The organism is Bacteroides stercorirosoris (assembly GCF_900142015.1).
GTDB lineage: Bacteria > Bacteroidota > Bacteroidia > Bacteroidales > Bacteroidaceae > Bacteroides > Bacteroides stercorirosoris.
Genome location: NZ_FQZN01000007.1, coordinates 115343 through 173013, shown reverse-complemented (window position 1 = coordinate 173013; position 57671 = coordinate 115343). Strand labels below are relative to the sequence as shown.

43 protein-coding genes (2 of these 43 running past the window's edge) are annotated in these 57671 nt (G+C 48.5%); 18 read left to right on the top strand and 25 right to left on the bottom strand.

The features are described 5' to 3' along the window. From BUC01_RS07370 to BUC01_RS07340, 7 genes are all read right to left on the bottom strand, one after another. On the bottom strand, nucleotides 1-1242 hold the 5' portion of the coding sequence (locus tag BUC01_RS07370) for a DUF6055 domain-containing protein (protein ID WP_073313157.1). It extends 87 nt beyond the left edge of the window; only the first 1242 of its 1329 coding nucleotides appear in the window; the start codon lies at nucleotides 1240-1242; the stop codon falls past the left edge of the window. A gap of 5 nt (nucleotides 1243-1247) precedes the next feature. Continuing rightward, nucleotides 1248-2426 (bottom strand): CotH kinase family protein, encoded by a 1179-nt coding sequence (locus BUC01_RS07365; protein WP_025832587.1) that lies wholly within the window; start codon nucleotides 2424-2426, stop codon nucleotides 1248-1250. A gap of 245 nt (nucleotides 2427-2671) precedes the next feature. Continuing rightward, on the bottom strand, nucleotides 2672-5017 hold the full coding sequence (locus BUC01_RS07360) for a DUF6055 domain-containing protein (RefSeq protein WP_073313156.1): 2346 nt from the start codon (nucleotides 5015-5017) through the stop codon (nucleotides 2672-2674). 34 nt (nucleotides 5018-5051) lie between these two features. Next, the gene (locus BUC01_RS07355; RefSeq protein WP_025832589.1) at nucleotides 5052-6050 is read right to left on the bottom strand and encodes a DUF4859 domain-containing protein; all 999 of its coding nucleotides are present in this window, start codon (nucleotides 6048-6050) and stop codon (nucleotides 5052-5054) included. A 6-nt stretch (nucleotides 6051-6056) separates the two neighbouring features. Then, nucleotides 6057-7751: a RagB/SusD family nutrient uptake outer membrane protein gene (locus BUC01_RS07350; protein ID WP_025832590.1), complete on the bottom strand. Its 1695-nt coding sequence runs from the start codon at nucleotides 7749-7751 to the stop codon at nucleotides 6057-6059. A gap of 22 nt (nucleotides 7752-7773) precedes the next feature. Beyond that, on the bottom strand, nucleotides 7774-10827 hold the full coding sequence (locus BUC01_RS07345; RefSeq protein WP_025832591.1) for a SusC/RagA family TonB-linked outer membrane protein: 3054 nt from the start codon (nucleotides 10825-10827) through the stop codon (nucleotides 7774-7776). 69 nt (nucleotides 10828-10896) lie between these two features. Further along, complete coding sequence (locus tag BUC01_RS07340; protein WP_025832592.1) at nucleotides 10897-13332, bottom strand: glycoside hydrolase family 127 protein; 2436 nt, start codon at nucleotides 13330-13332, stop codon at nucleotides 10897-10899. Between the two features lie 428 nt (nucleotides 13333-13760). On the opposite strand from BUC01_RS07340, the gene BUC01_RS07335 reads away from it, so the two are divergent. From BUC01_RS07335 to BUC01_RS07305, 7 genes are all read left to right on the top strand, one after another. Next, nucleotides 13761-13952: a type II toxin-antitoxin system HicA family toxin gene (locus BUC01_RS07335; protein ID WP_083595450.1), complete on the top strand. Its 192-nt coding sequence runs from the start codon at nucleotides 13761-13763 to the stop codon at nucleotides 13950-13952. Nucleotides 13953-13968: 16 nt separating this feature from the next. Then, nucleotides 13969-14307 carry a type II toxin-antitoxin system HicB family antitoxin gene (locus tag BUC01_RS07330; protein WP_034524379.1) on the top strand — a complete coding sequence of 113 codons (339 nt, stop codon included), beginning with the start codon at nucleotides 13969-13971 and terminating at the stop codon, nucleotides 14305-14307. A gap of 218 nt (nucleotides 14308-14525) precedes the next feature. Beyond that, nucleotides 14526-17258 carry a retaining alpha-galactosidase gene (locus BUC01_RS07325; RefSeq protein ID WP_073313154.1) on the top strand — a complete coding sequence of 911 codons (2733 nt, stop codon included), beginning with the start codon at nucleotides 14526-14528 and terminating at the stop codon, nucleotides 17256-17258. A 153-nt stretch (nucleotides 17259-17411) separates the two neighbouring features. After that, the gene (locus BUC01_RS26075) at nucleotides 17412-17543 is read left to right on the top strand and encodes a hypothetical protein (RefSeq protein WP_262484415.1); all 132 of its coding nucleotides are present in this window, start codon (nucleotides 17412-17414) and stop codon (nucleotides 17541-17543) included. Between the two features lie 17 nt (nucleotides 17544-17560). Next, the gene (locus tag BUC01_RS07315) at nucleotides 17561-19963 is read left to right on the top strand and encodes a family 43 glycosylhydrolase (RefSeq protein WP_073313152.1); all 2403 of its coding nucleotides are present in this window, start codon (nucleotides 17561-17563) and stop codon (nucleotides 19961-19963) included. Nucleotides 19964-19985: 22 nt separating this feature from the next. Next, a complete protein-coding gene (locus BUC01_RS07310) occupies nucleotides 19986-22391 on the top strand; it encodes a glycoside hydrolase family 127 protein (protein ID WP_073313216.1) in 2406 nt (801 codons plus the stop codon). A gap of 98 nt (nucleotides 22392-22489) precedes the next feature. Further along, nucleotides 22490-24736 carry a S9 family peptidase gene (locus BUC01_RS07305; protein WP_073313151.1) on the top strand — a complete coding sequence of 749 codons (2247 nt, stop codon included), beginning with the start codon at nucleotides 22490-22492 and terminating at the stop codon, nucleotides 24734-24736. Between the two features lie 77 nt (nucleotides 24737-24813). Here the strand turns inward: BUC01_RS07305 and BUC01_RS07300 are convergent, their stop codons facing one another. The 3 genes from BUC01_RS07300 to BUC01_RS07290 all read right to left on the bottom strand — a co-directional run bounded on the left by BUC01_RS07300 (nucleotide 24814) and on the right by BUC01_RS07290 (nucleotide 28351). Then, nucleotides 24814-26253, bottom strand: a complete 1440-nt coding sequence (locus BUC01_RS07300) for a sensor histidine kinase (RefSeq protein WP_025835745.1) — start codon at nucleotides 26251-26253, stop codon at nucleotides 24814-24816. A 21-nt stretch (nucleotides 26254-26274) separates the two neighbouring features. After that, nucleotides 26275-27399: a hypothetical protein gene (locus tag BUC01_RS07295; protein WP_009129358.1), complete on the bottom strand. Its 1125-nt coding sequence runs from the start codon at nucleotides 27397-27399 to the stop codon at nucleotides 26275-26277. A 202-nt stretch (nucleotides 27400-27601) separates the two neighbouring features. After that, nucleotides 27602-28351, bottom strand: coding sequence for a TorF family putative porin (locus tag BUC01_RS07290; RefSeq protein ID WP_025835749.1), 750 nt, complete (start codon nucleotides 28349-28351; stop codon nucleotides 27602-27604). 237 nt (nucleotides 28352-28588) lie between these two features. On the opposite strand from BUC01_RS07290, the gene BUC01_RS07285 reads away from it, so the two are divergent. After that, nucleotides 28589-28771, top strand: coding sequence for a hypothetical protein (locus BUC01_RS07285; protein ID WP_073313097.1), 183 nt, complete (start codon nucleotides 28589-28591; stop codon nucleotides 28769-28771). Nucleotides 28772-28794: 23 nt separating this feature from the next. Here BUC01_RS07285 and BUC01_RS07280 read toward each other — a convergent pair whose 3' ends face one another. The 4 genes from BUC01_RS07280 to BUC01_RS07265 form a co-directional block, all read right to left on the bottom strand. After that, complete coding sequence (locus tag BUC01_RS07280) at nucleotides 28795-29373, bottom strand: K(+)-transporting ATPase subunit C (protein WP_007660283.1); 579 nt, start codon at nucleotides 29371-29373, stop codon at nucleotides 28795-28797. Between the two features lie 72 nt (nucleotides 29374-29445). After that, on the bottom strand, nucleotides 29446-31494 hold the full coding sequence (gene kdpB, locus BUC01_RS07275) for a potassium-transporting ATPase subunit KdpB (protein WP_025835871.1): 2049 nt from the start codon (nucleotides 31492-31494) through the stop codon (nucleotides 29446-29448). A gap of 19 nt (nucleotides 31495-31513) precedes the next feature. After that, the gene (gene kdpA, locus BUC01_RS07270) at nucleotides 31514-33220 is read right to left on the bottom strand and encodes a potassium-transporting ATPase subunit KdpA (protein WP_073313150.1); all 1707 of its coding nucleotides are present in this window, start codon (nucleotides 33218-33220) and stop codon (nucleotides 31514-31516) included. Between the two features lie 50 nt (nucleotides 33221-33270). Further along, nucleotides 33271-33351 (bottom strand): potassium-transporting ATPase subunit F, encoded by an 81-nt coding sequence (locus BUC01_RS07265; protein ID WP_073313148.1) that lies wholly within the window; start codon nucleotides 33349-33351, stop codon nucleotides 33271-33273. A 369-nt stretch (nucleotides 33352-33720) separates the two neighbouring features. Between BUC01_RS07265 and BUC01_RS07260 the strand changes: the two genes are divergently transcribed. From BUC01_RS07260 to BUC01_RS07230, 7 genes are all read left to right on the top strand, one after another. Continuing rightward, entirely contained in the window at nucleotides 33721-35403 is a 1683-nt protein-coding gene (locus BUC01_RS07260) for a helix-turn-helix transcriptional regulator (RefSeq protein ID WP_073313146.1), read from the top strand. Between the two features lie 192 nt (nucleotides 35404-35595). Beyond that, nucleotides 35596-35868 (top strand): hypothetical protein, encoded by a 273-nt coding sequence (locus BUC01_RS07255; RefSeq protein WP_025835869.1) that lies wholly within the window; start codon nucleotides 35596-35598, stop codon nucleotides 35866-35868. An 11-nt stretch (nucleotides 35869-35879) separates the two neighbouring features. After that, nucleotides 35880-37028 (top strand): DUF3575 domain-containing protein, encoded by a 1149-nt coding sequence (locus BUC01_RS07250; RefSeq protein ID WP_073313144.1) that lies wholly within the window; start codon nucleotides 35880-35882, stop codon nucleotides 37026-37028. Beyond that, entirely contained in the window at nucleotides 37025-37930 is a 906-nt protein-coding gene (locus BUC01_RS07245) for a hypothetical protein (protein WP_073313141.1), read from the top strand. Before BUC01_RS07250 ends, BUC01_RS07245 begins: the two co-directional genes overlap by 4 nt. Before the next feature lie 99 nt (nucleotides 37931-38029). Beyond that, nucleotides 38030-38992 carry a fimbrillin family protein gene (locus tag BUC01_RS07240; protein ID WP_073313139.1) on the top strand — a complete coding sequence of 321 codons (963 nt, stop codon included), beginning with the start codon at nucleotides 38030-38032 and terminating at the stop codon, nucleotides 38990-38992. Nucleotides 38993-39090: 98 nt separating this feature from the next. Further along, a complete protein-coding gene (locus tag BUC01_RS07235; RefSeq protein WP_139261823.1) occupies nucleotides 39091-39918 on the top strand; it encodes a hypothetical protein in 828 nt (275 codons plus the stop codon). 49 nt (nucleotides 39919-39967) lie between these two features. Next, nucleotides 39968-42154, top strand: coding sequence for a fimbrillin family protein (locus tag BUC01_RS07230; RefSeq protein ID WP_073313137.1), 2187 nt, complete (start codon nucleotides 39968-39970; stop codon nucleotides 42152-42154). Here the strand turns inward: BUC01_RS07230 and BUC01_RS25085 are convergent. Beyond that, nucleotides 42123-42437 (bottom strand): hypothetical protein, encoded by a 315-nt coding sequence (locus BUC01_RS25085; RefSeq protein WP_139261822.1) that lies wholly within the window; start codon nucleotides 42435-42437, stop codon nucleotides 42123-42125. The two genes, BUC01_RS07230 and BUC01_RS25085, sit on opposite strands and share 32 nt — an antisense overlap. Nucleotides 42438-43300: 863 nt before the next feature. Here BUC01_RS25085 and BUC01_RS07225 point away from each other — a divergent pair. After that, a complete protein-coding gene (locus BUC01_RS07225; protein WP_243462669.1) occupies nucleotides 43301-43798 on the top strand; it encodes an HU family DNA-binding protein in 498 nt (165 codons plus the stop codon). Nucleotides 43799-44006: 208 nt separating this feature from the next. Next, nucleotides 44007-44171: a hypothetical protein gene (locus BUC01_RS25425; RefSeq protein ID WP_175560868.1), complete on the top strand. Its 165-nt coding sequence runs from the start codon at nucleotides 44007-44009 to the stop codon at nucleotides 44169-44171. Between the two features lie 89 nt (nucleotides 44172-44260). On the opposite strand, the gene BUC01_RS07220 is transcribed toward BUC01_RS25425, so the two are convergent. The 3 genes from BUC01_RS07220 to BUC01_RS07210 form a co-directional block, all read right to left on the bottom strand. Beyond that, nucleotides 44261-44680, bottom strand: a complete 420-nt coding sequence (locus tag BUC01_RS07220) for a HEPN domain-containing protein (protein ID WP_025834425.1) — start codon at nucleotides 44678-44680, stop codon at nucleotides 44261-44263. Beyond that, complete coding sequence (locus BUC01_RS07215) at nucleotides 44677-44985, bottom strand: nucleotidyltransferase domain-containing protein (protein ID WP_073313136.1); 309 nt, start codon at nucleotides 44983-44985, stop codon at nucleotides 44677-44679. The genes BUC01_RS07220 and BUC01_RS07215 overlap by 4 nt, the downstream gene beginning before the upstream one ends. A 112-nt stretch (nucleotides 44986-45097) precedes the next feature. After that, nucleotides 45098-46441 (bottom strand): sigma-54-dependent transcriptional regulator, encoded by a 1344-nt coding sequence (locus BUC01_RS07210; RefSeq protein WP_025834426.1) that lies wholly within the window; start codon nucleotides 46439-46441, stop codon nucleotides 45098-45100. A 281-nt stretch (nucleotides 46442-46722) separates the two neighbouring features. Between BUC01_RS07210 and BUC01_RS07205 the strand changes: the two genes are divergently transcribed. Further along, entirely contained in the window at nucleotides 46723-48060 is a 1338-nt protein-coding gene (locus BUC01_RS07205) for an amino acid kinase family protein (protein ID WP_073313135.1), read from the top strand. A gap of 67 nt (nucleotides 48061-48127) precedes the next feature. On the opposite strand, the gene BUC01_RS07200 is transcribed toward BUC01_RS07205, so the two are convergent. The 7 genes from BUC01_RS07200 to BUC01_RS07170 form a co-directional block, all read right to left on the bottom strand. Next, complete coding sequence (locus tag BUC01_RS07200) at nucleotides 48128-48919, bottom strand: SGNH/GDSL hydrolase family protein (RefSeq protein ID WP_073313134.1); 792 nt, start codon at nucleotides 48917-48919, stop codon at nucleotides 48128-48130. An 18-nt stretch (nucleotides 48920-48937) separates the two neighbouring features. Then, the gene (locus BUC01_RS07195) at nucleotides 48938-50125 is read right to left on the bottom strand and encodes an AGE family epimerase/isomerase (protein WP_025834427.1); all 1188 of its coding nucleotides are present in this window, start codon (nucleotides 50123-50125) and stop codon (nucleotides 48938-48940) included. 47 nt (nucleotides 50126-50172) lie between these two features. Beyond that, the gene (locus BUC01_RS07190; protein WP_073313133.1) at nucleotides 50173-51558 is read right to left on the bottom strand and encodes an MFS transporter; all 1386 of its coding nucleotides are present in this window, start codon (nucleotides 51556-51558) and stop codon (nucleotides 50173-50175) included. Nucleotides 51559-51651: 93 nt separating this feature from the next. Then, entirely contained in the window at nucleotides 51652-52827 is a 1176-nt protein-coding gene (locus BUC01_RS07185) for a glycoside hydrolase family 130 protein (RefSeq protein WP_025834429.1), read from the bottom strand. A 14-nt stretch (nucleotides 52828-52841) separates the two neighbouring features. Then, a complete protein-coding gene (locus tag BUC01_RS07180) occupies nucleotides 52842-53954 on the bottom strand; it encodes a glycoside hydrolase family 26 protein (RefSeq protein ID WP_073313214.1) in 1113 nt (370 codons plus the stop codon). A 162-nt stretch (nucleotides 53955-54116) separates the two neighbouring features. Further along, a complete protein-coding gene (locus BUC01_RS07175; protein ID WP_025834431.1) occupies nucleotides 54117-55823 on the bottom strand; it encodes a glycosyl hydrolase in 1707 nt (568 codons plus the stop codon). Nucleotides 55824-55900: 77 nt separating this feature from the next. Continuing rightward, nucleotides 55901-57671 carry the 3' portion of a hypothetical protein gene (locus BUC01_RS07170; protein WP_025834433.1) on the bottom strand. Its footprint extends 545 nt past the window's final position, so the window shows 1771 of its 2316 coding nt (coding positions 546-2316); its start codon lies off the right edge, out of view — the gene reads right to left on this strand; the stop codon is at nucleotides 55901-55903.

The following is a 57671-nucleotide window of genomic DNA, read 5'->3' as shown; positions in this document are numbered from 1 at the left end:
TGGCGCTCCCATCACAACCAGCCACAAATAAGTCAGAGTTTGATCTTTTGGAGCTGTAAAAATAATACTTTTCCCGCTATTATCGCCCATTTCCCCATAAATAGATTCACCTTCTGCCGTTACGGCAACAAAACCATAACGCCAACCTGCCTTATCTGTATGGATTGCAGTATATCCTTCCTTTCCTGCTTCTCCGCAGAATTCCACTTTCACCTTCTCTCCCGATTGAGGAACAAGCAAAGGAATCGCATTGAATCCATAATTTTCAGGACAATTCTCCGGTGCTATCCCATACCATCCATCCGGCTGAGCTATTAGCTGAGAAGTATATTTATTGGCATACGGACGTGTTTCTTTCCAGACGCGCGGAAAATCCCAGTTGATAAAGTGGCGGTAAGTATCAAACATCTCGTCACAGAATTGTTTCTGATTCAAAGCAGCCAAACGTTTGTAGGTGATAACCGGGTCTTCTCCCCGCTTTCCCTGACGGTAAAGTTCGGCTATAATGGGAAGTCCCCGTTTCATACCCCAATATTCCAAGACGTAAGGTGAATGATAAATGTTCTCCATGTGGAGATAAGCCTTGTGAGTCAACTTCATGAAAGCATCCCAATGATATTTTTCATCAGTAATCCATTCGGGATTAACCTGCCACAGCATCCATTGCGAAGTCATTTCAAAGAAACCGCATCCTCCCCAGGCTTCACCCTGCCCATCACAACTGATTTGTGCCTGAAAACTATGTCCCAATTCATGGGCGATGCAGTTCAGTTTCTTATCTTGTACACGGTTGGGAGCAATCCACAAAGCGCCGATTTCTCCGTCATAATCTCCACCGTATGCCGTGCCTTCCAGGGAATAGTTCAGCATCACCATCATGCGATACTTGTCGCACTTGGAACCGGGACGTGAGAATTCCAGTTTATCACGGAAGAAACGGTAAAAGCTCTCCAATTTATCCATCAGATTCGGTAAATCGACCTGCATATTGTGCCCTTCCAACTGAGGCAGATTGGATAAATCATTCCCAAACCCTTTCTCCCAGAAGATGACAAAATTCTCTGTACAGGCCATACGATGATAACTCCATTTGCTTTCAGGGTTTTGCAAGTCTATGTCCTGAAGGTCTTTGGGAATGTAGATGGCTTTGCCAGCAGGCATAGGAACGGATGCCACATTCTGCGCCTTCAAGGCTAATCCCCAAACGATAGCAAGACTTAATAAAAGGATATACTTCTTCATAATCTTTATTTTGTTCCTGACGGATAGTTTTTAATAACAGTATCTAAATAATCGGTACGTTGTTGAAGCCATTGTTTCATCCGGGTTATCTCCGTCTGATAATTTTTATCAATAGGCCAGCATTCGGCATTACGCTTCATTGCGCCGGAACATCCTACGGCAAAACGACGTGTTTCTTCCCAAAATTCCGACATAATCTCACCCTTTATTTCCGTCCAACGTGCCTTGTATTCGCTCACAAAGCGCTTATTTTTGAAAAGATCCGTAAAGAAAGACGGAACACGATAGCCTCCGGTATGATTGACCGGATCAGTACCCAATACAAGTTCCCGATAGCTAGTGAAATAGTTATGTCCGGTATACATGGTTCCCCAGTCAAAGTCAAATCCTGCATCAAAATCCCAAAGTGGTCCCATAGTCCAAAGCCCGTTTTTATCTTTATGCATATAGATGCTGCGTGGAGCATCTACCTCCACATTGTACACCAGTTCCTGTATTATCATATAATCTATAAACGAAGCAATATTCATCAGCCGAGCGGTTGTTTCATAATCGCTGTCATGTATGCTCTGTTCTAATCGGGCAAAGTCATCCTGCACCCCCTTCAGTTGTGTGGCAGTAGCGTCTTCCGGATGTTTCACACAAATGGGCATTCGGTAAACTGTCGACCAGAAGTTGTCTCCCCCATTCGGATTCAATTCCGGTCCGTCGTCCGCATCCAGCGAAATCAGCATACCCTGTTCGTCATCCACCGCTATGCGGCTACTCCCTTGTTCCACTTGCTCTGTCAACTGATAGAGCCCGATGTACTCACCGTTCAATGTTACTTCCACATAACGAGAATGATTAGTATAAGGCAAACCTAACTTCTCACCTGCAATAAATGTAAAGGTATTCATCATGTGGGTCGGATCACGGTAATTGGCAAGAAGCACCCAATCCTTTTCAGTAGCCAGTCCAAGTATTTCCGACTTCTTATCCAGCTTAATGCGATAAGGTTTCTTCGGATACCAAAGCCAGGTAGAATTCCCACGTCCGCGAATACGTCCTGTTCCGTTATAATCCCATTCTTCTATTTCAGAGTCAATGATGAAGGTACAATTTACATAATCCTTTTTATCCTTCCCCATAATAGGGGCAGCGTTTTCGGTGTTGATGGTCAGTTGAGCAACTTGATAGATCATTTCTTTAGTAGATATCGGAAGAGTGCAAACAGGTTCTGAATCATCGGAGCAGCTTGCTAAAAATAGGGATAAGCATATCAGCTCTCCCCAAAATACATTCCTAACTATTGAGTTCATATTAACAGCTAAAATTAATAAATAAAATAAGCAGTAATTCCGCCTATACATTTTATCTTACTATATTACAATTAAGAGCCTGTGTCTGTCGGTACAAACACAAGCTCCTAATATTATTTTGAGAATAGTTATTCTACAATAAAATTGAATTTAAGAGTAGCAATGTATTCTTTACCATCCTTGGTATAGACAAGTTCAACCATTTGAGGATAAGTTTCTCCGGCAGTAATCGTACCTGGCATAAAACCGACTTCCATATCGTAGATCGTGTGAAGTTTGGTATAAGTACGTGCATCTGCGCCCCATCCTTGCGGTTTACCAGCAGCATTACACCAGAATCCTCCTAACTCACCACCACAATTATCTTCATAACTATAAGTACCATCAGGCAATTTCAGACGCATACAGATTTTTCCTTCGGCCAATCCCTCAGAACTATGTTGCTGGATGGCTGCAAAATCTTCCGGCATCAGGCAGAAAGCATGGCAAATAGCTGCATTATCGTAGTAAGCGATGTTATAATGAGCAAATTCATAAGATGCATCAGCCGTACCGCGCACATTAATAATCATCTCAACGCTTTTAGGCTTAGCATTCGGATCAAGCACCACTTCAACTACATCATTATAACTTTCCACGTCGGTGCCACTCAAAGTAATAGTATAAGGCCATTGTTCGTCATCTTCTTCCTTATCATTCCAATACTGACGATTGTATTCATCGGGAGCAGCCATTATCACGAAGTAGAGTTCATTGGTGCCTGCAGGTACTATATATGAAGCCGTACCTTCGGCACCTTTGCTCATTTCCGAATAGGTCGGTTTACCATTTACTATAGCTACATAACCATAACGGTAATCGGATGAAGTGTTATCCGAAGTATTGTAGGTCGTGGTTTTAGCCACAACTTTTCCATCTCCATCTACCTGTTCGCCTTTATCTCCCTTGGCAAGAGCACTTCCGGGAATGATAGCACCAACCGTAGTAGAAACTGTAGTACCAGCAGCAGGCACTTTCATTTTAATAACATTGAAACCGGTAGTTCCGGGACAACTCGCATAACCCACCTGATATTTGAGGTCGCCTACCTTGTATAAATCAGTACTATAATCACCTTTCACATAATCAGGTACAGTCACCGGTTTACTTTCATTATTGGCAAACTTCAAGTCATAGTATACCATACGTGAAGCATAGTCATAAAGATCAGCATAAAGAACATTCTGATTATTACCGCAATATATACGCTGGTAAGTTTGCAATGGATCTTCAGGATATTCCGAATCACGCCAAATACGTCCATATGCATCAATTCCATGTTTCTCTACCCAAGTATGCTGCAACCAGTAACTGGCGTAACGCATCCATTCATGGTTGAAGTGTCGATGATAATTCTTTTTCCAAACATCAAGATGATAGCCGAACATTTCTTCCGGATAGTCAAGTTGAGCTTGCCATTGCGCACACTGTTCCCAGAAAGCACAACCTCCGGCACCATCGGGGCCAAATCCATAACGGAATCCATGATGTAAATCAGCCGGAGCCCCCTGCTTGTTCACTTTATCAGCATAAACCTGGTACTGGAAAGAGTGACCGATTTCATGAGCTATGGTAGACCCTACAGGCTGACAAGTAGATGGATTTACCCAAAGGGCACCTATTTTGTCATCATAACCAGAACCAGTGGCAAGCCACTCATCCTGATAAATCAGATAAATCTGCATCTTATAATCGTCAAGCATAGATTTACCTTCACCCAAAGTCGCCATCTTAAGAATGTTAACATTGGTATTGAAGTATAACTCCGCTTTCTTAAGAAGGTCATCAATATCTACGCGCATGGCAGCCGAAACGCTTTCCGCATTTGGATCTTCTCCAAACTCCGGTGACCAGAATACAAAGAAGTGTTCACTTTGCTTCATGCGATGCCATGAATAGTAGCTGTCATGACGAAGCATATACTCAGGACCTTCCTCGAAGTGAGGATTTCCGGCACCGGGACAAATGTATTTGGCATAATCTTTAATTTCATCAGGTTTCAGGTACAATACCTTATACTTTTGAACCAACTTAATAGCCTGCGACTGACCTTTTACGGTAGAGATTGTAACAGTGGCAGAACGGTCATTGGCAGTGTCTTCGTTCTCCTGCATGGTCACAGTCAACTTCAACTCTTCACCAGCTTTACCTTCAGCAGGTGACACACTAGCCCATGAACAGGCATTACCTTCGGCATCCACAACGGCAACCGTCCAGTCCATGTCACTCTTAAAGTTTATTTCCAAGTTCTTGTCTTCGGCTTCAACCGCATAATCGGCCTCCATACCTGCAATAGAACCTTTATATCGAGGATCATAATCAGCTACACGTTTTGACATATCGTCATCTTCACATGCAGTAGTGAGAAACGATGTTCCACTAACAACCATCAACATAGCTGCGAAGTAGAAATAGTGTCGTATATTGCTTTTCATTTTATATTGTTTTAGAAAGTTTAAAAATAAGGTATTACTCGAAAGTTGCGTTCAAAAGGAACGACATCGCTTTTTGTTTATCAGGAGTAGCCAAACCAAATTTAACCATCATTGTAGTTCCCGATGCGATACCCGGAGCACGTCCGATAGCCATGCAAGCCGGATCATCCTCTAGCCAAGGCTCGATGAAGAAAGAGAAGCCATCTGCTCCCCAAGTGCAAATTTCGTTATTGGCATTACACCAGTAACCACCATTATTTGCAGTAGAAGTGCCGTCCCAAACATATGCATTAGTTTCAAGGTTCATTATATAAGGTTTTACTGCGCCATCGGAAACAGCAGCAACCAATTCGGCAGAAGACATACCAAACACATAATTGATATTTTCAGCTACACTCTCGAATGTCAACGAATAAGCATTATAGTCACCAGCAGGAATCGTTATATCCTGAATGATGAAACTCTTATCAAATACAGTCATAGCCATAACGAAACGAATAGCCGTATTGTAGTTTGGTCCATCAAGGGCAAAGCCAAACTCTATCGAAGCTGCACCACCGGCATTTCCATCGGGATAAAAATTGAAGCATTTGGTTGCGGCATCGAATTCAATGATGCCATACAAGGATACATCATCAATTTCACATACATTACCGTTTTTATTAACATACCAGCCATATTTCTTCCCTTCTACATTGGCTTTTGCTTTGTTCCATACACTACGGGAGGCATTAATGGGACAGACAACCACTTTCCCGCTCTCAATAGCACTCATCAGTTCATCTACTGTCATGCCGAGCTGTTGCTGTATTATTGTTTCATATTGTTCGATACTAATGGTAGCAGGAACAGGATCGCCAGCTTTTTTATCAAAGGTACTGGTTACAGTTCCCTTTTCATCTGTTTTCACGGGTGGATTCTCATTTGGACCGTACACATGCATACTTGTAGCATCTGTATATTCTTCACTGCAAGCGGTTGTCATAAACAACGCACCACAAATCATCAGTATATAGATTAATTTCTTTTTCATGGTTCTTTATTTTGCGGTTGTATAACCAGGGTTCTGAACTAAGTTAGGATTGGCATCCAGATTATCCTGCAGGATGGGGAAGATGTCAAGATGGTGATCATTCGGATTAGTGTTAGCACTCTTGCCGAACCATGACTTACCATTGAAAACATTGCATCCATTAGTCATCTTGAAGCGAATAAGGTCTTGACGACGGTGGTGTTCATACACAAACTCCCAAGCCAATTCATCAAGCAAACCACCAAGAATGATATCATCACCACCTTCGTGAGTAGTAATAACTTCAACATTGGTAAGGTTCTTGTCATCATCAAGCGTACCTTGCGTTTCGCGCAATCCATAATCGTATACGCTGCCTCCTTTCAGTTGGGCAACAGTACGGAGTGCTTTTTCAGGGTTGTTTTTGAATGCACGACGACGAATCATCGTTACAATATCCGCAGCATCCTGCTCTGTCTCACCATTATATCCGCCCAGACGGAGCAAACATTCAGCCTTAATAAAGTAAGCGTCTGTCAAACGAAAGAAAGGTACATTGTCATCACTGGTACCAATGTTACCCGGTTGAATCTCATAGAGCCATAAACGAGCACCCTGATAGTCACCTGCACCTGGCTTTTCAATAGCCCATACTTCGGGAGTAAGATTCACCTCTTTTCCGTTATCATAGAGTATATTTCCTTGTTGATCACGCTGAACGCCCCATTTCCAAGTATCAGCCTTACGGGTGTCATCTTCATCATAAGTATCAAAAAACTGCGGTACGCAAGCACTTCCATTCCAAGGGTCGAACGAAACGCCAAATACATCCTTGCAGATGGCGGGAAACCATTTGCAGAAGTGGTTCGTACCATGACCGGCATATTTATTGCTATACATCAGTTCGAATATATTTTCCTTGCTCCCGGCTACGGAGAAAGGCTCACGATAATTCTCAGCCAATGTATAGGCACCATCATTGATGACTTCATTCACCTGTTCGATAGCCAAACCATAGTATTTATTATCAGGAGCATCGGGGAACCAAGCATCATGGTTCAGATACATCTTTGCCAGTAGCATACAGGCACCATAGTAATTCAGCTGTCCTTTTTCCACTTCTTTAGTAAGCAATGGTTTCGATTCTTCTACTTCTTTCACTATGAAATCGAAAGTAAACTGCGGAGTCTCCTGTTTCGGCATATAGTCGGCCGGCAGTTTCAAAGTAGTAGTTACAGGAATATTGCGATGCAAATCGAACAATACATAATAGAACAGCGCACGGAAAGTGCGCAACTCGGCTGTTGCTCTTTCGTTACTGCTGATGGTTCCATCGTCAAGCAACTGATTGCAAGAGTTTATACCTTGATAACAAGAGTACCAAGGGCGATAAAGATGATTAATAGTAGGATGGAATTCATGCTTGTGCAATGAAACATATTGTGCACCCCATCCTCCATAAGTACGGTAAGGGGTCATAATCAAGTCACCACACTCTTGGCTAATATCCATATAACCTTCCCAGCCATCGTACATATCGCGTAAACGGTCGTAAATTACACCATATTGAGCCGCAATCTCGGTTTCAGTAAATTCATAGCTACCATCACCAGGAAGTTCACTATATAAGGTTTCACTCAAATCGGTGCAACTGCCTAACAGAATTGAACCGGCAAATAATATACCGACAGCACCTTTCTTAAATATCGTATTATATTTCATAATTATTTTGCTTTTAATGAGGTTAGAAAGTTACGTTCAAACCTACAGTGAATGAACGTACAGTGGGATATTTATCACGACTGTCTACACCAGCAGTCCAAAAGTTGTTGCTGCCGAGTTCCGGATCAGACCCCTTGTACTTAGTGATTGTAAAAAGATTATCTATACTACCATAGAAGCGTATGCTTTTTACATAAGTACTTTTCTTAAAGTCATAAGTATAGCCCAAAGTCATATTGGTCAGTTTCAAGTAATCACCATCTTCAATGTAATAACTGGTTACTACTTGTGACTGCTGTGCAGAGAGTGGGCGAATACCGCCAATTGCATCGGCTGCCGATTTCAACTTATTGTAAGCATGGGCGTTGTTTTCATAAAACACACGTTGCTGGTTGATAATCTTATAGCCAAACTGACCGGTAAACTGCATAGTCAAATCAAAATTCTGATAGCGGAATGTATTATTCCATCCCATAGAGATTTTGGGAATGCCATTACCCATACGTTGGTACCAGTTGTCGCGGTCGTTACGCATTTCCTGATAAAATTCGGCAGCCTGGCCAGTTTCCGGGTTTTCTATCAAGAACAGACCTGTCTTTTCTGATACACCAACTGCTTTCAGTGACCAGATTTCGCCAAAGCTCTTGCCTACCTCCACTTTGTGGGTATACTGGCTCACAGGGTCACCTACACCTTGCTGCCAAAGAATATTCTCAGTCTGATAAAGGTCATTGGAAAGGCTTACCAACTTATTGGCATTATGTTGCATTGTTAGTGCAGTATTCCATTCAAAATCTTTGGTTTGAATAGGAATGGCACGAACCATAATTTCGATACCGGAATTGCGCATCTTACCTACATTGGCCAGGGTAGAAGTATACAAATTAGGGGGACTGGGTACGGCATAATCAAAAAGCATATCCGAGGTATTCTTTACATAGAAATCTACGGAACCACCCAAACGGTCATTCAATACGCCCCAGTCCAAACCTACATTGAGTTCTTTGGCAATCTCCCATTTCAAATCAGGATTGGCATTTGATAATGCTTTCAATCCTTTAGCCCATTTCCCATCACGGTAATAATTACCACCGGAGTAACTATAGCGAACAATAGATTGGTAAGAATAAGCCGGAATTACACCAGTCACACCATAACCGGCACGAAGTTTCAAATTGTTCAACCAGTTACGAGTCGATTCCAGAAAACTCTCATTCATGATATTCCAACCCAAGGAAACAGAAGGGAAAGCACCCCATTTATGGTTGGCACCAAACTTGGAAGAACCCTCGTAACGAACAGAAGCCAAAATGTTATAACGATTATCAAAACCATAGCTGATACGGGCAAATGTACCAATCAAAGTCGATTCTGTCTTTGAGCTACTCATTGAAGCCTTACCATCAGTAAGATATTCACCGGCACCCATATTGTTGTAACCAAAGTAATCTGTCGGGAAATTGGCATTCCACATACCAGCACTCTCATAAGTATTTCTTGACCAGCTGTAACCTACCATACCTTCAAAACGGTGCTTTCCTGCAAATGTAGCGTGATATTTAGAAGTCAATTCCAAGTAATCTGTACGATCATAATTATCACTTAGACTTGCCTCGCCAGTCAGGTTACCAATCGCGGTAGTAGTATGATACTTAGTGTTGTATGAACCGGTTTTACCTGTTGAACGGTGACTGGCCAACATTAAGTTAGTTTGCCATCCTTTAATCGGTTCAAAAGTTACATTTCCGGTAATTCGAGTATTTATTTCCTTTGTTTCACCTGTACTTTCATTCTGCAACGAAACAGGATTGTAGTATTGTAACAGTGAACGTTCGTTGTAAGTACCGTCTTCATTCCAAATTGGAGAAGTCGGATTTCGAATCACAGCTTGTCTATAAATTTGCGTAAGGCTATTTACTCCATAAGCATCATACTTATCCAAATACTTATAATTGTCTTGCACAATGTTTAGGTTTACCTTCAACATATTGTTGAACATCCAATGACTCACATCAAACGACACACTCAAGTCTTCGTTACCAGACTTCTTCATTACCCCCTGCTGATTGCGATAAGTTACATTACCATAATAAGAGGTAGTAGAAGAACCGCCTGTGATAGAAAAGCTATGATTATGTGTCACACCAGTACGACTCACCGCATCGAGCCAGTCAGTGTCATACCCTTCATCATTATATTGTGTTTTTCCTGCACGAATGTCATCAGGAGTCATGAAATCTGCTTTCTTGACCCAATTAGAAAATGAGACGTAACCAGAATAAGTGGCAGTTGCTTTCTGTTCGCGCATGCCGGTTTTGGTAGTGATAAGAATAACTCCACCTGCACCTCGCGTTCCATAAATAGCGGCAGCAGAAGCATCTTTCAGTACATCAATAGAGGCTATGTTCTCAGTAGGAACGGTACTCATGCTACCAGGAACTCCGTCAATCAGTACTAATGGAGAAGCGTTACCCGATACAGAGACAATACCACGAAGACTGATTTCAGTACCTACATTAGGGTCACCCGAAGGTTTAGCAATGGTCAGACCGGCTACTTTACCCTTCAGTAAATCACCCGCATTATTGAAATTACCTACCAAGAAGTCTTCAGCTTTCACACTGGCAATGGCACTCGTCACATCACCCTTCTTCTGCGTACCATAACCGATAACCACCACTTCATCCAACAACTCCGTATCATCGGCAAGAGTAATATCTATTTTTCTCTTGTTTCCTACCGTTATTTCCTGTGCCTTATAGCCTATATAAGAAACAGACAATACTGAATTGGCACCTTTCACCTTTAGTGTGTATTGGCCGTCTACATTGGTTATCACACCGTTAGTGGTTCCTTTCTCAAGAATGTTGGCACCAATAATAGGCTCGCCACTCTTATCTTTTACTACACCCGTGACTGTTACCACCTGCTGTTGTACAGCCTCGATGTCCATTGCTCCCACTGTTTCCGCAAACGTTGCTGTCGGACCGATGCCGACACCCGCTGCAAGGAAAAGACAGGCCGTAGCCCTTAGAACAGCTTTGCTGAACAAGGCTCGATTTTCATGTGTTTTCATATTACATCTTTAATTAAAAGGTTACTATTCAATTACAAGTTATTATTTTTTAATTTTAAAAAAATGGATTTAGTTTACTTTCCATTCAATCACCCCGCCCGAAGCACCTTTCTGCAACTGAGCGGCAATTTTCAATCCTGTCGTTTTTACCGGTTTAAAGTCAAGACTATTGTAGCAGTCCTTCTTCACCACATAGCCATTCAATGCCTCTACTTCTTTCCAAGTTTTACCATCTTTATAGTAGAGTTTCCAGCTTTCCGGCACGCGGAAGTTCCCATCGTAATGATCGAAATCCAGCCAATAAACCTGTACGTTTGAAACGGTATAAGGCTGATCAAATTGGTAAGCCAGCGTTTCCAGCGTTCCGTTTCTCAACCACCAATAGTGGTAAGGCTTAGAAATATCCGACGAACGTTTCGGTTCCCATTGGTCGTTCACTCCCCATGCCCAGCTTTCTACAGAGGCTGATTCAGGAGCATCTTTTTGGATAGGAGCCTGTATCATCAGAGTCCGTGCCTTGCTGGCAATTGTCGGTTCGGGAATGGGACGAGCATACTCGGCAGCTTCAGGAATCCAAACTGCCATTTGGTCTGCACCACGATTATTCCAGGTTGAATAAGGAATGGCTTTGAAAGGAACCTCTTTCACACTACCATCTTTACCCACTTCTTTCACATTACCGGTCAGCACCACCACACCGTTCAACAGATTAGCATCGTAAGCTGCTTCCATTGGAGTGGCATCAGGAATAAACTTGTTGAAAACAGTGCTGTCAGCCTGATCTTTGCCCTCCAGACAGAACACGATAGGACCACGTTCGATAGCCAGTTTACCACGATCATCTTCCACATTATCATTGGCTTTAATACGGCGCACATCCATCGGAAGGTTGATTTCTACCACATCACCCGCTTTCCAGGTACGTGAAATAGTAGCGTAGCCATCATATTGTTTGGCATTTGCTTTCTTACCGTTAACAGAGATGCTGTAAGCACCTGCCTTATCAGTAAATGAGTAAAGATCCGTCGGTACGGGAGCATCCTGCGCCCAACCCGGGATACGAAAACGTAAAGCAAATTCCTGCTCTTTCTCAGGAGTAACTAAGATGGAAACCTTTCCTTCCCAAGGATATTCAGTAGTCTGTTCCAAAGCTACATTATTGCTGTCTGTATTAAGGTCAGCTTTACTCTGGATATAAAGGTTAACATAAATATCATTACCCTGAGTGGCATACATATAATAAGGTACGGAAGCCATGAAGCGAGTTACATTACCCGGACAGCAAGCACAACCAAACCAATGCTGGCGTTCGTGCTGCCCCATAGATTCGAGCGGATTATCATAGAAGAACTTGTCACCGCTAAGGGAGACACCCGAAATCACACCATTATAAAGTGCACGTTCCAACACATCGGCATATTTGGCGTTTCCCGTAGCCAGAAACATGCGGTGATTCCAATAAACATTGGCGATGGCTGCACAAGTTTCGCAATATGCGGTATGATTGTTCAGTTCATAGTTAGGTCCAAAGCCTTCCCCCTGCGGACGGGAACCTATACCTCCGGTAATAAAGAGTTTCTTGCTTGCCATATTCTCCCAAATACGACTCAGTGCGTTAAAGTAAGCTGTGTCCTGGGTCAGGGCAGCCACATCGGCAACACCCGAATAAAGGTATCCGGCACGCACGGCATGGCCTACGATTTCGTCTTGCTGCAAAATAGGTTTGTGATCCTGACTGTATTCGCTGAGACGATGACCGTCTGTTCCGCGTCCGGTTTCCTCCACGAAATATTTAGCCATTTTCAGATATTTCTCGTCACCTGTCACTTTATATAATTTAGCAAGCGCCATTTCGGCGATGGGGTGTCCCGAAGGAACATGCTTTTGTCCTTCACTCGGACCAAATACCTGACAAACAAGGTCAGCATTTTTGATAGCGACATCAAGCAGAGAGCGTTTACCTGTCGCGCGATAGTGTGCAACGGCAGCTTCGTACAAGTGACCGCTATTATAAAGTTCGTGACTATTGATTTTTTCCCAACGATGCGTTCCCCACCAACCGGAAAGGCGGTAGCATTTATTAGTTACGCACGTAGTGAGATAGCCGTCCGGTTCCTGAGCGGCTGCGATAAGGGAGATGACACTATCCAGATAAGCATCCAGTGCTTTGTCATACTTCACAGCCAGCGAGTAGGAGGCTCCTTCTATTATCTTATAAGGATCGGTATCGTCAAAAGAGAAATCACCACGGTGTTCGCCTTTCATTAATCCTCCGGCAATGGCAAAGTTATCGAAGCGCCCGTTCTTCTCACATTCTTTAAATGCGGAAGGTATGGAGACTGTACGATTGGTTTCAATACGCGGAGTCCAGAAGTTATCGTTCAGGTGAACTTGTGTAAAAGGAACTTCTTTAATCGGAGCATCAGGCTGAACGTAGGGTTCGCTGCAAGCACTCATGCCCAGGAGGGCGATGCTACCGAAAAGGAATTGGATTCGTTTCTTCATATATGTATTTTTAGTTCGTTACCAAAAGTGTACGGCAAAGGAAAAGGATTTATCTTAAACTGAATAAAACGAAAGTCCATATGAATGCAAAAATAGTCGGATCACAAAGGCTCTGGAGGATATTTAGATTATTATTGTATTAGCTTGGATTATTTTTTCATGGCTGTAGATATTATACCCGAACCGCACCCGGAATGCACTTGCTCCGTACTTTCTCCGTGTAGAGGTACCTCTACACGGAGAAAGTACGGAGCAAGTGCATTCCAAGAAGGGAACAGAGTATAAATTCATTCATTTTCGAGTAATTATGAATATTTTTTGTATACTTTATACCTACCTTCATTGGATTGTAACTATTTTGTAGTTACATTCGCAAAAACTTATCGAACGTTTTTAAGACATTGCCCACAAACTTTACATTTGAGGAAATGGAGCGTTTGTTGTTGATATTTGGTTATAAAAAATCAAATAAAGGCAAAACTTCCGGTTCGAGAGTTATCTTTAAAAATGAAGATAAACGCCCGATAATGATTCATAAACCCCATCCCGGCAATATTATTAAAAGTTATGCCATGAAGCAAGTACTGAATGATTTGACGGATGCAGGTTTTATAAAATGAAGAAAGGAGTATAATTATGAACACGTTAAAGTACAAAGGTTTCATTGGTTCTGTCAATTTCAGTGAAGAGGACAGTATTTTCTTCGGCAAAATAGAAGGGATAAATGGAATGGTCAACTTTGAGGGACAAAGCGTTCAGGAATTAACAGAAGCATTCCATGAGGCGGTCAATGATTATCTGGCATATTGCGAAGAGGAAGGAATACAGCCACATAAAAGTTACTCAGGATTATTAAACGTTCGTCTAACCCCTGAAATACATAGTCGTGTGGCAATGTTGGCACAACGTGCCGGAATCTCAATCAATGCTTTTATCAAGCAAGCATTGGAAAAGCAAATTACAGCTATGTTATAAAAGTACCCTCTTAAAGGAACTGATTATGAGATGTAATTCCTAATCGACTCCTATGCAAAAATAGTCCAAAGACTAAAAAGATAATCCAAACATAGTCCAAGAATGCCACAAAAGGGCGATTCTTGGACTATTCTTTTATTACATTATATTATTCAGTCCTTCCGTTCATCCTTTTTTCGTTTACTTTGCACACGAACCAAATGAAGAGCTAATCGATTATGAAAAACTACACATCTCTCAAATTAGTCGTTATTTCCTTGTTTTTATACTTCGGGAATAATCCACTCGGGGCAGCTCCCGGAAAGAAATATGCGCTCTCCTCTCCTGATGGGAAGTTGAAGGTAGAAGTTACTACCGGAGACAAACTGTCTTATCAAGTGATGTACGAAAACGATACAATTCTCTCTCATTCTAACATAGGATTAGTTCTGGCAGACGGAACTACAATAGGAAACAATTCTCAGGTAACAGGTATTAAAAGGAAAAAGGTCAGGGATAATGTAGCATCTCCTTTCTATCGCTTCAAGGAGTTCATAGCCATATACAATGAACTCAACTTGAAGCTGAAAGGTGATTTCGGCATTACCTTCCGCGCATATAATGAAGGAGTGGCTTATCGTTTTTACACAACACAAAAGACAGAAGTAACTATCAAAGAGGAAGTGGCAGAATTCAACTTCAATCAGGATTACACAGCCTATCTTCCTTATACAACCAACGATAAGAAGCCAATGGCAATGGCTTTCCAGAATGTCTACGACATCACCCCACTATCGAAGGCACAGCCAAAACCGGCTTTCCTGCCCGTAACCGTGGACTGTGGTAAAGCCAAACTGACGATATTGGAGTCTGACCTCGAAGCTTATCCGGGTATGTTTGTGAAGAAGGTTGCCCCCTCGTCAACTTACTCCCTGAAAGGAGTATTTGCCTCCTACCCCACCAAGACAGATTTCTACCCCTGGCGCAGACAGGAGTATGTGACAGAGACAACTGATTTCATAGCCCGCAGCAAAGGCGCCCGTCCTTATCCCTGGCGTGTGCTGGCTGTGACGGAAAAAGATACGGATATGCCCGTCAACAATCTGGTTTATGCACTGACATCCCCCAACCGCATAGGCGACACTTCCTGGATAAAAACCGGGAAAGTGGCCTGGGACTGGTGGAATGACTGGAATCTGAAAGGTGTCCCCTTCAAGGCAGGTATCAATATGGATACCTACAAATATTATATAGATTTCGCCAGCCGCAACGGCATCGAGTTTATTGTGCTCGACGAAGGCTGGTACGCCCCCAAAAGCGGTGATATGCTGACCGTCATTCCCGAACTGAACCTCCCGGAACTGGTTGCTTACGGAAAGGAGAAGGGAGTGGAACTCATACTCTGGACAGTATTCAACGTACTCGACAGCCAACTGGAAACTGCTTGCAAGAAGTACTCCGACATGGGCATCAAAGGTTTTAAAGTCGACTTCCTCGACCGCGACGACCAGACAGCCGTTGAAATGGTATATCGTATTGCCGAAGCCACCGCCAAGCATAAACTGACGCTCGACCTGCACGGCATCTATAAACCGACAGGTATCAATCGTACTTATCCGAACATCATCAACTTCGAAAGCCTCTTCGGCATGGAAGAAGTGAAATGGACGGACATTAAAAATAACATGCCGCTTTATGATGTCACTTTCCCCTACATCCGTATGATGGCAGGTCCGGTAGACTACACTCCGGGAGCTATGCGTAATGCCACAAAAGTAGACTGGCGTGCCGTTTACTATACGCCAATGAGCATGGGAACCCGTTGCCATCAACTGGCTGCCTATATCGTGCATGACTCCCCCCTCACCATGCTGTGCGATGCACCGATAAATTATCTGAATGAACAGGAATGTGTAGATTTCATCACTTCCATTCCTGTAGAAACTGATTCTACTTTTATCGCCGCAGGCAAATTAGGAGAATACATTGTGAGTGTTCGTAAGAAAGACATCAACTGGTACATCGGCGGAATGACAAACTGGGATGAACGGGATGTGGAAATAGACTTCTCTTTCCTGCCAACAGATGCCTGTTACACCGCCACATTATTTACTGACGGTATCAACGCCAACAAACAGGCGGAAGATTACCGCACAGAAACGCTCACAATAGATAAAAACAGCCGGATGAAATTGCATTTAGCTTCGGGAGGAGGATTTGCAATGAAGCTCGAAGCCTGTCCGATACGCGGAACGGTGACGGCAATACCCGAAGGCAAGAATATTCCTTCTTTCTATAAGAAATACATTGAAACGGAAGGTTTATATGTCACTTCATCTGAGCGGGTGAGCGACGAGGCATTGCTGAAAGCCTGTGATATTATCAGTCTGATGCTGGCCAAACGCCCTGACGTGAAAGCACATATGGTGAAGATGGGTTGCCACGTGATGGTAATAGGGAAAGATGAAGCGACTTGCGACTTACCGGAGTTTGCCCATATCTGCAATTCTCCCGACAGCATTGCTTACTGGAACTGGCGTGCCCGAGGTTTCGGAGGTGCGCCGGAAGATGAATTCTCCGCCAGTTGCGGAGAGGAGAACCTGTTGGCTTTACCACAAGATAAATATACGGGCGAAAATATTCTGATTCATGAATTTGCTCATCTGATACACATGGTAGGGATAGTTGGTGTAGAACCTGATTTCAATGACCGGTTGGAGGCTTTATGGAAAAACGCAGGCGAAAAAGGATTATGGGCAAATACTTATGCCTTAAGCAATAAAGAGGAATATTTTGCCGAATGTGTGCAGTCTTTCTTTAACTGTAATCGCTATGCCGAGCCTGCCAATGGAGTGCACAATTCCATGAACCGTCGTGTGAAGCTGAAAGCATACGATCCGGATATGTATAAGTTACTGAAAGAATACTTTTATGAGATAGAAATACCGATTAATAATGAAATACATAAATGATAATTTATCAGTGTGCATCCCCTAAGCCTGAAAGGCTTTTATCTTATAGCCCAGGGTAACACCCTGGGTAATGGATGCTCCCACAATCTTACGCCCTGTAAGGGCAAAAGCCCATGTTGCTGTTATGCCCTTACAGGGCGCAAAGAGAAACACATGGCAATCCCCCAGGGCGTTGCCCTGGGCTATAAGATAAAAGGCTTTCAGCCTACCAGGTACTATCACGTCAATGAGTATGCCGAAAGGAAACCTTGCTCCAGCGCTACGCTGGTAAATTATCATTTATAAAACAATCAAGCAACAGCATGAATAGAATCATCTTTTTGACAGCTTCCCTCTTACTGGGAATACTCTCCGTCTTCTCGCAGAACGCCTTCAATACCCCGGGCGCAGGTAATCCCGTCATCCCCGGATACTTTGCCGACCCTACTATAAAGAAGTTTGGTGACACTTATTATATGTATGCCACAACCGACGGTAGCGGTGCCGGCTTTGGCCCTGCCCAGGTATGGACCAGCAAAGACTTCGTAAACTGGACCCTGATGCCCATGAACTGGCCCGACAGCCACTGGATATGGGCTCCCGACGTGATGCAGCACACCGATGGCAAGTATTACTATTTCTATTGCCAGCCCTGCATTATCCATTGCGGTGTAGGGGAAACTCCGCGCGGACCGTGGAAGAACATTCTGGGAGAAAGCGAAGCAGTCCTCATTCCGGACCGTTTTGTAACAAATGCCATCACACTGGACGGACAGACTTTCGTAGATGATGATGGTTCGGTATACATGTACTGGGGTACCTGGGGGATATACAAAGGCTTTGGCTGCGGTGCCGGAAAACTGGCGCCCGACTTGAAAAGTTTCACCGAAACCCGCCTCATCCCCAATACCGAAGCAACGGATTTCTTCGAAGCTCCCTTTGTCATCAAGCGGAATGGAACTTACTACTTCATGTATTCTTCCGGTTCCTGCCACGACCATACCTACCGTGTGCAATATGCCACTGCGGACCAGCCTTTAGGTCCTTATAAATATGGCGGTTGCATCCTCGAAACCAATGCCAACGGCACCATTCACGGCCCCGGACACCACAGCATCTTGCAGGAGGGCGACAACTACTACATCGTCTACCACCGCCACGACAATCCGCACTCCAACCGTGGCTTCCACCGCCAGCTTTGCATCGACCGCATGACATTCAATGCAGACAGGACGATTCAGAAAATCATCCCCACTCATGACGGTGTAGGCGCACTGGCTCCTTCCGTTGTTAAATCAACCAACCTCGCCTTTGGAAAAAGCGTGCGTGCCTCTTCCTCTTATGATGACAATTTCCGCCCCGAATATGCCGTAGATGATAACAACGGCACCTTGTGGCGTCCGCGCGGCATGGGACAGGAATGGATTGAAATAGACCTGGGACGTAGCCAACCGATACAAACCATCTGGACACAATTTGAATACGGCACGCAGTTCTATCAATATCTCCTCGAAACTTCCACCGATGGAAAACGCTGGAATATCTTTGCCGATAAACGGAACAACCATCTGGCAGGCAGTCCGATGGTGGACTTCGGAAAAGCCAAAGCCCGCTACATCCGCCTCACCTATACCGGTGGGCAAAAGAATGGTTTCGGCGGTGCCATCTGGAACATCAAAGTATTCTCCGGCATCGAAGCCTCCGCCCCGCAGCAATGGCTCGGACTGACTGCCGCCGACTGGAATGGTCGCGAATGGCAAAACAACGAAGGGATGTTGGGAGGAGCTTTCACTCTCAAAGAAGGCGCAGCCCGCACCGGACGTATGGCCGGACGTGACGCCCTGATACTTGAACCGGGCACTACGCTGGAATTCCGTCATCCGCTGATTTCTCCTTCCAAAGAACATACAATTAGCGCGTTAGTTTATAGATTAGGTAGGTGGCAAAGCTACGAATCGGAGTCCGCCCTCTCATCGGGTGTGATTTCGCTTCAAAGCGGAGCCGAACCTTTAATCATCACTAACCTCCGCTATTATAACTGGAAACAGGAACCTGCCGAACTAGCCTATGATGCCACCACGGATATTGTTCGTCTGCCGGCAGCCGACCAGCAAAAGCGCGGTCTGGTAGTGAGTATCACTGCCGATGACTTTGCAGCCGGAGACACCGTGCACTATTTCTCCAATCATGGAGTAGACGGATACTTCGAAGCTCAACGCGCGCCTTCTGTCATCCGGGAAGTGCAAGGCAAGAAGAGCTTCCATTTTGAAGGACATCAGGTATTCCGTTCCAGCTTCTCACTCCCTGCAACCTTGCTGGACAATGCTCCCTATACATTGGATGCTTGGATATTGAACGACTCCATCGCAGAAAACGAATGCGTGGCCGACTTCACGACATCGCATGACGAACTGGAAAAGATTATGCTGGTAAACGGTACAGAACCGCGCTGCGGAGTTATCAACCACTACGGTTGGTATGAGGATGCCGGTTATAAGGATATGAAAACGCTGGAAGGTAAATGGCAACACGTCTATATCTGCTTTGACGGCCGGATGGAGCAGGTATATATAAATGGACAACTAATCAGCGAAAAAGACATTCAATTGCTGATAAAACCGTCACAATACGTAACTTTGGGGCAGAATGCAGAACGCAACTGGCCGTTCACAGGCTACCTGCATTCACTGAAACTCTGGGACGAATATATTCCGATGAAAAAATAACACCATAAATAGAATGATAACCATGAAGAAACTTTTAGTAAGCACTCTGATGCTTGCCACTGCAATAGGCGGTCAGGCACAAATGAAAAATCAGTCGCACGGCTACCCCATTGACCCTGTGCCCTTCACTTCGGTAAAAGTGACCGACTCCTTTTGGGGGCAACGCCTCAACGCAAGCCGTGAAGTAACCATTCCTCTTGCTTTCAGCAAATGCGAGGAAACAGGAAGATATCAGAACTTTGTCAACGCAGCGCATCCCAGCGATACGATAAAAGTCGGTGGACTGGCCTTTGATGATACGGACGTCTATAAAACCATCGAGGGCGCCAGCTACCTGTTGCAGACTTATCCGGACAAGAAACTGGCTAAGTACATCGACAGTGTACTGGTGATTGTGGCCGCCGCACAGGAACCCGACGGCTACCTCTACACCAGCCGCACCATGAACCCGAAGCATCCGCACGAATGGGCGGGAAGCAAGCGCTGGGAAAAGGTAGAAGACCTGAGTCACGAGTTCTATAATCTGGGACACATGGTGGAAGGCGCCATCGCCCACTATCAGGCAACCGGAAAGAAAAACTTCCTCAACATCGCCATTAAGTACGCCGATTGCGTATGTCGTGAGATAGGTACAGGCGAAGGGCAGCAAATCCGTGTTCCCGGACATCAGATTGCCGAAATGGCACTTGCCAAACTTTATCTGGTCACCGGAGACAAGAAATACCTCGACCAGGCTAAATTCTTCCTCGACCAACGCGGTTACACCAGCCGCACGGACGAATACAGTCAGGCACACAAACCCGTTGTCCAGCAGGATGAAGCCGTGGGACATGCCGTTCGCGCCGCTTATATGTACGCAGGGATGGCCGACGTGGCAGCTCTCACCGGAGATACCGCCTACATTCATGCCATCGACCGCATCTGGGACAATATCGTCGGTAAGAAGTATTACATCACCGGCGGTATCGGAGCTACCGCTGCCGGAGAGGCTTTCGGTAAAAACTACGAGTTGCCCAATATGTCAGCCTATTGCGAGACTTGCGCAGCTATCGGCAATGTATATGTCAACTACCGTCTGTTCTTGCTCCACGGCGAATCAAAGTATTATGATGTATTGGAACGTACCTTATATAACGGTTTGATTTCGGGTGTATCACTGGACGGCGGCGGTTTCTTCTACCCGAATCCGTTGGAGAGCATGGGACAACATCAACGCCAGCCCTGGTTCGGCTGCGCTTGCTGCCCCTCTAATATCTGCCGTTTCATTCCGTCATTGCCGGGATATATCTATGCGGTAAAGGATAAAGATATCTACGTTAACCTCTTCATGTCCAACACTTCGGACCTGAAAGTAGGCGGTAAGGCTGTTTCTATCGAACAAACAACGAAGTATCCCTGGAACGGAGACATCGCCATCGGTATTAAGAAGAACAATGCCGGGCAGTTCACGATGAAAGTACGCATCCCGGGATGGGTACGGGGCCAGGTAGTTCCGAGCGACCTTTACACCTACAGCGACGGCAAGCGTCTGAAATATACAGTAGCCGTGAACGGAGAACCCGTACAAAGCGAACTGAAAGACGGCTACTTCTGCATCGACCGCCGTTGGAAGAAGGGCGACAAAGTGGAAATACACTTCGACATGGAACCACGCACCGTGAAAGCCAACAATAAAGTGGAAGCCGACCGTGGACGCATTGCCGTGGAACGCGGCCCGATTGTGTATTGCGCTGAATGGCCGGATAACAACTTTGATATTTTCAGTGTATTCATGAACCGCAACCCGAAGTTTGAAGTAGTGGAGAAGCCCGATTTACTGTATGGCATCAACCAACTGAAGACAGGGGCACAGATTCTTGGATACGATGATCAGGGGCGTCTGACTACCACTGACGTGAATTTGACCCTGATTCCTTATTATGCATGGGCACACCGTGGTTCGGGAGCCATGCTCGTATGGTTACCGCAGGAATTAAGCGCATCCCACCCCACCATGCCCGCCACGCTGGCTTCGGAAAGCAAGATTGATGCTTCACACAAAGTAAAATCTATCTCAGCCATCAACGACCGCCTGGTGCCGAAAGATGAGAACGACCGCTCCATGCCTTACTATCACTGGTGGCCGAAACAGGGAAGCACCGAATGGATTTCATACGAATTCCCGGCAGAAGCAACCGTCAGCAGTGCTACCGTATATTGGTTTGACGATGCTCCCTGGGGTGGTTGCCGCGTACCGAAGAGTTGGAAGATTTATTATAAAGATGCACAAGGCGAATGGCAACCCGTTATCGGTGCCGACCGCTACGGCATTGCCAAAGGAACAGGAAACACAGTGAACTTCGACCCTGTGAAGACCAAGGCTGTAAAACTGGAAATCATACTGCCGGACCGTGCCGCTGCCGGCGTTTACGAATGGGAAATAAAATAATAATGTCACCACAGATTACACGGATTAACACAGAGAATCTCTTTTTCTTAAAATCTGTGTGAATCCGCGTAATCTGTGGTGCAAAGAATATTCAATTAATGAAAATGGTTAGATTAGGTTTGTCAGTAGCCATGCTCCTTTGCGGGGGCATGGCTATTGCCCAAGGTACGGTAGAGGATTACAACCGTGCCTATTCATTGAGAGAGAAGTTCAGCGCAAACAAAATATTCTACTCCAATGTCACACCGACGTGGATAGAGGGTACACATCAGTTCTGGTATGTGCGCAATACACCGGAAGGACGTATGTATGTATCGGTGAATACCGACAAGAAAGGGAGAAAAGAGTTGTTCGACCATAGCCGCCTGGCTGACGCACTTACCAAGGCATCCGGCAAAGAAGTGAAATCTTCCGCCATCAATCTGGAGCGACTGCATGTAAACAAAAGTCTGGACACACTCCGCTTTGTTTTCAATAACCAGCGATGGAGGTATGCCACCCGGAAAAACCAGTTGGCAAACGAAGGCGCTCTCCCCGTTCCCCAAAAGCAGAAACATTGGATGGAACGGGATGATGAGAAGACTGCCAATCCTATTCCTTCGCCTGACGGCAAGTACACAGCATTCATCAAGAATCATAATGTATACGTGAAAGAAGTTGCCACAGGGAAAGAAAGACAGTTGAGTATAGACGGCACACTGAGCAATTACTATTCAGCCTATATCCGCTGGTCACCGGACAGCAAGAAAGTGGCTTCCTGCAAGATACGTCCGGTTGAGAAGCGTTATGTATATTACGTGGAGTCTTCTCCAACGGACCAACTGCAACCTAAGCTCCACAAGCAGGAGTATGCCAAACCGGGAGATGAACTCCCATTTAAGGTGCCTTGCATCTATGAAGTGGAGACAGGACGCAGTATTATCCCTTCCACTGATTTGTTTGCCCAACAATATGAGATATACGGCCCTGAATGGAACCCGGACAGCCGTGCCGTAACCTTCGAATACAATCAGCGCGGGCATCAGGTGTACAGGGTATTGGAACTTTCGGCAGAGACCGGCAAGGTACGTCCACTGATAGAGGAAAGCAGTGATAAATACGTAAACTACACCCGCCATTTCCGCCATGACCTGAGGGACAACAAGCATATCATCTGGATGAGCGAACGCGACAACTGGAACCATCTCTACATGTACGACCGCACCACTGCGCAGCCCGTCCACCAAATCACCAAAGGCGAATGGTATGTGCGCGAAGTGCTTCGTGTAGATGAAGACAACCGGCAGATTTACTTCTCCGCAAATGGTGTACAACCCGGTGAAGACCCTTATCTCATCCGCTATTACCGCATCGGCTTCGACGGGAAAGACTTGGTTTGCCTTACTCCGGAAGAAGGAATGCACCGTGCCTGGTTCTCGGGAGATATGAATTATCTGGTAGACGTTTACTCTATGGTAGACAAAGCTCCTGTAGCCGTACTGCGCAGCGCCAAGGATGGCAAAGTAGTAATGCCATTGGAAACTGCCGACATCAGCCGCCTGATAGCCGAAGGCTGGAAAGCACCGGAAGTGTTTACCGCCAAAGGGCGTGACGGCAAAACGGATATGTGGGGACTGATTGTCCGTCCCACTAATTTCGACCCGAACAAGAAGTATCCGGTTATCGAATACATTTACCAAGGTCCCGGCGACCAATATGTACCCAAGACTTTCATTCCGTACAACTGGTACATGACTTCACTGGCAGAACTGGGTTTCATCGTTGTCATGGTGGATGGAATGGGAACTTCTTTCCGTTCACGCGAATTTGAAAATGTATGTTATAAGAATCTGAAAGATGCCGGACTGCCTGACCACATCGCTTGGATTAAAGCTGCCGGAGAGAAGTATCCGTATATGGATATGGACCGCGTAGGCATCTACGGCTGTTCCGCCGGAGGTCAGGAATCCACCACTGCTGTGCTGCTGCATCCCGAATTCTACAAAGCCGCTTACTCCGCCTGTGGTTGCCACGACAATCGCATGGATAAAATCTGGTGGAACGAACTCTGGCTCGGATATCCCGTAGGCGACCAGTACAAAGAAGGTTCGAACGTGGAGAATGCCCATTTGTTGAGTCGTCCCCTGATGCTGGTAGTCGGTGAACTGGACGACAATGTAGACCCTGCTTCAACCATGCAAGTAGTAAATGCTTTGATTAAGGCGAACAAGGATTTTGAACTGGTAGTCATCCCCGGCGCACACCACACAATGGGCGAAGATTTCGGGGAACATAAACGGTATGATTTCTTTGTAAGACATCTGATGGGGGGAAACCCGCCGAAGTGGGGTGAGGTGAAGAAGTGATTAGTGATTAGTGGTTAGTGATTAGTGGCTGGATGTGTCATAGCGCAGCCTGCTAATCACTAATCACTAACCACTAATCACCCCTTCAACCGTATTACGAACCTGCTCCCCTTTCCCAATTCACTTTCCACCGTCAGCGTGCCGCCATGAGCCTCCACAAAGTCCTTTGAGATGGACAAGCCCAGGCCACTGCCTTGCACCTTCGTACCCGGCACACGGAAATAACGGTCGAAAATACTTTGATGATAACGCGGGTCGATGCCCTTGCCAAAGTCCTGCACGTACATCTCAATAGTTCCGTCTTCATGCTTGGCACCAATCACCACACGCCCATTTTCTTTGGAGTAGCGGATGGCGTTGCTCAGAAGATTCGTCAATACCCAAGCTATCTTTTCACTATCCACAAACAGTTTCGGCATCTTCTCACCGGGATATTCCACTTCTATCTGAATACCAAATTTATCAGCCTGCACCTGATTGGCCTTAATGGCATACTCAATAAGCTCGATAGGCTTCGTTATCTTCGGCATCATCTGGAGCTTGCCGGCTTCTACTTGTGTCATATTCAGAAGCTCACCGGTGATACCCAACAGACGGTCGGCATTCTCTTTAATGCTTTTCGATAGTTGTTCCTGCTCGTCGTTCAAAGCTCCCACCCGTTTGTCTTCCAGCAATTGCAGACTCATAAGAATGGCAGAAATAGGCGTTTTCAGTTCATGGGAGATGGTGGAGATGAAGGTGGTCTTGGCAGAGTCCAGTTCCTTGAACTCGGTGATATTCTTCAACAGGATGACGTCACCCAGGTTTTGCGGTTCGTCCGTATCGGTTTCCGTGTTCATAATCGTGATATAGGACGCCTGAAAATAACTCTCCTTGTTGTCCGCATAGATTTTCAGCGGTTCCTTCTTTTCACTGGGAGTGATGAGTTCGCGCACCAGACGGCGGAGCAGGTCGTTCTTCAGCGAGAGTTCTTCGGCGGAATGGCGGATAACCTCTTCCCGCTTCAAATTCAGCACGGTGAGCGCCTCTTTGTTGATGAAAAGTATTTCATGCTCCCGGTTCAGGCCGATGATAGGATCGTGAATACTATTCACAATGGCTTCCAGAAACTTCTTGGCAGCAAGAATATCATTCAGTGTGCTGGCACGGTATTCCGCCAGCCGTTCCGCCATGCGGTTGAAGCTGTCGGCCACTGCGCTGAACTCTTCGTGCCCACTCATGTCGAGGCGTTTCTCGTAATTGTGATTGGCTATTTCGAAGATGCCGTGCGTCAGTTCCTGAATAGGCTTACTGATGGAACGGGGCAACCAGACCAACAACACGATACTGGCAAGAATACAGACGCCTCCAGTAACGGAAATCCACAGCAGAGCACGCTGCAAACCCGGCATGGCGGCGGGACTGTCCGGTTCGGTGGCTGTCAGTATCTGAAGATTCACTACGGAGAGAGCAACCAGCAGAATGATCATACCGGTCAGAATGCCTACACTGAGTATCAATTTAGTACGAATATTCATAATGCACTGATGAATTAAATTTTATGCAAGTATAATCAAATCTATGTTTGCTTGCGCCAATTCGCTCACAAATTTTCTGTATTTCAACACCATGAACAAGGATTGCGGAAAGCGGAAAGCAGGACTGCCCATGCAAACCGTCGTAATTTGCCGCTCTTTACAGGCCCGTACCACGGCATCCAGCACGTCCCGGGACTGTACCTGGAGGACTTCACCATCCAACTCAGTGACCAGTTTGAAGTGGTTCAGCAGATAACGCTGGCTTGCCAGGTCGATACGGTCGGCACTCTCGCGGGGCGTCTGCACATACAGGGCAATGAAAGAAGTATTGTAGCGGGTAGCCAGCCGTGCCGCCTTACGGATGATGCGCCGTGGCGTCTTCTCATGACTGCTGATGCATGCCAGAAACTTCTCGTGCCGGACGCCTACGCTCGAAATGACGACTTCGTTCTCCACCTTCTTCTCCACTCGCAGGGCTACTTCCTTCAAGGCCAGTTCACGGAGTTGGAGGATGTTCTCGGTCCGGAAGAAGTTGGTCAGTGCCGTCTGCACCTTCTCCGGGCGATAAATCTTGCCGGCTTTCAGACGGGTTATCAGTTCTTCGGCAGTCAGGTCGATGTTCACCACCTCGTCCGCTTCCTGAAGGACACTGTCGGGGATGCGCTCTTTGACTTCGATGCCGGAGATGCCTTGCACTTCTTCGTTCACGCTCTCGATGTGCTGGATGTTGACGGCGGAAATCACGTTGATGCCTTCGTCCAAAAGGTCCATCACGTCCTGCCAACGCTTTTCGTTACGACTGCCTTCTACGTTGGTATGCGCCAGTTCGTCCACGATGACTATTTCGGGATGGATGCGGATGATACCCTCCAAATCCATTTCTTCCAGTTCCTTGCCTTTGTAGAATATCCGGCGGCGGGGGATGACGGGCAGGCCTGCAAGGAGAGCTTCCGTCCCGGCACGTCCGTGGGTTTCGATGTAGCCGATTTGCACGTCTACGCCGTTGTCCAGCAGGTCGTGGGCTTCCTGGAGCATCCGGTAAGACTTGCCCACACCGGCTATCATGCCGATGTAAATCTTGAACTTGCCACGACGGGATTTCTTTATCAGGTCGAGGAAGTGTTGCACGTTTTGTTCTCTGTCCATACCTTTAAGTAGTTATCATTATGGGTTAGCCGGGATTAGTAAGTGAGTTGGCATATCATCAATACGGATGATGGGTACCATCAATACGGATGATGGGTAGAATCAATGCCAATGATTCCTACAATCAATGCCAATGATTCCCACAATCAATGCCAATGATTCTATGCTAAGTCATAGAGACAAGATACCTCTGTCACTTACATTAAGGCTTTAAGGTTATGCCAAAGACTAAGTGGGTATCTTCCAAACAAGGATTCCAGATAGCCTGTGCAAATATAGGCAATGAAAATGAGTCTGTTATCCTGATAGCCGTAGTAGCTTTCAATGCTACATTGGTAAAGGCAAAACCGGAGTTTCCATATCCTACCGTATAAGTTTCATAAGGAACGAATCCTACGGTTGCATTCAAATCTACCGACTTCACGCTGAACGGATAGTTCAGTTCACAATAGGAAGAATAGTTTTGCGCGCTTTCCTCATTCTTATCGGCACCGGCAAACATGGTGTACCAAGCTATGGACAGGGGAAACTTCTCGCAAGGCAACGTATAGGCCAGACCAGCTTCAAAGAAATGTGCCGTCTCATGACTTTTGAAGTTGAAATACTGACGGGCACCCTGTCCCGCCCACCAAAGGCTCGCCACAGACAGTGACAGACCGGACTCGCCGAATGCGTAAGCTGCCGTCAGGTCTATCTCCTTGTTTGCCTGGCCTTCGGTAGATTTATAACCGTCGAAGTCCGTGGAACCCCACGCAGTCAGAGAGAAGCCGCCGATGCCGAAACCCAGTGTAGGTTGGAAGCTGGCTCCCGTCTGATATACGCCGCGCCAGACGTAAGAGCTTACTAAATCACCCTGCACGGTAAATTCCTGTGCCTTCACATCGTTTGTCCCCAAAAAGCATGCAGTAACAATGGCTGCTATTACAAAAAACGTTCTTTTTACTTGTTTCATAATTCATTCAATCTTTAAAATACAATCTCTTAAAAAGAGAGAGGCGTGTCTCCGTTCACCCTGTTTTTAGACATCACCATGGCAAAATATGAACGGAGCCTGTCCGCCTCTCTTCTACCAACCTAAAGTTATATTCTGATTATTAAAATAATTGGTTATACAAATGATAATTTACCAGCGTGCATTTCCTAAGTCTGTAAGGCTTTTATCTTATAGCCCAGGGTAACACCCTGGGTAATGGATGCTCCCACAGTCTTACGCCCTGTAAGGGCAAAAGCCCATGCGTGCTGTAATGCCCTTACAGGGCGCAAAGAGAAACACATGGTAATCCCCCAGGGCGTTGCCCTGGGCTATAAGATAAAAGGCTTTCAGCCTACCAGGTACTATCACGTCAATGAGTATGCCGAAAGGAAACCTTGATTCAGCGCTACGCTGCTAAATTATCATTTAATATTGTCTATCTCTTCGAGTGCAATGTTCAGTTTCAACACATTCACCTTTTCCGTCCCGAAAAGACCGAGCAGTGGTTTCTGTATCGTCTCGTCCACGATACTCTTCACCTTCGCCTCATCCATGCCACGTGCCTGGGCTACGCGTTTCACCTGTACATAAGCACTGGCGGGAGTGATATCCGGATCAAGCCCCGAAGCACTGGCTGTCACCATTTCAGCCGGAACGTCCTTGCGTTGCAGATAGGGATGGTGCACCAGGAAAGTATCAATACGGGCTTCTACTTCCGAAAGGTATTCTTCGTTGGTAGGACCTTTGTTGCTACCGGAAGAACTGGTAGCATCGTAACCGTCACCGGCATGGGAAGGGCGTCCCCAGAAGTAGATGTCTTTTGTAAACATCTGTCCTACATTAGCGGCACCGACCACCTTACCATCCAGAGTCGCTACTTCCGCATTACCCTTATTTGGACCTGCCACCTGGGCAAATATCCACAGGATAAGGATATAGAATACAGAGAAGAACACGCAAAACGCAAGTGTTATTTTAAGGGATTTGAATAATGTTTTCATTATCTTGTTATTTATTAGTTTGTTATTATCAGGCCTTCTTCCGAAAGGAAACCCGGCCGGGGCGCCTCGCCCCTAAAAGAATAAACTGACCACCATATCTATTAATTTAATTCCGATAAAGGGTGCAATGACACCGCCTAAGCCATAAATCAGCAAGTTGCGGCGAAGCAATGCACTGGCACCAATCGGTTTATACTGTACTCCTTTCAGTGCCAACGGAATCAATATAGGAATAATGATAGCATTAAAGATTATAGCTGAAAGGATGGCTGACTCAGGACTATGCAGCCCCATGACGTTCAGCGGTGCTAACTGAGGGATGGCTACCATAAACAAAGCGGGAATAATCGCAAAGTATTTAGCCACGTCATTTGCTATAGAGAACGTGGTCAATGTACCGCGCGTCATCAACAACTGTTTACCGATTTCCACAATTTCAATCAGCTTCGTAGGATCATTGTCCAAGTCCACCATATTACCGGCTTCCTTTGCAGCCTGCGTACCGCTATTCATAGCAACGCCCACATTTGCCTGTGCCAATGCCGGAGCATCATTGGTACCGTCTCCCATCATTGCCACCAGTTTACCGGATTGTTGCTCTTTCTTGATATATTCCATCTTGTCTTCCGGCCGGGCCTCAGCAATAAAATCATCCACACCGGCCTTTTCTGCGATGTACTTTGCCGTCAGCGGGTTATCTCCGGTCACCATTACCGTCTTCACTCCCATCTTGCGAAGGCGTTCGAAACGTTCCTGAATACCCGGTTTGATGATATCCTGCAACTCAATAACGCCAGCCACCTGCCGGTTGACACACACTACCAACGGTGTACCGCCGTTACTTGAAATTGCAGCAATCACATCTTCCACCTCTTTCGGGAAACTGTTTCCGGCACTCTCCGCAATCCGGCGGATAGCATCGAAAGCACCTTTACGTATCTGAGTACCATTTTGTAAATCCACGCCTGAACACTTTGTTTCGGCAGTGAACTTAATCATCCGGGCACCCGTAGTATTCAGGTCACGCATACGGCGACCTGTTTCCCGTCCCAGTTCTATAATTGATTTACCTTCCGGTGTTTCATCGGAGATGGAGGACAGCAGGCAAGCCTCAATAAAATCACGTTCGTCCACACCGGGAGCTGCATAGAACTTCGTAGCTTTACGGTTACCGATTGTAATAGTTCCCGTCTTATCCAGCAGCAACGTATCAATATCACCGGCCGTTTCCACCGCCTTACCCGATTTCGTTATCACATTGGCACGAAGCGCACGGTCCATACCTGCAATACCGATAGCGGAAAGCAGACCACCGATTGTGGTCGGTATCAGGCAGACAAACAGGGAGAGAATAGCTGCAATCGAGATGTACGTTCCCGGATGATCTATATTCGTATAGTCCGCCATCGGAATCAGCGTGACGCAGACAATCACGAATACCAGTGTGAAACCTGCCAGCAGGATAGTCAACGCTATTTCATTCGGTGTTTTTTTCCGGGTAGCGCCTTCCACCAGGGCAATCATCTTGTCGAGGAAGCTCTCACCCTGTTGTTGGGTTACCAATACCTTTATCTTATCAGAAAGCACCTTCGTACCACCGGTTACGGAACTCTTATCTCCACCCGCCTCACGGATTACCGGGGCAGATTCGCCTGTGATGGCACTTTCGTCAATGGAAGCCAGTCCTTCTACAATCTCACCGTCAGCCGGAATCGTATCACCGGCTTCGCAAATAAAGTAATCACCTTTCTTCAGGCGTGCACTACTGATATTGCAGACTTTGCCATCAATCAGGATTTTAGCGGGAGTCTCCTCACGCGTCTTGCGCAGGCTGTCGGCCTGAGCCTTACCACGAGCCTCGGCAATGGCCTCAGCGAAGTTGGCGAACAGCAGAGTAACAAAGAGAACGACGAACACCAGGAAGTTGTACCCGAATGTTCCATATTCCGTAGTTCCCAGCGAGAGGATGCAGACTACCAGCATCACCAGCGTCACAAGCTCCACCGTAAACATAATCGGATTCTTAATCATCACCCGTGGATCCAACTTCACGAATGATTGCTTCAAGCTTTCCATAACTTGCTCCTTTTGAAACAAAGAAGCTGATTTCTTATCTTTCATATCTTTCTTTTTCTACTACTTACAAACTAAAATGTTCAGCAATCGTACTCAACGCATGCACCGGGAAGAATGACAGGGCAGCTACAATGAAGATAACCGCAAAAGTCATCACTGCAAATGTCACCGTATCCGTCTTCAGTGTACCGGCACTTTCCGGGATGAACTTCTTCTGCGCCAGCAGTCCCGCAATGGCTACCTGCCCTACAATCGGGATAAATCGACTCAGGATAAGCACCCAACCGCAAGCGTAGTTCCAGAAATAAGTATTATCTCCCAGTCCCTCGAAACCGGACCCGTTATTAGCTGCGCACGACGTAAACTCATACAATTGCTCGCTCAGCCCGTGGAAACCCGGATTATTCAGCCAACCGCCCTCGCTTGCCACGAAATCGGGATGATGGGCAAACAGATACGTGGACAGAGCCGTTCCTACCAGAATCACAAACGGATGAAGCAACGCCACAACAGTCGCAATCTTCATTTCGCGTGCTTCCACCTTCTTACCGAGGAACTCCGGTGTACGCCCCACCATCAGTCCGCTGATAAACACGGCTATAATTATAAATGTATAGTAGTTCATCCAACCTACCCCGACACCACCGAACCAAGTGTTAATCTGCATATTCAGCATCTCCATCAGTCCGCTGAGCGGCATCGTAGAGTCGTGCATACCATTCACTGAACCGTTGGAAGTGACGGTGGTCGTAATACTCCACAAGGCTGTTGCAGCAGCACCAAGCCGCACCTCTTTTCCCTCCATCGCTCCGCCATCCTGCGCAATACCCAGTTCGTCAATACGCGGGTTACCGTTCATCTCCTGATAGACATTGATGCCGACACCCGCCAGATAGGCAAAGAGCATCACACCGAATATACTATAAGCCAGTTTCTTACGCTTGGAATAGAAACCGAGTGCGAAAACCATTGCCATCGGAATGATAAGGATAGACCAGCACTCCACCATATTCGTCAGATACGACGGGTTCTCCAGCGGATGCGATGAGTTCACACCGAAATAACCGCCGCCATTGGTACCCAATTGCTTGATGGGCACGATGGCAGCCGCAGGACCTTGCGAAACCATTTGTTCCTGTCCTTCGAGCGTGGTCACCTCCATCTTTCCGTCAAAGCCCATCGGGGTACCTTCTATAATAAGAATGAAACCCACCACCAGCGAAAGCGGCAACAGGATACGGGTGCAACTCAGCACCAGGAAGTTCCAGAAGTTACCTATCGTCCGGGTGGTTTTCACGGAGATGGACTTCATGATGCCCGCCATAGCCGCCATGCCCGTTGCAGCCGTAATAAACTGGAAAAGCATGATGACAAATAACTGCGTGAAGTAAGTCAGCCCGCTCTCACCGGAATAGTGCTGCAAGTTGCAGTTCACCATGAAGCTGATGCAGGTGTTGAACGCCTGGTCCGGCGTCTGCGGGCCGTTGCCATCCGGGTTCAGCGGTAGCCAGCCTTGGCTGACCAGCAGCACCATGCCCCACACAAACCAGAAAGCATTCAGTATCAGCAATGCTTTCAGGAACTGTTTCCAGTTCATCTCCTCCTGTGGGTTAATGCCGGAAACTTTAAATATCAATCTCTCAATCGGCTTCATGAAGTCCGACCATGTCTTCTCTCCTTTATAGACCTTTGCAATATACCGTCCCAACGGATAAGCCAACGCCACCATCAGGACTATTTGCAGGGCTACGCCTAAAATTTCTGTGTTCATTTCTCTAATTCATTAATAGAATGATACCTTAATTGTCAATTGTCAATTATCTAAAACTTCTCCGGCTTCACGAGCACATACATCAAATACCCGAAAACCGCAATACCTACTACAAATAATGCTGTATACATACTTCTCTCTCCTTCTTTAAATCCGTTCAAACCAATCCACACATTTCCAAAACAGCCCGAAAGCGAGCAACCCGCTCAACAGGCAGAAAATAAATGAAACCGTTATTCCCATGTCTTTTACCTTTTATCAGATTAATACTATTATCTTGTTTATCACAACAATGCCAAAGACGTGCCAAAGAAAAGAGAAGAGCCTTAACAAACTGATTTACAACAGGCTGATAATTTCATTGCAGCTACTCCACCTCCGCCCCACCCTTCCAAAATGAAAGGGTTCCCTATCAAAACAGCAAGAAAAAGTCTCACATTTCTCTACCGTTTCTCACTTTTTTATTACTTTTGCCGCTACACACATAAAATCAAGACAGCATGAAAAACCTACTCATACTCCTCGCCTTCCTCACCCTCTTTCCGATGCACCCCGCAGCCGCCACCTCCCTCGTCGACTCCCTGCGCCAACTCGCCCCCACCCTGCAAGGAAAAGACAAACACTTCGCCCTTGCCCGCATCGCCCTCACCACCAACGACATTGCCGACTGGGATTCCGTCATTGCCAACGCCCGCACGCTGCAAGACACCGTCTCCCTCTCCATGGGACTCACCAACCGCATCATCTGCCTGTCCAACCAAGCCCCCATCGAACTCCTGCAAACCGAAGTAGACAAAGCCCTCTCCTTCCTCCGAAGCTCCCGCCAGTTCAACTATTACTTCCATACCTACCGGGTATATATCAACACCCTCTTCACCGCCAGGCAACGCGAAGAGGCCCAACAAACCGCCACAGACATGTTCGAGGCCGCCCGGCAGGAAAAGCAACCCCTGGGAATGGCCATGGCCTTGCAAGTGCAGGGCAGCATGTACTACCAGCTCAACCTCTACACCAAGGCTATGGATGCCCTGGAAGAAGCCTACCGTGTCTGCCCCGCCTATACCAGCGAAATCAATACCCTCGTCACCCACGCCCTCATCTGCGAGTGGCTGTGCATGACCGCCCTGAAGCTGGAGGACACCGGCAAACTCACCACCTATGCCGACCGCTACCACGAGAATGTGGAATACCGGAACGAAATCCGCCTGGGCGACCCCTCCGGGCACTTCCCCGTCACCGCCGCCGCTTTCCGTGCACAGGCAATGCTCCGCTCCGGACGGCAGGAGGAAGCCCGTGTGCTCCTCGACCATGCCCTCACCTTCATGCGTCCCGGCATCCCCGCCCGTGCCTACGAACACTACTACGAAGCCCGTTGCGAACAACTCTACCGGCAGGCCGATTACACCGGCGCCCTCATTGCCATCGACACCTTGCTGAACACCCACCAAGGCTACTTCCCCTTCTACCTGCACGACCTACTGCGCAAGGCCGAGATACTCGCCCACCAGGGAAAAGGCGTAGAAAGCACGCGCCTCTATTCCCGCTACATCGCCATGCAGGACTCCATCGAACGGATAGAGATAGCCGCCCGGATGGACAAGCTCCAGACCCTTTACGAAGTAGACCGCCTCAAAACGGAACAAAGGAACTCCTTCCTCTGGTTCCTTATCGCCACAAGCAGTTGCACACTCACCCTCATCATATTTGCCGGATACATCGTCTATTCACGCCGCCTGCACCGCAAGAACCGCATCCTCTACCAGCGCTACCTGGAACAGGAGAAGATGGAGGAACGTGTACTCGACGCCATCGAAGTGCTTCCCATCAACAGCCTCTCCAAAGAATCGCAACTCTTCTGCCAGCTCAGCGAACTGATGCACGAACAGAAACTCTTCACCAACCCCAACCTGAAACGTAAAGACCTCGCCGAATTGTTGCACACCAACGAAACCTATCTTGCCAACGCCATACGCACCAACACCGACGGCAAGAATTTCCACGACTACATCACAGACCTGAAACTGAAATATGCCTCCCGCCTACTGATAGAAAACGACTCTTTGTCCGTTTCAGAGGTTGGCGAAAAGTCCGGTTTCAACTCTTCATCCACCTACTTCCGCGTCTTCCGCGAGCGTTTCGGCATGTCTCCAACCTACTTCCGCAACATCTCAAAGGAAAAATAATCGTTTGTAACCATCTGATAGTGTGTGAATTCCTATTTTGGGAGTTTAATTACCTATTTTGGGAGTTCACTTTCAAATACATTGTCTACCTTCACCCCAGCTTACGACAAAAACCGGGGTGAAGCCTTGCGGGTTCCGGCGGATTTACAGTCCGCCCAACATCCGCCGCCACCCCATAAAACGACAAGAGATATGATAGAACTATTAACAGACAAACTGCCTTATTCCGAGTGGATGGAACAGTTGAACCAATGGGAATACCTGTGGATAGCAGAGGTCATCGGCGTATTCCTGTTACTGATACTTACCGGCATAGCCTTGCGGACATACTTCAGGATGAGAGAAGCAAAGCGCAAGCTGGACGAATACAAAAAACGAAGGGAGCGCAAAGACCCTTTCGACTACCTGACCAAAAAGGAAGGAAGCCCTAATCACGACTTTACAGAAAGCTCCAATCACGACTAAATAATATAAATATGAAGAAGATTATTCTTATACAACTACTATGCCTGTCATGCCTCGCCACGGCATGGGCACAGAAGGCAGACAGTCTCTACATCTTCCGCTTTGTGCAGGAGAAAGACGTGTTCTACGTTCCCTGGCGGGACAATGGCGGACAGCTTGAACAACTCGTCAGCTTGCTGCAACAATACAAGGAAGCCATCACCGCAGGCAGCATCCCCCTGTACATCAACGGTTACTGCACCGGACAACCCACACACCGGGAAAACCTCCGCATGGCAGCCATACGCAGCAATCGCGTCAAGTCCGAACTTATCAGGCGGGCAGGGCTGGCCGAGGAACATTTCATCACCGCCAACCATCAGGGCAGTTATAAAGAAGAACGGAACGTAGTGACCGTAACCGTCCGTATTCCTGTAGATACAAGGGAAGTGGCGGAAAGAGATTTTTCAGACACGGATGACACGGATGACACGGATTTAAAAGCTGCGCAACCCCAGGAACCGGCTGCGCAACAAACCGTGCAGCAACCGAAGAACGCTGTGCAGCAACCTGAGAACACCGTGCAGCAACCTGAGAACACCCCACAGCAAGAAAAAAAATCCGTGTCATCCGTGTCATCCGTGTCTAAAAAATCCCCTGCATCCCCCTCCCGCAAAGGATGCATCCCCCTCTCCCTCCGCGCCAACCTCCTCCGCTGGGCAACCCTCACCCCCGACCTGGGCATCGAGTGGTACGCCACCCCGCACATCAGCATCCTGTTGAACGCCTCCTGGACCTCTTGGAGCTGGAAGGACAAAGACCGCCGTTACGCCCTCTGGAACCTCTCCCCCGAAGTGCGCCACTACCTCGGCACCGCCCGCCACGGCTACCTCGGACTTATGTACCACACCGGAGAGTTCAACTACAAACTCACCTCCACCGGTCGCCAGGGCAGTTATCACGGTGGCGGCATCACCGGCGGCTACCTCTGGATGTTCCGTCCCTCATGGGGCATCGACTTCCACCTCTCCGCCGGATATACCCGTGCAGAGTACGACACCTACACCCTCGCACCGACAGGCATACGCGTATATAAAGAACACAACGCCTCCCGCAACTACTGGGGCATCAACAGCGCAGCCATCACACTAATATGGAAGATAGGAGGAAACAAGCAATGAAGACAATCAGCACCCGCACCCTGACCCAGGCCATCAGCATCCTGACGCTGACCGCCGCAACACTCACCGCCTGCATCAAGGACGACCTGTACAACACCCCGCACCCCGACCAGGGCGCCATCATCCTCACCACCGACTGGACACAGCGTGGCGAAGGCATCCCCGTCCCCACCGACTACACCGTCGAGGCAGCCCGTTCCACCTTCGTCCTGCAAGCACAGGAGAAGGCCATCCCCGCACTCTTTGCTCCGGGCTCCATAACCCTACTGGCCTACAACCTCCTCGACGGCGTAAGCATCGCCAACGGCACCGCCACCGTAGCCCGTACCACCGACAACGACAACCTGCAACGTCCCGACCCCGGAATGCTTTTCGGCGGCACCGCCGTCACCACCGTCATAGCCGACGACACCGTGCGCGTCGGCCTGCCCATGCGCCAGCTTTTCCGCCGGGTGCAATTCGAACTCACCATCACCGGAGGCGACCCCGAACGCATCACCGGCATCGAAGCCCGGCTGGAAGGCGCAGCCTCGTCCGTCCGTATAAGTACGGGGGAAGTGACAGGCGAAGCGATAAATGCAACCGCAAATGCAGCCGCAGGCAGCGCCGTCGCCGTGCAAATCCCCTTCGTCCGCACAGGCAACAAGCTGACAGCCGCCATACAGATGCCCGGCATCATCGCCACCGCCCCGCAACGCACCGTCATCACCCTCACCTTCACCGACGGCAAACGGCAGACCGCCGAAACCGACGTCAGCGAAGCCTTTACCAACTTCAATGCCAACCGACTCACTCCCCTGCGCCTCAGCGGCAGCCTCTACGCCCCCGAAAGCGCCGAAGCGAGTGGCAGCATCGTCAATTGGACGGATGTGCAGGGAGGAGACGTAGACGCGGAAATGTGACAATCCGGTCACCTCTTAGTACATAAACTAATTAGAAACATTTTACTTATTCATAAACTAACAATTAATTATTAACAACTTTCAAAAACAGTAACGATTATGAAAACCAACTCAATTCTCAGCAACCTCGCCGCTCCGGCATTGTTCATCCTCCTCTTCGCAGCATGCGAATCAGACAATCACCTGACAGACGACAGCCCCATAGCCGCCCGCATCACTTCCACCATCGCCCAAACCGCCGACACCCGCGCCAGCGAAACCACCTGGAACGACAACGACCGCATCGGCGTAAGCGCCGCCTCCACCGAGGGTGCCACCGCCTACACCAACATCCAGTACACCGCCACCGACACCAGGGGCAGCTTTACCGTAGTGAACGCCGCAGGCGAGGACAACGACATCTACTTCCAGGACAAGAAGTCCGTAGACTTCACCGCCTACTACCCCTACACCGGCTCCAACGGCACCCGCCCCGGCACCGACGGCATCATCTCAAAGACCCTCACCGCCGCCGACCAGGCACTTGCCGACCTGCCCCGGATAGACTACCTCTGGAGCCGCGCCGACGGCATCACCTCCGCCAACCCGCAAGTCAACTTCAACTTCACCCACCGCATGAGCCGCCTGAAGCTGAACTTCGTGGAAGGTATGGGCATGGCCTTCCCCGCCTCCGGACTGACCTACACCCTCTCCGGCCTCAAACTGGCAGGCACCTTCAACACCCTTAACGGAACCGCCGAAGCCGATGCCTTAGCCACAGCCGCCAAACTGGAAAACATCCCCGCTTCCACCACCGCCCAGAACACCCTCTCCACCCTCATCCTCTGGCCGCAGGAAGCCGCCACCGCCTCACTCAGCGTCACCGTCAGCGGCAGCAACTACAGCGCCACCCTCAACCTACTCGACCTGCCCGGCGTAACCCCCGCCACGCAAGGACTTGCCTCCGGCTATTCCTACACCTACAACGTGAAAGTGCACAAGACCGGGATAGAAATCACCGCAGCCCAAATCACCGCCTGGACCCAAGGCACAGGAGGCGATGTAGACGCCAAAGAAGAATAGACCGGCACCGGAAAAAAGAATAACCCTAAATACCGACAGATATGAATCCCATCCTCCCATTCACAGCCCTCGCCCGTGTCCTGCGCCGGACAGGCTTCGTGCTCCTTCTCGCACTCAGTGCGGGAAGCTGCACCACCAACGACGTGTTTCCCGACACCGCCACCGATGACGCCACCCTCATCCGCTTCGACATAGCCCCACGCCCCGGCTTCACCGACCGGCCTTCCACCCGCCTCACACAGACCACGGACGCCGCGCAATGGGAGGATGGAGACATACTGTGGATACGTGCCGAATTCTACGACAATGCGAACATTCTGAAAACCACCTACATCACCGCCCTGAAACGGGACGGAGGCCACTGGCGTTCACTCACATACGAGGAAGAAGAAGCCCACATAACCCCATGCACACCACTCCGCGATTACTACAAGAACGAAATAAGGTGGCCCAAGAGTTTATACGGCACCACGGGCACCTATTGCCGCATCTACGCCAGATATCTCGGGCAGCAATACCCCAACGCAAGCGGAAAGATAGCAGTGACCCCGGACATCGACGTGATTAATATCCCCAATAACTACAGCACCTCCCATCCGGGAGAGGTTGTCAAACTCCGGTTCTTCCAGCCTCTGGCGCGCCTGCGCATCACAAAGGCATGCCAACTCAAGTTCAAGAGTTTGAACTCCGAATTCCGTTTCCCCGATTTTCTCGAAAACCCAGACTCGTATGTCGACAATGTCTTTTATGTTCCCTCGGACGGAAAAGACTATTTCCTCGACTCCGAGGACAAGAACAGCCAAACCATTCGCATAAACGGGCAGGAAATCCAACTCCTTCCCGATGCCAAAGGCAACTTTAAAGGCATGTCCTACACCATCGACCCCGATGCCCTGCCCTCCGGCCCCATCGCCCCCGAATTCTGACGGACATTCAAATAGCCCCCCCATATTCACCCCATAACCCGCAACAGATATGAAAACCTCCACATACACCCGCTTCCGCCGCCTCGCCCACAGTGCCGCCCACAGCGCCGCCCTCGTGCTCGCCGCCGCCTTGCTTGCCACCGCCTGCACCGACCCCGCCGACCTCGCCGACGGAAGCCCCGCCTCCACCGATGCCCTCAGCTTCGGCGCCTCCCTCCTTGCCCCCGGCAACTCCGGCAAGCACACCGCCGACACCCGCGCCACCGCCCCCGTGACCAAAGATGCCTTCACCACGGACGACCGCATTGCAGTAAGCATCGACAACCAAGTGAAACCCTACGTCTACGGCACCGACCTCCGCTTCACCGCCACCGACCCCGACAACTCCTTCTACTGGACACCGGGGCAGCAGCGACAGGACGGCGTCATCGCCTGGTACCCTTACTCCGACGCACTCCCCTCCACATCCTCCCCGCTCAACATCTCCCGGCAAGACACCGACGCCGCATTTGCCGCCGCCGACTTCCTCTTTGCCGGCCCCGCCACCCTGACCCGCAACCCCTCATCCGCACTGACCTTCAGCCACCGCACCGCCCTGTTGCGGCTGAACATCAAAGCAGACGGAAAGACCGTAGTCCCAAGCCAGGGATTCGACGTGACCGGAGTAGACGTTAAGGGCACACCGGTAGACGCCACCATCGACCCCACCGACGGCACACTGACGGGAATCGGCAACACCGCCGTCATATACACCCACCGTTGCGCCGCCACCCCCGACGGCTACACGGCCACCTACGAGGCGCAAATCATCCCGCACACCATCAGCAGCGGCACCAGCCTCATCATCCATACCACCAATCCCGATAAGACGTACAACGGCATCATCCTCAGCGGCAGTTACGAAGCCGGACACATCCATACCTACAACATCACCCTCGGCAACGACCGCGTCTCCATCACCCCCACCGACAAAGACCTGTCCTGGAACGACGGTGACATCCGCCCCGGCCTACCGCCCACCGGCTACGACCTCACCGTCTCCACCGCCAAAGAACTGAAAGCCTTTGCCGACGCAGTGAACAACGGCAGCACGATAGGCACCTCCTCCATAGAAGCCCGCAGCGCCCGCGTGCTGCAAACCGCAGACATCGACTTGACGGGGATAGACGACTGGACGCCTATCGGGAACGTCACTTCTTCTTACAACTATTTCCAAGGAAGCTATAACGGAAACGGATACACCATCTCCAATCTGAAAATCAAAAGTGGAGAATCGTATATGGGGCTGTTTGGGCTGGTAATCGGTGAAAGTAGTTCAACTCCCGCTGTGCTCACAGGCATTCATTTGAGGAATGTGGATATAGATGTGTCACACAATTCGAATATATCGTGCGGTGCCATTGCAGGGACAGTTAGCGATGCGGTCATCACCTTCTGTTCCGCCCAGGGAGAAATAAAAACAGATATGAACCTACAAGGGCAAGCATATAACGATAGCGGAGGGATAATAGCGGATAATAGCGGCGGGACTATCAGCTATTGCCGGGCCGATGTAAAAGTCACCGCTTTTTCCGATTCAAATACGACGAGTGTAGAATGCAACGCCGGAGGCATAGCGGGTATTAATACCGGCACCATCCTTGCCTGCGAAGCCTCAGGCAGCAAGGTTTCTGCCAAAGCCTCTAGTGCAAAAACCCAAGCCGGAGGCATAGCAGGAAAGACTTCCGGCGGTAACTACATCGCCTCTTGTGCATCCGAAGTGGGAAAAATTATTGCCAATTCCGGTGGACACGAAGCATATGCCGGCGGTGTGGTAGGACTTCAAAGCGGGGTACTGTACAGCTCTTACGCACGGGGAGATGCAACAGCAGTAGGTGCATCCACAATAAATATGGCCGGTGCCATCGTGGGCGACAATAGCTCTAACGATACAGACCTGTGCATCGGCACCGGCGCAGGCGCAGGCACAGGCGGGCAAGGTACGTCAGACCTGCCACCATCATCCGATAGTATCCTCTACGATGCAGATGCCACCGATGAAGAGATATACAACCTCATGCAATCAAAAGATTTTGAGAAGCAAGATATCCCTACCACCACCTACGACGCCACATGCTTTCCCGCCTATGGCATCGAGGTGACGAAGGTGACATTCAGCAGCAAAGGCGCATGGAGTTACGACCCCGCCAGCGGCAAAATCCGCATCAGGGGTCTGCCGTCCGTCCCTCTGCCCTGATGCTGTTCGCACAAGCGGATATGTAATCCCGGCACCGTTCTCCACCCCGATACCGTTCGCGCAAGCGGATTTGTAATCCCGGCACCGTTCTCCGCCCCGATACCGTTCGCGCAAGCGGATATGTAATCCCGGCACCGTTCTCCGCCCCGATACCGTTCGCACAAGCGGATTTGTAATCCCGGCACCGTTCTCTGCCCCGATACCGTTCGCACAAGCGGATTTGTAATCCCGGCACCGTTCTCCGCCCCGATACCGTTTGCGCAAGCGGATTTGTAATCCGCATCCTCAAGGTATCGTGAAAGAGTGGCAGAATATCGTGAAAGAGTGGCAGAGCACCTCAATTGCGGGCATGTCAAAACAGAAAAAGTAATGAAGCAAATGATAAGTGATACTATCTCAATTCTCCTCCTCCAGTTGGAGGAGGAGTACCCGTAGGGGGAGGTGGTAGGTAAAACAATAAAATACCTATAAATCACAAGCCTAAGGAATTCCTTTCTCACCTACCACCCCGCCCTAAAGGGCACCCCTCCTCCAACTGGAGGAGGGGAATGGAGATAGTCCGTTTGATTCAAAACGGTGCAGAAAGGAGTAAAGTTACGAGCTACAGGCTACGGGCTACGAGCTACAAGCTACAAGCTACAAGTAGCTGCGCTATGTTCCGAAAGGCACTTGTTGCCTGTAGCTCGTAACTCGTAGCCTGTAGCCCGTAGCTCGTAGCTCGTAACTGATTCAGAAATAAAGGGCACTTTCAATGCAGTCGCCCTGCAATACTATAAACAACCTGAAAGATATGAATTATTAACCCGTGAAGCCACCGGAAAAACGCTTGTGCAAGGAGTCTGAAAACGCTTGCGCAAGGAGCTGAAAATGGAAGCGCAAGGAATTAAAAATGGAAGCGCAAGCATTTTAAAATGGAAGCGCAAGCATTTTTAAACGGAAGCGCAAGCATTTTTCAGCGCCTGTGCAAGCATTCGTCAAGCGTCCGTGCAAGTGTTTTTCGGCTGCATGGCAACAGCCTCAAGTCCCTCCGTCCCGCCCCTCCGTCGCCTACCCCGGGAGTCGCGCGTTCGGTCGTGTTCAGAGAGGCTCAGCCTGCGCGGCTTTCACACTAAAAACCGATTGGAATATATGCCAAAATTCAGATTTGTGAAACGCAAGAGCCTTCAGAAGAAGGACGATCCGGGCAAGTGGTACGCCTCGCCCATAGTAGAAAACCGCCTGAACACCGGCACCGTGTGCCGCGTAGTGACCCGAAACACCACTACCGCCCCCACGGAACTGGAATCGGGCTTCAACCTGGTGTGCGACGCCATCCCCCTGCAATTGCAGTTGGGCAACAGCGTGCAACTGGGCAAACTCGGCATCCTGCGCCTCAGCTTCGGCAGCTCAGGCGTCGACAACATCGATGCCTTCAACGCCGCCACCATGATACGCAACGTAAAGGTCATCTTCACCCCCTCCAAAGAACTGATGTCCGCCATCAAAGACGGCCTCTCCTTCGAGAACGCCGGTGTGGTGGACAACGGCTTCGTCTATGCCACCACCCGCGCCTTCAAAGAGGCACAGGGCGGAGGCGGCTCCGGTGATTCCGGTGGCGGCAGCGGCTCCGGCGGCGGCATCATTGATCCCGATCCGCTGGGATAAAAACCAAAGGATATACCGGGACAAGGAAATCCCCTCCGGGCAGTGGGTTAGGGCTGCGGGGAGGGGATTTTTATAGTTAGGGCGATAAAGGATAACAGGCCTGCAGAGACAGGTAAATCAACTGCATTTGTTTTCAGTCGATGCTTTCCTATGGTTTCTCCGATAGATTTACTACATTTACATCAGCCACATAAAAACGTGTTAAAGCATGGAAAGAACCTATATTAATGAATTTCATAAGCAATGGATAGAGAGCACCTTGGAGTCGATTACCTCTTGGCAGAAGCAGCCTATCTCGTTAGAAGAGAAAAAGAAGCAACAGAAAATGCTGAACCAGCAGAGGGCTATAAGAGAGGGCAAATTGAAAAGCTAAAAGAGTTTGCCACCCTTAATGACTTATGGATCGACTTTAATCTTACCTCAATAAAGGTGGGGAAAATGAAGTATTCACCGGTCAAAGCTTCAACTACGAGAATAAAAGCCGCGTATCAGCCTTTCCATCGCATCAATAAAAGCTTCCGCACGAGGACGAAGTGTATTCACCAAAGCAAGGTCACAGTAAGCAAAGTCACTGTAATCACTTGCCTGACGTTTCTCGAACAACAAACTGAAGGTTGCCCCATAATCCAGACTCAAACGCCCGGTACGCACAAAGTGCATGGAGAGTTGTGTTTTCACACCATTATGCGTATTAGCCTCTATTTCACAATGCAGCAGTAAGGCAGAAGCTGCATAGTAGCAAGCATAATAAAGGCGGTTTACAGCGGCATTGTAATACCCGCCCTCGGTATTATAATCAGCCTCTTTCAGAGTTTCGTAGGCACGTTCCAGACGGTAGTTCACAATGGCGGAACGGCTTTCCGCATCCAATTTCTCTTTCATAGCACCACCCCTTCCTTCATCACATTAATACTAAACGGCGTGGTAAATCTTTCCCATACATGGCGCAGCATCACCATAGGGCTGATAATGACTCCTGTCTCTACTTCTACCTCATACAGATGGCGGGTTATTTCCAATTCACGCTCAGGAGCCAGCTGTTCTTCATCAAGCAGGATGAGCAAGTCTATATCAGAATCAGCCTGTGCATCTCCCCGAGCCTCCGAACCATAAAGAATGGTCTTCGCATCGGGAGCAATGCGGTGCATCACTTCTGCAATGCGGCGGACAATATCAGGTCGTTTCATTAGCTTTTCCTCCTATTCGTTTATAATATAGTCTCTTATCTCTTTCAGTTAAACAACACAAAGATAGCAATGTTTTCCGAAAAGCCCGTCGCTGCACGCCCCGAAATGCACCTCAAATCTTATATTCCTCTATCTTCCTGTACAGCGTCGTCAACCCGATTTTCAGTAGCCGAGCCGCTTCCGTCTTGTTGCCTTTCGTGTATTCCAGCACCCGGGCGATGTGCCGCCTCTCCATAGCCGAAAGTTCGAAACTGCCGGGAGTCTCCTCGTCCGACTGTTCGTAATGGGCATTCTGGATGTCGAGAGGCAGGTCGGCAATAGTCAGCTGTTCCCCTTCGCAGACGATGAGGCTGCGCTCTATCACATTGCGGAGTTCACGGATATTCCCCTTCCACGGTTGCAGTTCAAGCGTAGTGAGAAATTCGGGAGTAATCTCGGTTATCGAACGGGCCAGTTGCGCGGAGAAGTTCTTCACGAAAGCCTTTGCCAACAGGCGGATGTCTCCCGCACGCTCACGCAACGGCGGCAAGTGCACCTGGAACACCGAAAGGCGATAGAACAAATCTTCACGGAAACGCCCTTTAGCTATTTCTTCCGGCAGATTGCGATTGGTTGCCGCAATGATACGCACGTTGACGCATGTCGGCTTGGTATCGCCTATCTTGATGTATTCGCCCGTTTCGAGGATGCGCAGCAACTTCGCTTGCAGTTCAAAAGCCATCTCACCTATTTCATCCAGGAAGATAGTCCCGTTGTTCGCCTCTTCAAAAAGCCCTTTCTTATCTTTCAGCGCCCCCGTAAACGAACCTGCCTTGTGCCCGAACATCTCGCTCTCCAGCAATTCCTTGCTGAACGAGGAACAGTTCACCGCAACGAAATTCTGCCGTGCACGCTTGCTACTGTAATGGATGGCCTGCGCAAACACCTCCTTGCCTGTTCCCGTCTCTCCGGTCAGCAATACAGGTACATCAGTCACCGACACTTTCTGCGCCAGCGACACAGCATCTTTCAAAGATTTGGACTCTCCCAGGATAGAATCGAAAGAGTACGCCTGCCCCACCTTCTTCTCAAGCTTTTCAAGACGGGCATTCATCGCGGCCTTCTCCACCGCACGGCTGATAAGAGGAATAATCTTGTTATTGTCATCTCCTTTGGTGATATAGTCGAAAGCCCCGTTCTTGATGGCTTGTACGCCATCGGGGATATTGCCGTGAGCCGTCAGGAGAATGACCTCCACATTAGGCGCAGCTTTCTTGATAGCCAGCACCAGATCCACCCCGTTCCCGTCGGGCAGGAAAACATCACACAAAGCTACATCGGGACTTTGCAATTCCAACTGTTTCAGGGCAGCCCTGCAATCACCAGCCTGACAGACTTCATATCCCTCCAACTCCATCATACGCGCCAAAAGGGTACGGATTTGCATCTCGTCATCAACGATTAAAATCTTACTCATATCTTATTCGGATAAGTGTTTAAACTGATAATGCTAAAAACAGGGTGTGCAAATATAAAGCTTTTCCCGAATACGAGCGGCACATCTTTTGAACTTTTATAGTAGAGAGTCTGAAAGCCCCGTAACCGATTTCATAGCTTAACTCCATTAGTACAAGGAGATAAGGGCAGAAAAGAGAGAACAGGCAGCGGGAGAGTTTCCTTTCCATTTTGATAAAACCATTCTGAAATGGCAAGGAGGCTTCACAAGAGGATTTGATCAATAACTTAAAAAAGAAGAATATGGAAATCTACAAATTCGATGGAAACGCAACCGCATCCGTAAAAGGTATGCAACATGTGGCAAAACTGATTCAAGGCAATACGCCTAAAATAGTCGTACTGTCCGCTCCCAAAGATGTCACCAAACATTTGGGCGAGGTAGCCGCCAACTTCTTCAACCGGAACATAGAGGAAGCACACGACAAAATAACCCGGCTGGAATTCCAGTTCATTGACTTTGCCAATGAACTACTTACGGACGACACTATCAAGCACGAAGCCATCCGGGGCATTCTCGACTGTTTCCAGGCAATATGGAAATACAGCATGGAGCCTTTCTACGCTACCGACGAAAAGGAAATCCTGGCACAAGGCGAGTTACTGACATCCACCTTACTGGGATTCTACTTGCAGGAACAGGGAGTGGACAACTGCGTGATTTGTGCCTTCGACTTCATACGCACCGGCATGAACGGGGAAGCGGATGAGGAATATATCAGCCGGAAGGTGAAAGAGATATGTAAATCATACCCCGATACGCATCTGTTTCTCACACAGGGAAGCATTTGCAGGAATGCCTTTGGTGAGACCGATTGTCTGAAACAAGGCGGAAGCGACTACACCGCCGCCCTGATAGGGACAGCCATACAGGCGGAGGAAATACGGATATGGACAGATGTCGATATACACAGCAACGACACCCTGGTAGTGAAAGATGCCGACACGATAAAGAACCTGAGTTTCAGTGAAGCCGAACGGCTCATCTACTTCAATCCCCAGATACTGCACCCGCTTTGTCTGGCTACGGCATGGAAAGAGAATATTCCCATCCGTTTGCTCAACCCGGTGAACCCGGCATCAGAAGGGACTTATATATCCGCCAACAGATTGAACGGGAACATGGTGAAGGCAGTCGCCACCAAAGATTCTATCACATACATCCGGTTCGAATCGAACCACACGCTCCGGCCTTATATGTTCATCAGCAAGATTTTCGATATCTTCGCCAAATACAAGACGATGCCCTGTCTGTTGACTTCATCCAACGATAACATATCCGTAGCCACGGATGACGGGAACTTCCTTTCGCTCATCCTGCGGGAACTGAATAAGTATGCCCGGATATGGGTGGAAGATAAGATGAGTATCATTTCTGTGGTAGGCAACATGAAGTCATCGTGCATCGAAACCGAAGCGCGGATTATGGATGCGTTGAAGAATATTCCGCTGAAGATGATTTCTTACGGAAGTGATGAGAATGATGTGTCGCTGGTGGTCAAGGCAACGGACAAGGCGGAAGCACTCCGGTTGCTCGACGAGAAGTTGCTGAAGAAGGAGTGGCTTAAGAAGGCGTCTTGAATATATTCTCTATATAACCTGTTGGCGGAATTAATTCATAATTGTGCAGAAAGAAATCAACCCGCACCTAAAAGAAATTATTCCGTATTTCTTTCGCAATATAGCGCCCCATCAACTCCTGCCCTTCTTTATCGGGATGTAAGCCATCGCGCAGATAGCGTCCCCTGCCCGAAGGCTGTTCGAATTTCCCGGTTATACCGCTATTAGAGTAACAATCTATCAGTTGCACGGAGAGAGCACGGCAGATTTCACGCAGAATGGCAATCTTCTCCAGATTACGTTCATTGCGGGTTACATCACCGGTCTGAATAGGGGTACAAACAAAAACACGACATTTGGGATAATGCTCCAGAATGGTCTGTATGGCCCAGCGGGCACCGCCTGCCATAGTGGTAACGTCCACCTCTGCAAGAGTCTTACCTTTCAAGGCTTCTTCGGCAGAGCCTAAATCCTTGTCGTTCGTCCCCATAGAGAAGACAAAGACATCGGGAGCCGGATATTGCCCGCTCTCCACCTCGGCAATGAATTTCTGGATATGGACTTTGGAGACATTGTTATGGCGCATTTGCAATTCACGCCCGTCTTCGGTAGGCTGCCAGCCACCGGATATTCCGGCAAAACCGGCACTTCCGTAATCCTGGGTATCGGGGTGGCACGCCCATGTTGCAGAACCTACCGCTACATTATGATGGGTGGCAAATCCAAGTAGATCGACCACCGTCTTCGACCATTGTTCACCCGCCGTGATGCTGTTCCCATCACAACCGAAATTCATCTTACTGAAATCAGGATAAAGGGACTGCGCCTGCAACGCAATCCCTATCCACAACACAACACAAAGTCCAATCAATCTTCTCATTCCAAACTTCTAAAACACTTATGAAAAACGTTCCATTATCTCCATGCACATACGTCCGTTATGATACGGGCATTTCCAAAATCCGGCCTTGTCATCCTCAGTATTCACCGTGCCGTCGGCACGCACGCTCCAATGCCATTCGCCGTTCTTCTTATCTATCAGATGCTTCTTGATGAAATCCCAGCAATGAAAAGCCTTGCGCAATGCCACTTCATCTTCAAAATGTTGGTAAAGATTAACGTGTCCCACCACATTCTCTGCCTGCACCCACCAATGGCGGTCGGTATCGGTCTTCTGTCTATCCGGGAAAGTCTCATAAATCATGGCACCGTCAGGCGTCAATCCTTCACCGGCGGCAGCGGCGATAAACTCAACCAGCGGTTCCACTTTTTCCAGTAAAGTCTTATCAGCCAGTATCAAAGCGGCTTCATGTATCAGCCAGGAAGCTTCTATATCGTGTCCGTAGGAAACAATGCGATACTTACTCCGCCAATTGTCATCGAAGAACAATTCCAGATGTCCGGTCTCAGGATTAAGAATCCGGTCCGTGAATAGTTCTATCAGGTTGCGGAGTTGCTTCTTTAGGCGATCATCTTTCCATACACGGTACAGATTGGCATAAGGCTCCAGGATATGCAGATGGGTGTTCATGGTCTTACGTTCATTCTCGTCTTTATCGCTAAGACGCATATCGGCAATCTCTCCCCACTGGCGGGTAAGAGCCTCGCAATAGCCATTCTTCACAGGGTCGAAGCTATGCTTTTCGATATCCTCGAACAGGCGGACGGCATATTCCAAAGCCTCAGCATCACCCGTGGCACGATGATATTCGCTCAGCCCGTAGATGGCAAAGCCGATGGCATAGATTTGCTTCTTCGTATCTAATGGGCGACCTTCGCAATCGAGCGACCAGTAGACACCGCCGAACTCGCGGTCATAGAAATGATCTATCACATAGCGTTTGGCACGCGTTGCTGCAGACAAGTATTCTTCCTTCTTCAGCAAACGATAGGCTGCCGAGAAAGTCCAGAGAATACGGGCATTCAATACAGCACCCTTTTCTGTTTCCGGCATCAGGATTCCGGTTCCCGTGATGCGGCCATAGAAGCCACCGTTCGCTTCATCCGTCATCCGGTTCATCCAGAAGGGAAGAATGTTGGCTGTCAACTCTTCTTCCATCTCTTTTCGCATATTCTTGACGTCCATAAAAAAGCGTATTAGTTTATATTTTGAACCCGTTTGGGAAATAAAAGTCAAGACATCCCCTTCGCCCGTATGGGTTTCAGCTTCTCGTTAATCTCCTCCACGCGCTTCTTCGTCAACGGATAGAAGTACACGACCACCATAGCCAGCACTGCCACAGCAGCTGGTATCCAGCTCATAAGCAAGTTCAGACCAGTCAGCGCCTCCTCCGTTTGCACGGCACCCTCAGCCGTATTATAACCGAAGGATGCCAGTATCCACATCACAGCCGCCCCGCCCATAGCGCCGCCAAACTTCTGCGCCATCGACGAAGATGAGAATATAAGCCCGGTCGAAGCCGTCCCGTCTTTCAGTTCGGCATAGTCCGAAACGTCAGCATACATACTCCATATCAACGGTGAAACGATACCCGTACAAATAGATATGACGATTTGCATAATCAGCATCATCCAGAAGCCCGCCGGTGTGCAAGGCAGATAGAAGAACAGAATGCTCAATACCGCCAGTGCCGCCATCGTGGCGATATAGGTGGATTTCTTGCCCAGTCCGCGCGAAAGGGGAACTGCCAGCACCACGCCTATCATATTGGAAACCTCTCCCACACCCAGGAACAGCCCGGCATAAAACAGGATTGTGAAATCACCCAGGTTCAGGAATATACTGTCGCCTATGTAGTCTTTGAAGAAATAGGCAGCCGTAGCGCCACGCACCGTGTTGAACAGGTTGGAGCACAATGCCGCTCCGATAAGCAACCACCAAGGCACGTTGGCAAGCAACGACTTGAAGTCCTTCCCGATGGAAACCGTAGATACGCTCTTCACGTACTCCCTCGTCATGCTGAAACATAGCAGGAACACGACGAAGCACAACGAAGCAATCACAATCATGGAATATTGCCAACTGACGGTCACCGAACCGGTCATCTCCCTGAACCACGTGCAAAGCGGCTCCCAGGCAAACAAGGCTATGAAACTACCGCCGTATGCAAAGAACATCCGGTAGGAAGAGAACACCGTCTTCGTGTCCGAGTCATCCGTCATCACCCCCAGCATAGCCCCGTATGGCACATTGATAGCTGTATAAACCGTCATCATCAGAATGTAAGTGACGTATGCCCAGATGAGTTTCCCCGTAGGCCCGAAGTCGGGCGTGGTAAACATCAATATGCCGCAGACGGCAAACGGAAGAGAAATCCACAGCAGATAAGGACGGTATTTTCCCCATCGCGTATGGGTTCGGTCGGCAATGATGCCCATCATCGGGTCGGACACCGCATCCCAAATGCGCGTTACCAACAGCAGGACGCCCGTATCCGCCAGACTCAGCCCGTATATATTAGAATAGAATATAGGCAGATAATAGGAGAATATCTTCCAGAACATAGAGGAAGACATATCGCCAAAGCCATAACCAATTTTCTCTTTCAGTGTTGCCATACTATTAAATTAAAGATTTATAACCATCGATGCGCAAACTTTGCCACCGCGCCCACACACCCTTCTGAGCGGGGGATAAAGGCACAAAGATATTTATTTCCGCATCAGTTGCAAATTATTACTAATAAGTTTCTTCAGCGTCTCCACCGAAGCCGAAGAGGACAATCCGTCCACCGGCGTATTCATGCAGTAATCCACCAGCTTGTCCACCGTAGAAGTGGCTACGTGCATCCGCGTGTCCGACGAGGCATAATAGATGAACACCTTACCGTCTTCATCCGCAATCCAGCCGTTGGTGAAGAGCACATTGCTTACGTCACCGATACGTTCTTCTCCCTCAGGAGCCATGAAGTAACCGCCTGGGGTGGCTATCAGGCGTGTAGGATCGTCAAGGGCGGTCATATACATATAGAGCACATAACGCAGTCCGGCAGCGCAGGCACGAACCCCATGAGCCAGGTGCAACCAGCCTTTCTCCGTCTTTATCGGATGCGGGCCCTCACCGTTCTTTACCTCCTTGATGGTGTGGTAGTAGCGTTGGTCGATGATGGTTTCCTCTTTCACCTCCGCATGTGTCATGTCGTCTACCAAGGCCCAGCCTATGCCGCCGCCGCTTCCGGCATCAATAAATCCATCCTGCGGACGGGTATAAAGGGCATATTTGCCATCTACAAATTCGGGATGAAGCACCACATTACGTTGTTGGCTCTTAGTCTTCAGGTCGGGCAGACGCTCCCAAGTCTTCAAATCACGGGTACGTGCAATGCCTGCCGTAGCCGTTGCCGAGGATAAATCGCCCACGGGGGCATTGTCATCATGACGCTCGGCACAGAAGATACCATAAATCCATCCGTCTTCATGGGCAGTGAGGCGCATGTCATAGACATTGGTAGCCGATATCACATCTTCGGGCATCGTGACGGGATAATCCCAGAAGCGGAAGTTATCCACACCGTTAGGACTTTCCGCCACGGCAAAGAACGACTTACGGTCGGCCCCTTCCATGCGCAGCAACAGCAGGTATTTGCCATTCCACTTGATGGCGCCGGAGTTGAGCGCGGCATTCATGCCGATACGTTCCATCAGGTAGGGATTGGACGCTGCATCCAAGTCGTAGCGCCAGAAAACAGGCGTATGGGCAGCCGTCACCACCGGATATTTATAACGTGTAAATATGCCGTTGCCACCTTTCACCGGTTCATTCTTTCTCGTGATCAACTCCTCGTGTTCCTGAAAGAGTCTTGATACCTTATCATTAAAAGTTTCCATATTCGTTGTTTATCTTATTTATACAAAGAGTTTACGTCTGTCGCAAAAAGGGTCTTGGGATGATTATAGAATGTTACGAAATCTTCGGCTGACGCCTGTCCGGGATAGGGGGCATAGAAATGCGTGACACGTTCGCGGGCATTGCGCCACACCAGGACGTAGGCTATCGGATACTCTCCAATGGCCGGCAACAGGGTTTCAGTCCACCATTTCGGATCGGGGATGCCTTCGTAGCCCGTCTCGGTGATGGCTATCACTTTATCGTGCGTCCGGCCTATACTGTCTACGATAGCCAGACTTTTGCCCACATTCGCCAGATAAGAAGGGCGGTCGAACTGATAGGTATCGAAACCGATTACATCTATCAGGTCGTCACCGGGATAGCGTTTCAGATATTGTACCGTATCTTGCGGTTCACTGCCGGGGGAATAGGCATACAGGGCATTGTCCACTCCATCACCCCGGAGGATGTCCACCGTCATGTGCCAGAGGGCTTTGTATTCTTCAGGCGTACAGAGCTTCTCTCCCCACCAGAACCAGCTGCCCGTATGTTCGTGCCACGGGCGGAAGAGTACCGGGACTTTCACTCCGTCTTCCGTTTGCAGGGAGTTGATGAAAGCCGATACTTTACTTACCCAGCCTGCAAACTTCTCATGATTGGCTCCGCCGGGCAGAATGGACTTCACCACCGTCGTATCTGACACATCCCAGGAGTCTCCCCCTGTCAGCGGATTGCGCAGATGCCAGCTAAGAGAGGACAGCCCTCCTCTTTTATATTGGTTCAATATCTCTCTTCTGATTTTGCTGAACGGCACTTTGTCCAGGCTCAACGTATCGCCCAGTTCCAAATGTCCCAGGTCGAAGCTGATGACTGCGGGATAGTCTCCACAGACGCTCTTTACATCAGAACGCCCTTCATCGCCTTCCCAGCCGATGCCATAGTTGGTATCGTCATGATGGCCGAACATAAAGCCACGGGATGATACTTTTTTAAGATGGGCGAGCAGGTTCTCGGTCTCAGGGGTACGCACCGGAGTTTCTTCACTCGGCCGTGTCTTCTGGGTAGGGCCACAGGCGGCAAAAGCCATCATGACCGATGCAATCGTTAATAATCTAAGGTCTTTCATATTCATATCTCTACTCTTTTTCTATTTGCGAAGATAGCGGATTTGTCACAGACATACTGATACAATTTTATCATTTCACAGCACTTATCCTATAAAAAAAGAGACTTCACCAGCTTGTGATAAAGCCTCTTTATTCATAAGATTCCAGCTATAAACAATCCGTTATTCCATCGAAGGCACCTGGTCACGAGTTATAACATAACTCTGTTCCATAGCATCCTTCCACCAGGCTTCATCGGCATGTACTATCGGGGTTCCATCTTCTTCCTCACCATCATACCAAGGCATAAACCAAGACCAGCGTGCACCGGCAGCCCATTGCTCGGAGATTTTACCTACCGAACCACACTCACTCAGCGTAATCATCTTGTTGCCGTATGTAGCCGAAATAGCCACATATCGCGATGCGCAAGTTTCCACATCCTTCGAGTAGATATCACTTCCGATAATATCCACATACTGGTCGCCCGGGTACCAATCTTCATCACCGGTTTCAGCGGTCCATACCCAGATGAGGTTGTCCAATCCCTGCGCCTTGAAGTAATCGAACATAGCAATCCAGATGGCCTTGAAGCTGGCAGCGTCTTTTCCCCACCAGAACCACTTGCCCGCCGCTTCATGAAGCGGACGCCACAGTACAGGTATGTCGGCTTCTTTTAGCAGTTTCAGATAACCTGCCACACTGGCAAGGTCTTGCACAAAGAATTTATTTTCCCAAGTACCTTCTATCAAGGCATTGGATGCATCAAAGTTGGTTTCATCTTTATAGAAAGCATATCCGGTTCCAAGGTCAGGAACGCCAGTGATACCTTCGCCTTCCAGATAGATGCCAGTAGCCACGTAGTGGTGACCGCCTACAATCAAGCCGTTTTCCTTCAGTACCGTAAGGATGTCCTCGGTAATGGGCATGGTGAAATCACCCGTAATGTCGAAGTATTCGTATTCGGGAGTGATTCCTGCCCATGTGCTTCCATGCTTAAAGGCAGCTTGTGCACCCTCTTCTACATCTTTCACAGCCACACGCACCACGTCACCCACTTTGGCAGTGGCAAAGATAGCTTTGGCGGCATCATTATTCAGTTGCACAGATTGACTCCAGTCGGCAGGCATATCCTGTTCGCCGCTCCATAATGTGATGTAGTCGGCAGGAGCTTCCTTGGGCACGTTCCAGTGCCACATACACGACACGATACCATTTTTGTCCGCCCATTCCTTTACGGGAGTGATGTCGCCATAGTTTATCCAGTTGGCACCTGCCACCGACCATGCCAGATGACCATAGTCGAAGGTATTGATGGCAGGATATTTGCCCGTCCATTGATAGACGCGTTCGGACATGTCTGTATTCCACGACTCTTTGGCCATCATGCCTGAGAGCGATTTGGTTTCGTAGTTGGCAAGCAGATAGTCATAGAGCTTCATAGCTTTGGCTGAAGTAGCCATTACCGGTGTCTTATCCAAAGCAACGGTAGTAAACTGAAGAGACACTGCCGGAGCAGGCACCTTGTTCGGTCCCAACACTACGCCTTCGGGAATAGAGAGCGTACAAGCTGTTTCGCGCCCGGGCACATTCACAGTCAGTGTCAGTACGTTACTCGATCCATATACGTCAGCACTGATCAGCGTGCCGCCGGTAAATGAAATCTTATCCAAGTCTTTCGTAGCAAAAAACACGTTCTTGTCATACTTCACCTCAATGGTGATTTCGCCCCTCTTTACCTTGGCGGCATTCGCCTCCGGAGTGGTGGACACCAGTACTGGTGCCTCCACTTCGGGAATGGTATATTTCGCATCGGTATCGGTGCAGGCTACAAGTCCGAAAGTTGCTGCCGCAAACAGGGCAGCACATATCTTATTCATTTTCATAATCTACTACATTTTTATGTTTGAGAGAGGAAAAGGGGTATCAGAAAGAGACATCTTTTCCTCCCTTTAAGAATTGCATTCTATTCAATGGTAACTTTTGTAAGTGTACAACCCGTGCCTTGCACAATAAAACTATATCCCCAGTCTATAAGAGTCGTCAATTTGGTAGCCAAGTCATCATCTACAGAAATAGCAATCACTCCACTGGCATCGGGTACCAGTTCCGCGCCATCAAACAAACCACCCCAATGACCATCGAACAATTTCACTTTACTGTCAGCATCATACACATCGAAATAGAGCCTCAACGTCATACCTGCCTTCAGTCCGGCATCCACAAACATGGTGTTAGGTTTCATCTCATGGTTCACTGACCAAGCTGCCATATCAAGGCTACCTTTCCACACAGCAGTTTCCAAGCTGATATGTTCTGTTAAGGTAATCTTGCCAATGATGTAATTGCAACCAGTCATAACCAGCCCACCATTATTAACCAATTCATCAATCATTTCCTGAGTCAACGTAAGCGTATAGCTTTTAGCGCCGGCTTCAAGTGAAATATCTCCACCACTGCCAGGCAATGCAGCCCAAGAACCATTACCAAAACGCATTTGCCAATAATCAGCCGTCTCATATTCAACGAAATGAATTGTTAAGTCTGTTCCGGCAGTCACCGTAGACCAGTCATAGCCACCCCAGGAAAGGTCGGACATGCCTCCCCAAGAACCTACATCACCAACACCCGTCCAGATGACGGTTGTAATCTCAGTCGCCGGAACGAAATCAATGCTATAATCAATCGTGCCGTTAGAAGAAATCAATGTTACCTTAGTCCCTTTACCAGCTGCCTGCGGAATACTTATATAGAGTTTATCACCGTTGATGATATACTGAACATTCTGGCTATTTATCTGAACACCTGTCAGTTTATCACCATTTGCGACCCCAATCTCGAATATCTCGCCACCTTTCAACTCCGTTTCTTCACCCGGCAATACAGGGATGTAGCAGAACTCGGGAGCATTAATAGTAAGTTTTCCCGTTTCAACACTCTCTCCATTTGCCATCACCAATGTCAATACACCGGATTCCGTGCCCATAGTAGGCATCTCTACAGTCAGTTCTGTCGCAGAAGCCGGAATAACTTCCACTTCGGCACCACCGGTATAAACCACCTTAGCTACTAAGTCAAGATTCTTACCTTGAATAGTTACATCACCACCCAAAGAAACGGCATCATTGGCAAATGACATGAATTCCGGTTTCAGAGTAGTAATAGCCACCGGTACGGAAGTACCACTTGCCGTGTTCAGCAGCAACTCACCACTGATAGCAGCAGCAGGCATCGTTACTTTCACCTCTGTAGCACTCTTCGAAGCAGGCTCTACAGCCTCTTCCATACCCGGGAAAGTAATGGTAGTCACCAGTTCCATATTGACACCCGTCAATGTAATCACATCACCGCCGCGCAATCCGTCAGCCGGAGTTGCTACTACCTTTTCAGGTAGTGCCATGCCAATGTTGGCAATAGCTACTTCCACACCCGAAGCGGGAATCATCACAACAGCTCCATCCGTTGCATTTTCCGGTAATATAAATGTGATGGTTTCTTCACCCCCTTCAGATTTATCGTATGCAAATTCCACTTCTTCACCATTTGGCATCTTCACCGTATTTACCAAATCAAGGTCTTTACCCTTCACTACAATTTCATCACCCGGTTTCTTTGCAGTCAGGTCAAGCGGTGCTTCCACAGAAGGCAGAATAATAACAATTCCCTCCACTTGTATCAGGTTACGCAAAGCATCGGAATCATCGGAAGAAGCATCAGCCAAAGTCACGTCACCTGTC

Excerpts from the sequence above, each read along its gene's own strand:
- BUC01_RS07305 (WP_073313151.1), top strand. The coding sequence starts at position 22,490 with ATGAAAATGGTTAGATTAGGTTTGTCAGTAGCCATGCTCCTTTGCGGG.
- BUC01_RS07285 (WP_073313097.1), top strand. The coding sequence starts at position 28,589 with ATGGATGCTCCCACAGTCTTACGCCCTGTAAGGGCAAAAGCCCATGCG.
- BUC01_RS07290 (WP_025835749.1), bottom strand. The coding sequence starts at position 28,351 with ATGAAACAAGTAAAAAGAACGTTTTTTGTAATAGCAGCCATTGTTACT.
- BUC01_RS07355 (WP_025832589.1), bottom strand. The coding sequence starts at position 6,050 with ATGAAAAAGAAATTAATCTATATACTGATGATTTGTGGTGCGTTGTTT.
- kdpA (WP_073313150.1), bottom strand. The coding sequence starts at position 33,220 with ATGAACACAGAAATTTTAGGCGTAGCCCTGCAAATAGTCCTGATGGTG.
- BUC01_RS07350 (WP_025832590.1), bottom strand. The coding sequence starts at position 7,751 with ATGAAATATAATACGATATTTAAGAAAGGTGCTGTCGGTATATTATTT.
- kdpB (WP_025835871.1), bottom strand. The coding sequence starts at position 31,494 with ATGAAAGATAAGAAATCAGCTTCTTTGTTTCAAAAGGAGCAAGTTATG.
- BUC01_RS07220 (WP_025834425.1), bottom strand. The coding sequence starts at position 44,680 with ATGAAAGAGAAATTGGATGCGGAAAGCCGTTCCGCCATTGTGAACTAC.
- BUC01_RS07245 (WP_073313141.1), top strand. The coding sequence starts at position 37,025 with ATGAAGACAATCAGCACCCGCACCCTGACCCAGGCCATCAGCATCCTG.
- BUC01_RS07200 (WP_073313134.1), bottom strand. The coding sequence starts at position 48,919 with ATGAGAAGATTGATTGGACTTTGTGTTGTGTTGTGGATAGGGATTGCG.
- BUC01_RS07300 (WP_025835745.1), bottom strand. The coding sequence starts at position 26,253 with ATGAATATTCGTACTAAATTGATACTCAGTGTAGGCATTCTGACCGGT.
- BUC01_RS07190 (WP_073313133.1), bottom strand. The coding sequence starts at position 51,558 with ATGGCAACACTGAAAGAGAAAATTGGTTATGGCTTTGGCGATATGTCT.
- BUC01_RS07215 (WP_073313136.1), bottom strand. The coding sequence starts at position 44,985 with ATGAAACGACCTGATATTGTCCGCCGCATTGCAGAAGTGATGCACCGC.
- BUC01_RS07210 (WP_025834426.1), bottom strand. The coding sequence starts at position 46,441 with ATGAGTAAGATTTTAATCGTTGATGACGAGATGCAAATCCGTACCCTT.
- BUC01_RS07315 (WP_073313152.1), top strand. The coding sequence starts at position 17,561 with ATGAATAGAATCATCTTTTTGACAGCTTCCCTCTTACTGGGAATACTC.
- BUC01_RS07240 (WP_073313139.1), top strand. The coding sequence starts at position 38,030 with ATGAAAACCAACTCAATTCTCAGCAACCTCGCCGCTCCGGCATTGTTC.
- BUC01_RS07295 (WP_009129358.1), bottom strand. The coding sequence starts at position 27,399 with ATGGACAGAGAACAAAACGTGCAACACTTCCTCGACCTGATAAAGAAA.
- BUC01_RS07250 (WP_073313144.1), top strand. The coding sequence starts at position 35,880 with ATGAAGAAGATTATTCTTATACAACTACTATGCCTGTCATGCCTCGCC.
- BUC01_RS25085 (WP_139261822.1), bottom strand. The coding sequence starts at position 42,437 with ATGCGGATTACAAATCCGCTTGCGCAAACGGTATCGGGGCGGAGAACG.
- BUC01_RS07255 (WP_025835869.1), top strand. The coding sequence starts at position 35,596 with ATGATAGAACTATTAACAGACAAACTGCCTTATTCCGAGTGGATGGAA.
- BUC01_RS07330 (WP_034524379.1), top strand. The coding sequence starts at position 13,969 with ATGAACACGTTAAAGTACAAAGGTTTCATTGGTTCTGTCAATTTCAGT.
- BUC01_RS07205 (WP_073313135.1), top strand. The coding sequence starts at position 46,723 with ATGGAAATCTACAAATTCGATGGAAACGCAACCGCATCCGTAAAAGGT.
- BUC01_RS07335 (WP_083595450.1), top strand. The coding sequence starts at position 13,761 with ATGGAGCGTTTGTTGTTGATATTTGGTTATAAAAAATCAAATAAAGGC.
- BUC01_RS07360 (WP_073313156.1), bottom strand. The coding sequence starts at position 5,017 with ATGAAAAGCAATATACGACACTATTTCTACTTCGCAGCTATGTTGATG.
- BUC01_RS07260 (WP_073313146.1), top strand. The coding sequence starts at position 33,721 with ATGAAAAACCTACTCATACTCCTCGCCTTCCTCACCCTCTTTCCGATG.
- BUC01_RS07280 (WP_007660283.1), bottom strand. The coding sequence starts at position 29,373 with ATGAAAACATTATTCAAATCCCTTAAAATAACACTTGCGTTTTGCGTG.
- BUC01_RS07310 (WP_073313216.1), top strand. The coding sequence starts at position 19,986 with ATGAAGAAACTTTTAGTAAGCACTCTGATGCTTGCCACTGCAATAGGC.
- BUC01_RS07340 (WP_025832592.1), bottom strand. The coding sequence starts at position 13,332 with ATGAAGAAACGAATCCAATTCCTTTTCGGTAGCATCGCCCTCCTGGGC.
- BUC01_RS07230 (WP_073313137.1), top strand. The coding sequence starts at position 39,968 with ATGAAAACCTCCACATACACCCGCTTCCGCCGCCTCGCCCACAGTGCC.
- BUC01_RS07185 (WP_025834429.1), bottom strand. The coding sequence starts at position 52,827 with ATGGAAACTTTTAATGATAAGGTATCAAGACTCTTTCAGGAACACGAG.
- BUC01_RS07325 (WP_073313154.1), top strand. The coding sequence starts at position 14,526 with ATGAAAAACTACACATCTCTCAAATTAGTCGTTATTTCCTTGTTTTTA.
- BUC01_RS07345 (WP_025832591.1), bottom strand. The coding sequence starts at position 10,827 with ATGAAAACACATGAAAATCGAGCCTTGTTCAGCAAAGCTGTTCTAAGG.
- BUC01_RS25425 (WP_175560868.1), top strand. The coding sequence starts at position 44,007 with ATGGAAAGAACCTATATTAATGAATTTCATAAGCAATGGATAGAGAGC.
- BUC01_RS07365 (WP_025832587.1), bottom strand. The coding sequence starts at position 2,426 with ATGATCTATCAAGTTGCTCAACTGACCATCAACACCGAAAACGCTGCC.
- BUC01_RS26075 (WP_262484415.1), top strand. The coding sequence starts at position 17,412 with ATGGCAATCCCCCAGGGCGTTGCCCTGGGCTATAAGATAAAAGGCTTT.
- BUC01_RS07180 (WP_073313214.1), bottom strand. The coding sequence starts at position 53,954 with ATGAAAGACCTTAGATTATTAACGATTGCATCGGTCATGATGGCTTTT.
- BUC01_RS07195 (WP_025834427.1), bottom strand. The coding sequence starts at position 50,125 with ATGGACGTCAAGAATATGCGAAAAGAGATGGAAGAAGAGTTGACAGCC.
- BUC01_RS07265 (WP_073313148.1), bottom strand. The coding sequence starts at position 33,351 with ATGTATACAGCATTATTTGTAGTAGGTATTGCGGTTTTCGGGTATTTG.